Below are 57671 nucleotides of genomic sequence, written 5' to 3'. Positions count from 1 at the left end.
TACGGCTGTGATGAATCACCTGCTTACCATCAATATATTCAATAATGGCGCTGTCACCGGAGGCATCGGATAATGAAAGGTGCAGTGTCGCCAGGCGCTCTTCACCCGGGACTTTATCGGTGATCACCGCAAACGGCTCTTTTTCCAGCGCGGTAACCGCTTCTTCAACGGTCGCGTAGTTATCCAGCACATACTGTGCCCAGGCCGAAATACTCAGGGTCGGTTTGTTGCTTTCAGGTGTCGGATACACAGATTCGACCAGCCACAGCAGGTTTGCGGACAATCCTTTTTCATTAATGCCGTCGGTGGTGGAAACATCATAGCCGGAAGCTACCACGCTGCCGTATTTGGACACCCATTTCACGGAGTTCGGCCCGGCGGCACCATCGCGTTCCATCCCCTGCGGGAAGATCCATAAATTGGTACCGACATCACTTTTCCAGTCCATTGACCGGGCGGTGATCACCTGAGCATCATCCCCGAGATACACCAGCCGGGTGCAGGCGGAAGCAATCTGGGCAGCCAGTAATGTGGCCGACGCGACCGCACCGGCAAGTATAATTCGCTTAAATGTCATGAAAAACCCCTTTTCATTGCGTCCGGCAACCGGCAGCTTACCGGTTACACTTCCTTATTACTGTAGTCCTTATCAGGATTTTGTGGCAAACGGCGGCCGGGCAAACCAGATAAGAACAATCAATCCGATAAAGATGCCGCCGGAGAGCCAGAAAATCTCATTGGCACTGATAATCAGCCCCTGAGCGGTAATCTCCTTCGCCAGATAGGCGGAGGTCTGTGCTTCTGATAACCCGTGCTGCGCCATCTCCTGATACATCTGTACCGATTCCGGATTATACGCGGTGATGGATTCTGTCAGCTGAGAATGATGTAACGATTCGCGACGGCTCCACAGCGTGGTGGTGATCGATGTACCGATAGATCCCGCCAGTGTCCGGAAGAAGTTAGCCAGCGCGGAGGCCGAGGCCAGTTTCTCCGGCGGCAGACCGGAAAGCGTGATGGTGGTGAGCGGCATAAAGAAACAGGCCACTGCAAAACCCTGCACCAGCTGCGGCCAGACCGAGGCATAGAACCCCATCTGCGGCTCAAAAGTATAAGCGCGCCAGTAGAAGCAGACGGAATACACCACGAAACTAAAGGTTACAATCCAGCGCAAATCCACCACATTGGAAATTTTACCGACAAACGCGGAGATCAGTATCGGCACCAGCCCGATAGGCGCCAGCGCCAGCCCCGCCCATTCAGCCGTATAGCCGTACACCTCCTGGAGCAGCTGCGGCAGCAGTACAATCGCGCCGAAATAGACCATATACGCCAGACTGACCGACAGTGTGCCGATGGTAAAGTTACGCGACTTAAACAGCGACAACTCGACAATCGGGTTTTTGTCCGTCAGTTCCCAGATCACCAGGAAGACCAGTGCAACGGCGGCAATAATGGCCAGTGCGACAATTTCATCTGACTCCAGCCAGCCGAGATCTTTCCCTTTATCCAGCAGGATTTGCAGACAGCCGATCCCGACCACCAGCAGCGACAACCCAATCACATTGAGCGGAACCTTTGTCACCTTCGATTCCATACCGCGCAGCAGAATCAGACTGACCAGCACCACCGCAATGCCGATAGGCACGTTGATAAAGAAAATCCAGCCCCAGTGGAAGTTATCACTGATATAGCCGCCCATAATCGGCCCGAACACCGGCGCCAGAATGATGGTCATCGACCAGAGTGCCAGCGCGGTATTCTGTTTGGCGGGCGGATAACTTTTCAGCAGCAGGCTTTGTGAGAGCGGAATTATCGGACCGGCTACCCCGCCCTGTAACACGCGGAAGAAAATCAGCATTTCCAGGCTTTCTGATAACCCGCACAGCAGTGACGTCAGGGTAAACAGCCCGGTGGACCAGATAAATACCCGCACTTCCCCGAAGCGCTTGGCCAGAAACCCGGTAATCGCGATGGAAATCGCGTTGGATACCCCGAACGAGGTAATAACCCAGGTGCCCTGAGAGACAGAGGCACCGAGATCACCGGAAATAGTCGGGATCGCCACGTTGGCAATAGTGGAGTCCAGCACCTGCATAAAGGTGGCCATCGACAGCGCGATGGTCGCCCAGACCAGTTTCATGCCTGTTAATGGTTGATTAGCCACAATAAAGCCCCGCGCTGATTAACTGGCGTTATCGGTAATGATTTGTGCAATCACCGCATTGACCGGTGCCAGATCCGGGATCAGCACATCACTCTTAAAGGCCGGGGTATCACGCTGGACATTGGCCAGTACCGGGCCATCGGTATTTTTGGTTTCGATAGTCACGTTCATCGACAGACCGATACGCAGCGGATATCTGGCAACCTGCTGCGGATCCAGCTCTACCCGGACCGGCAGACGCTGCACCACTTTGATCCAGTTCCCGGTGGCGTTCTGCGCAGGCAGCAGAGAGAAGGCACTGCCGGTACCCATATCCAGCCCGGCTACCGTGCCGTTAAAGGTCACTTTGTCGCCGTAAAAATCACTGGTAATGGTGACCGGCTGCCCGATGCGCACACTGCTGAGCTGCGTTTCCTTAAAGTTGGCGTCAATCCAGACCGGCTCGACCGGCACAATCGCCATCAGCGAGGCATTCGGGCTGACCTGAGCCCCGACCTGCACATTGCGGCGGGAGACATACCCGGTAAACGGACTGCGGATTTCCGTGCGCTGTAAGTTAATCCAGGCATCACGGACTTTATCCGCCGCCTGCAACACCGCAGGCTGATCCGCCAGCGCGGTATTTTTCAGTAATGCTTTGGTGGCATTCAGTTGCTGCACAGACGCATTCAGAGATGCCTGTGCCTCTTCAACCGCTTCCCGTGAATGCTGTAAATCTTCTTTGGAAATAGTTCCGCGCTGTCCTAACACACTGCGGCGGGCATAGTCATTCTGCGCCTGATTCAGCATCACTTGTTTCTGAGCGATAACCGCACCGAGCTGGTCGCGGTTAAAATAGAGCTCCTGAGTCTGCCGCACCGTAGCCGCGAGATCATGACGGGCCTGCGCGTAAGCCAGTTCAGCATTGGTTTTATCCAGCACCACCAGCACATCCCCGGCATGCACCAGATCGGTATTCTCAAAATTCACCTGTGTCACATTACCGGTGGTTTGTGCGACGATCGGTACCTGAAGGCCCACCACGTAGGCGTCATCGGTATATTCCTGATAACGCAGCACCATGAACCAGTAAATAAGATAACCGGCGAGCAGCACAATAAAGAGGAGTGACGTTCCCGCAAGCCAGATTTTTCGTCTGGCAGGATTGGATGACGATGTTTTTTTGTCAGAAGGCTGGGCAGCAGAAGACTGCGCTGATGTGTTGTCCATCAAAATACCCCGGTAATAAAGTTAAGCCAAAAATATTGCGCACAGAATAGCCTGAATCACTATAAAAGTAACGGTAAGTGAAATATTACAGGGGAAAACCGAAAACAGTATAAACAGAAACGAAACATCTGCTGAACACAATAAAATATGTAACTTATTTATCGGATTATGATGAACAGCAAATGAATATATGGAAATATGCAGATATTTAAGTAATATCCGCTGCATATTTTGATACTTATTTCTGCACTCTCAGTGACATCCCCCCCCAGATTATTCGTCTGCCCGGTTCATTTTCGGGTATCAGAGTATTTTCTGTTTACCTTTCCCGATTCTTAAACAAAGTATCGTGTTTTACTGAAATGTGTTTGTTTTTTATCCGGACACAGAAAACAGCACGATTTGCACATTTCCGCTTCTGTCCGCCGGACATAAAAAACCGCAGAGTCATAAACGCTGCGGTTATTATCCGTTACCCTGAGATATTTACTGGGACAAAATCAGACGCAGTGCCTCAGCGGTAGCCGCTTTATTCGGTTCTTTCGTGAATAAGTCATAAAAATCGCCGACAATCAGACAGGTGGTGACCGGGTCTTCCGCGCCTTTATTCAGGTCACTCAGCAACATCACTTTATCACCGTATTTTTCTGACAGTTTCTGATAAACATCCCCTAATACCTTATAAGCTTCCTGTGCCGGGACATTACCGGTATTCCGGTCTTCCAGTGATGATGTCAGGATCAGATTCACCGTTTTCAGCATCCGGATATCAGCTTCATTATAGGTAAACTGCGCTTTATTCTGCGGGAATTTATTCAGCGCCGGAAAAAAGTTATTAAAGCACTGCTGTCCGGACGGATCTTTTACCAGATAACCTTCCGCCTGCTCTTTTACTGCCCCGGCGAAGGCATTCAGGGCATCATCAGAGGCATACGGGATCCGGTCAATTAATAACACTGCCGTCATCCCGGCGATATCATTCATCCATGCCACTTTCTGATCGCGGGTCATGGTGTCATAGTTCCTGATATTACTCTTCAGGCCCTTATATTTTTCCGGGGAAATTTTGCCGACCACTTCAACAAACTGCATCGATTCAGACATCATCTCCGCTTCAAGTGATTTTTGTGTTGCCGCTCCGTCTTTACTGACGGCGGTGACAGAAAAAACATTATCCCGCTTACCCATATAATAACCGGCACCGGCAAAGACCACGGCAACAATAAGAACCAATAATAAGCTGAGTTTTTTATTCACGCACTTTCCTCTGATACGCTGAGTTATCACTGAAAGTGATAGTGACACAAATTAATAAGGCCTGCTATTGCAGGCCCCGATAATTGTTCAGATTGTAAAAATAATCAGATTTTTACGCCTTCAACGGAAATAATCAGTTCAGCATCCTGAGACTTCGGACCCAGATCGGCTTTGATATTAAAGCTTTTCAGTGAAACTTTCCCCGTTGCCTCAAAACCGGCGCGGTAACCACCCCACGGATCTTTGCCTTCACCGGTCAGTTTTGCATCCAGAGTAACCGGATTGGTCACGCCGTTCAGCGTCAGATCACCGGTGATAATAAAGTCATCGCCTTTCTTTTCTACTTTGGTTGAAACAAATTTTGCTTCCGGATTTTTCTCTGTATTCAGAAAATCCCCGCCGCGCAGATGTTTGTCACGCTCAGCATGGTTGGTATCCAGGCTGCCGGTTTTGATGGTCACATCCACGCTATCCTTTGCCGGGTCGGCCTTATCAAAGGTAAATGTACCGTCAAAATCCTTAAATGTCCCGTACAGCCAGCTGTAACCCAGGTGCTGAATACGGAACTGCACAAAGGCGTGCTGCCCTTCTTTGTCTATCTTATAGGTGTCGGCCATTGCCGCACCGGAACCCAGCAGCATCATACCTGCGCTTAAACCAACCAGTGCTTTCTTCAGCATCATATTCACTCCGTCATAATAAAATTACGGGCAGCCCGTTCAGGGTTTCATGCCCAGCATGCGTTTTAATGTGGCGTCTTTATCAAAGAAATGATGTTTCAGTGCCGCCAGCGCGTGCAGCGCCGATAACACAACAACCGACCAGGCAAGGTACAGGTGAACCGTACCGGCGGTATCCGCCTGCTCTGCGCCGTCTGTCACTGTGGCCGGTACATCAAACCAGCCGAAAACCGATATCGCCTGACCATTTGCCGTTGAGATAAAATAGCCGGTGATCAGAATGGCAAACAAAATACCGTACAGCAGCCAGTGTGCCAGCGCAGCACTGATGCGGGTAAACCGGCTGTAAGTGGATAATGCCGGCGGCGGCGGGGAAAACCAGCGCCAGATCATGCGGACAGCCAGCACAATAAACAGCAGGATCCCGATACTCTTATGGATCTCCGGTGCGCGGTGATACCAGACATCATAGTAACCCAGCGAAACCATCCACAGCCCCAGTGCAAACATCCCGTAAACGGTGATTGCCACGCCCCAGTGAAGCAGAACGGAGAGGTGTCCGTACCGTTGCGCACTATTTTTCCATTGCATTGATAAATACCCTTTCTGTTCCATACGGATAACATTTCAGTAACAGCAGGATACTTTACGTGAATTTTCCGGCCATATCGGACAAATATTTTGTTTAAGTTAATCAAATTAAGTCAATAACTTATTAATTTAACTGTCATTTTTATAACGATAAAAAATATTAAACCAGAAAAATCTTATATAGCGGGATTTTGTAAGACTGAATCGGACTGAGTTATAACCAGAATGCAGGAAAATCCGTAATCAGGCGGATACCACCAAAAAATAATTTTAATATTTAAAAATATTTTTGATAAAAAGATTGACGAACATCACATAAATGCTATGATACATCCATCGAAGCAAAACAGCTTACCAACCTAATTCAAAAGCAGGAGTTCATTATGAAAAGCATCAAAACTTTCTTTTCCAATCTGACCCGTGCTGCTGCTATCATTGCAAAATACAGCAAAGCATTCTGATTAAAATCAGACAGATATAAAAAAAGCGCCCGATGGGCGCTTTTTTTATGTCTGCAGATCACCGGTATCATGAGTTCTGCCGCCATTAAAAATAATTTTAATATCTTAAAATAAAGTTTATGTAAAGTTTGACATTCATCACAAAAATGGTATAGTAGCGCCATCAAAGCCAAACAGGCTTAATCACCTACTCAAAAGCAGGAGTTTATTATGAAAAGCATCAAAACTTTCTTTTCTTATCTGACCCGTGCTGCTGCTATCATTGCTAAAAACAGCAAAGCATTTTGATAAATCAGACAGATACAAAGAAGCGCCCGATGGGCGCTTTTTTTATGCTGCTTTATTTTGCCAGCGGCGCAAATAACCAGCGCAACCACCAGCGGATTTTCCAGCCCGGATTTTTCTCCCTGACTACCGGTGACGTACGGCAGACCGACCGCAGAATTTTCCATTCAAAATCCAGGAACAACCGGGAATGACCGGATTCCGCACCATACGTGCAGACTTCCTCATGCTTGCGTTTATCAACCGGTGTGTTGTATTCCAGACTTCTGTCCAGCGTATGATAAGACTTATCACGATCCACAATCCGCTCTATGGCATACACCGATTTCGGCAGATAACGCTGGCGGGAGCCGTGATATTTCTGCAGTTTCACAAAACGGTAATCTTCCGCGCCGTAATGACCGCAAAACTCTTCATCATAACCATAAAAACGGAAAAAGCGGGCGCGGGACATAAAGAACAGATTGGAGTGCCCTTTACGGAGATTCCCCTGCTCACCCCGGCGGTAGAGTTTATAGAATGTCCGGCCCGGGTTTGCCGCATTAATCAGATAAGTGAACGTCGAAACCGGCAGGATATGATCCAGGTCGGTCATCAGAATTTTGTCTGACGCCGCATAGGTCACACCCAGATTACGGGAACCGCCCTGGTTCCACGGAATATCGGTTGTTATCCGCAGCCATGTCAGATTTAAATCAAATTCAGGAATTTCATACTCAAGCGGAGAGCAATCATCAACAATGACAAACTGAACATAGTCCAGCACGGATGCCGGCATGCTTTCATATTCACGAAGCAGATTGATAACTTCAGAAATATCTTGCTGATTGCAATAGAAATGAGTGATGTAAGTAAGTTTTATATGTTGCTTATCCGCAACTTTTCGGAAGAATTCGCGTGACATTATACCTGTGACCCTGTTACCACAAATGACCGGCCGACAATTAGCAACCAGTGCGATGTTAATTGCCGGCTATTCTCACATACAGGCGGTACAGTGTCACTACTTTGCGGGGATAAACTATTCCCGATCGAAAAAGTAATCCACCGGAACATGGAACATTTCTGCCAGATACATCAGATAATGTATACTAATCCGGCTTATTCCACGTTCATAACGGTTAAATTGCTGCTGCGTTATTCCCATATCTTCCGCTAACCGCACGACACTTAATCCTAAGTATTTTCGCTTTTCTTTAATACGTGTTCCGACACAGGAATATATAGATTCCGTCTCCATAAGATTCTCCTTCACTTATATTGACAACGTGATAACAAAAAATTCCGTTTTTCAGAGTCTGCCATCCGCTTACTTACCAGCGGCTCAATAACATCATAACAACATGAAATATAAAAAATAAAAATCAACAGCTATGAATAACCGGCATCTTCAGTCTTAGTAATCGGGATTTAACCTTATAGGTGTATTCTTTGCAATATCAATACGTCTGTTTAATATGATAACACCTACCCGATCACAATTAATATCAGAATCAGGTCTTAATAAGATTAAAATTAATTCTGAAAAAACCGATATCGGAATATCAGTTAATAATATACCCCGGTATTTCATAAAAATAATTGCGTGAAAATACTTAAGAAATACTTACATTTTTTCCTTATCACCTGCTTAAGAAAGGCCATTTCCGGCTATGTGTTAGTTGCATCACAGAAAAAATACATATGTATAGTTATAATTTACATATGTAGCCATTTATCTCTGTTTCTGAGGTTATCTTATGACGCAACACCCCCCTGCCGGATATACCCCGCTAACCTGTGGCACCCTTCCCGCTTACCTGTCCGCACATTTACCGGATGATATTCTACCCGGCGGTACGCCGGAATCCTGGCAGACAGAGGAAGTCGGTGACGGTAATCTCAATCTGGTATTTATTGTCAGAGGCAGTCAACGGATCCTGGTGGTCAAGCAATCACTGCCGTATGTCCGTGCGGCCGGTGAATCCTGGAAACTCTCTTTGCAGCGTAATTATTTCGAATACCATGCGTTATCACAGGAAAAGCGCTTCGCACCTGACAGTGTGCCGGATGTCTATTTCTATGACGAAACCATGGCGCTGTTTGCCATGGAATACCTCGCTGATCATGTCATTCTGCGTAAAGCGCTGATCGCAGGAGAATATGTCCCTCAGCTGGCGGAAAAAATCGGCCGGTTTATGGCGCAGACACTGTTCCATACCTCGGATATCGGCATGGCGGCACAGGAGAAAAAAGCTTTGACCGCACAGTTCTCCGCCAACCATGAATTGTGCAAAATTACCGAAGATCTGATTTTTACCGAGCCTTACTTCCCGGCGCCGCGCAATAATCACACCTCTCCGCAGCTCGATCGCGATGCAAAAGCCGTGATGCTGGACAGGGAAATGGTGCAGGTCGCGATGCGCTATAAATACAAATTTATGACACAGTCACAGGCGCTGCTGCACGGGGATTTGCACTCCGGCTCCGTGATGATCGGCACTGACTCTGTTCAGGTCATTGATCCTGAGTTCAGTTTTATGGGGCCGATGGCGTTTGATACCGGCAACTACGCCGGTAACTTATATATGGCCTGGTTTTCCCAGCCCGGACACCGGGAGACAGAGGAAGAGACCGCACGCTATCAGCAATGGCTGCTGTCGCAGATAAGCCAGACCTGGAATACATTTGAGACTGAATTCCGCCGTCTGTGGACAGAAAAATCACAGGGCGATGCCTGGCCGCGTGAGCTGTATCAGGACGGCATGTTTGATGACAAATTCCTGAAAGCCGCACAGGACAGTTTCTTTGCAGAGCTGTTTCAGGACACTCTGGTCAATGCGGGGCTGGAGATCAACCGCCGCCTGCTCGGGTTTGCCGGTGTTGCTGATTTCAAAACCATTGCTGATGCAGACAAACGCGCGGCACTTGAGCGCAAAGCACTGAAACTGGCGCGGGAACTGATTGTCAACGCGCGCCATTATCACAGCTTTGCCGATGTCGAAGCCTTTCTTTCTTATTGTTAAGCGTCACCTGCACACGAGGTTATATAATGAAAATTAACGGAAAACATTACCGTTCCGTCTGGCCCGCAGATAATGGTATTCATGTCTGTATTTTTGATCAGACAAAACTGCCTTTTGAAGTCAGTATCATCACACTGACGACTATGGAGGAAGCCGCAACCTCCATCAAAGATATGTGGGTACGCGGTGCACCGCTGATTGGTGCCGTGGCCGCTTACGGCGTGGCGCTGGCGATGCACCGCGACAGCAATGACGCTGCCCTGAAAAAAGCGTATGACGTGCTGGTTGCCACCCGCCCGACTGCCATCAACCTGAAATGGGCGCTGGACAGAATCTGCGGTGCCCTGACACCACTTCCCGCAGCTGAGCGCCGTGACGCCGCTTACCGTATTGCCGCAGAAATCGCTGATGAAGATGCGGAAATCTGTCACCGCATCGGCGAACATGGCCTGACGATTATCCGCGACATCGCCGCCCGCAAGAAACCGGGCGAGCCGGTGAATATCCTGACCCATTGTAATGCAGGCTGGCTGGCTACCGTTGACTGGGGCACGGCACTGTCACCGATTTACCAGGCTTATGATGAAGGTATAAATATTCACGTCTGGGTGGATGAAACCCGTCCGCGCAACCAGGGCGGACTGACTGCCTTTGAGCTGGGCTCGCACGGTGTGCCGCATACCCTGATTGCCGATAACGCCGGGGGGCACCTGATGCAGCACGGTGAAGTGGATATGTGTATTGTCGGCACTGACCGCACCACCGCACGCGGGGATGTCTGCAATAAAATCGGTACTTACCTGAAAGCACTGGCGGCCAAAGCGAACAATGTGCCGTTCTATGTGGCGCTGCCGTCACCGACCCTCGATTTTACTGTGTGGGATGGCGTAAAAGAGATCCCGATTGAACAGCGTGCCGGTGAAGAACAGTCACATGTTTTCGGCATCACACCGGAAGGCACCCGCAGCTGGGTTAACACGGCTCCGGCCGGAACACGCTGCGGCAACTATGCCTTTGATGTCACCCCGGCGGAGTATGTCACCGGGCTTATCACCGAACGCGGTATTTGTGATGCCTCCCCGGCCGGGCTGAAAGCCATGTTCCCGGAGATGTGGCCGTCTGAGTATGAGGTGTGATTATGACCCGTACTGAACTGGCACAACAGATTATCGATACCTGTCTGAAGATGAACGCAAGCGGGCTCAACCAGGGGACCTCCGGCAACGTCAGCGCCCGCTGGCAGGACGGAATGCTGATCACCCCGAGCGGTGTGCCCTATGAAAAACTGACCCCGGACAGCATTGTGTATATGGACAGTACCGGACAGGCCGAGGCGGATAAGATCCCGTCGAGTGAATGGCACTTTCACCTGAGCTGCTATCAGGCACGCCCTGAGCTGAATGCAGTAGTACATAATCACGCCCTGAATACGGCGGCGGTATCCATTCTCAATGAATCCATTCCGGCGATCCACTATATGGTCGCCGTCACCGGAACCGACCATGTCCCCTGTGTACCGTATGCCACTTTCGGTACGCATGAACTGGCCGGTATCGTTGCGGAAGGAATTAAAACCAGTAAGGCCCTGATTATGCAGCATCACGGTATGCTGGCAATGGAAATAAACCTGGAAAAAGCGCTGTGGCTGGCGCATGAGGTTGAAGTGCTCTCCGCGCTGTATCTGAAAGTCCGCGCCATCACGCCGGATGTGCCGGTACTGAGCACAGAAGAGATGCAGCGGGTTCTGGGAAAATTCAAAACTTACGGACTGAAAACCGGAAAATAGTGATTACCGGCGGCAGAAAACGGCGCAATGCGTCGTTTTTTGTCACCTTACGTAATTAATTATTTTAAATGATAATCATTTGCAATATAATAAAAACCTTAATGTATCTGTTATTTAAGGTTTTTATGAAAAAAGTCATTTGTTACGCTGCGTTTGCTTCTGCCGCTCTTCTCCTGTCCGGATGTGCCGCCACAAAAAAATCCCCGCAATTCAGCGAAAAAAGCATTGAAGAGTGCGGCCGCTATCTGCCGGACGGCATTGCTTACTATGTAACGATTGAAGGCGAAGTGGATTTAAACAAGCAGTTTAACGGTGATATTAATGTGACCGCATTACAGGACAGCGCACCCGCTGTTGCATTTAACCACGAGCTGATTCAGGCCGGTGCGGATAAATATATGGACTGTGCTATTCAGCTGCTGAATAACGGTAAGGGAGATACCCGCACACCGGAAGAAAAAGCGGCGGCAGAAAAACAGTAACCGGCGATATTGATGCTCTGGTGTAAAAAAACCCCCTTCAGGCGGTTTTTGCACTTATTTATCTGACAACAAATGTGCCGCAATCAGCGGATCAACAATTAAATCAGAAACATATCCGCCACGCAGTGCCCCGAGGGTGGCGGCGATATTTTGTTCACCGGTTGCGATAAAAATCCGCCGCGCAATGTTGCGCAGCTGCGGCAGACGGATACCCAGAATGCGGGCATCCGTATGCGTATCCAGCGGCTCACCCGCCTGATCATAAAAGCGCCCGCAGATAACCCCGACAGCGCCTTTGCGGTGAAAGTCTGTCATTTCCTCCGCCGTAATCACGCCGGCACGGATCAGCGGGTTCTCTTCCGTGACATTTCCGGCCACGAACAGCGCTTTGGTGCAGCGATCCAGCTGAGCAAAGTTTGCCTGAATGATAGGCTCACGGCGCAGTGCATCAGCCAGTTCCGCCGAGCTGACGATCGCAGGCACATGCAGATACGCACACTCACCGCCGAACTTTCCGGCGATCAGCGAAGACGATTCCACGGTGGTGAAATCCGGCTGCGACGGCACGGAGCCGAGCATCTGTAATACCGTCATATTGCGGATGATTTTCGGTGTCAGACACTTCGCCATATGGTGAATTGTCCGTCCCCAGGCCACGCCGAGCACATCCCCGTCTTCAATCACCTGACTGAGATACACCCCGGCCGCCTGTGCCATGTTTTCCCGGCGGCGGGCGGAATCTGCCGCCGCCTCCGCAACCGGGCTGTCCGGCACCACCAGCACATTGGTCAGATTGAACTTTTTTTTCAGTGACAACGCCATATCGATGCGGCTGTAACGCGCCATATCCAGGCTGATATGCACCACACCGTTTTCCCGGGCCGTCTGCAGGTATTTCACCACTGTCACGCGGGAAATCCCCATCACATCAGCCACTTCCGTCTGACTGAGACCGGACTGATAATAGAGCCATGCGGCCTGCAGAACCGGGTCATTACCGAACATCAGGCGTCCGGTCAGGCGGTTGTCACTGTTTGTCATGCTTCGCGCACCACGCTGCCCCAGAGATCATACTCATCGGCATGTTCAATATTCACCATCACAATATCCCCCGGCTGCACATCAAATTCACCGTTGAGATATACCATACCGTCGATTTCCGGCGCATCCGCCATACTGCGGCCGACAGCGCCCTCTTCGTCATCAACTTCATCAATGATCACCGGCAGTGTGCGGCCGATTTTTTCAGCCAGACGCTCTGCGGAGATCTGCTGCTGTAACTGCATAAAGCGGTGATAGCGCTCTTCTTTGATCTCTTCCGGCACCTGATCCGGTAATTCGTTGGCATGCGCCCCTTCCACCGGACTGTATTTAAAGCAGCCGACGCGATCCAGACGGGCTTCTGTCAGGAAGTCCAGCAGCATCTGAAAGTCTTCTTCGGTTTCACCCGGGAAGCCGACAATAAAGGTGGAACGCAGTGTCAGTTCCGGACAGATTTCGCGCCAGCGTTTGATGCGCTCCAGTGTGCGCTCAACGGCACCCGGGCGTTTCATCAGTTTCAGAATACGCGGGCTGGCATGCTGTAACGGAATATCCAGATACGGCAGGATTTTGCCTTCCGCCATCAGCGGGATCACATCATCCACATGCGGATACGGATACACGTAATGCAGACGTACCCACACACCGAGCTGAGATAACTGCTCACACAGACCGATCATGCTGGTTTTCACCGGCAAACCATCGCGGAAACCGGTGCGGTGTTTGATATCCGCGCCATAGGCAGAGGTATCCTGGGAGATCACCAGCAGCTCTTTCACACCGGCTTCAACCAGGCGCTGCGCTTCACTCAGCACCTCACCGACAGGACGGCTGTCCAGATCGCCGCGCATGGACGGGATAATGCAGAATGTGCAGCGGTGATTACAACCTTCAGAAATTTTCAGATACGCGTAATGGCGCGGTGTCAGTTTCACGCCCTGCTCCGGCACCAGGCTGGTGAACGGATCATGCGCCGGTTTCGGCACATATTTGCGGACATTCGCCAGCACCTGCTCATAGCTGTGCGGACCGGTGATTTCCAGCACCTTCGGGTGCACTTCACGGATCTGGTCTTCTTTCGCACCCAGACACCCGGTCACGATCACTTTACCGTTTTCCGCCAGTGCCTCGCCGATAGCTTCCAGGGACTCCTGCACAGCACTGTCAATGAAACCGCAGGTATTGACGATCACCACATCGGCATCATCATAGCTCGGCACAACCTGATAGCCGTCCGTGCGCAGTTCAGTCAGAATCCGCTCGGAATCCACCAGGTTTTTCGGGCAGCCTAAAGAAACGAAACCGACTTTCGGCACTGTGTTGGTATTTTGCGACATAAGCTCATTTACTCAAAAGAGCAGGATGCAGCAGGATATTTCCGGCTGCATCCCGCAGATATTAGTCATTATCGGAAAGGAAAGAGACAAATTTTAGCAAACAAACTCCCCTGACTGATAGCCTCCGGCGTAAAAAATCCCAGTGTCAGATAAAAAACCAGTGCAATTCGTGCAATCCCCCGGCGCTGTATTCTGCCGTTTACAGTGAATGTGATATACACGGCAGCTTTATCCTGCTGATCCGGTTATGCTTTCCTTGTCAGCATTTAATGTCATCGTTCTGAAAATTAAAAGCATCATTATTTGCGAGCCTGATATTGAAATGCTGCTGTTGTGCTTATCTCATTATTTTCCATAAGAAGGGTAATCACGGTATCTATGCAAAAATCAAAACGTAAAACGTGGATTTTTTATCTCATCCTGATCATTGTCCTTGCCGGCGGCGGCTATCTGTACCACATGCTGCAAAGCCCCGGGCTGCCTGAGGGCTTTGCTCAGAGCAACGGACGGATCGAGGCAACGGAAATTGATATCTCAACCAAAACCGCCGGACGCATCAGTACCATCAATGTCAGAGAGGGGGATTTTGTCCGCGCCGGGGATGTGCTGGCGCAGATGGATACCCGGACACTGGAGGCGCAGCTGAGTGAAGCTCAGGCACAGTACCGCCAGGCGGACAGTAATGTGATTTCCTCGCGCTCGGCACTGGCTCAGCGGAAAAGTGAGAAAGCCGCCGCAGAGGCGATGGTACGTCAGCGCACCGCAGAACTGACTGCCGCGCAGAAGCGTCTGACGCGTTCACAGGCACTGGTGAGAACCAACGCGGTATCTGTTCAGCAGGTGGATGATGACCTTGCTGTTGTCCAGGGTGCCCGTGCTGCCGTGGAAGCGGCGAAAGCTCAGGTGGCAGCGGCTTCTGCGGCGATTGATGCCGCACAGTCCGGTATTATCCAGGCACAGACCAAAGTGGATGCCGCTCTGGCGACACAACACCGGATTGAAGCGGATCTGGATGACAGTCAGCTGAAAGCCCCGCGCAACGGCCGTGTTCAGTATCGCGTTGCCGAACCGGGTGAAGTGCTCGGTGCCGGTGGCCGCGTGGTGAACATGGTCGATCTCAGCGATGTTTATATGACTTTCTTCCTGCCGACCGAACAGGCCGGACAGGCGGGCATCGGCAGTGATGTGCATATTATTCTTGATGCCGCCCCGGACCTGGTGATCCCGGCGAAAACCTCGTATGTCGCCAGTGTCGCGCAGTTTACCCCGAAAACGGTGGAAACGGATAATGAGCGCCAGAAACTGATGTTCCGCGTTCGTGCGCGTATCGCCCCCGAACTGCTGGAAAAACATCTGGAATATGTGAAAACCGGTCTGCCGGGACGCGCTTATATCCGGCTTGACCCGAAGCAGGACTGGCCGGCTGACCTGGAGGTGAAATTACCTCAATGACATCATCAAAACAGCATTCCGACACCGCAATCGTCACCCTGGAACAGGTTACGCATCATTACGGTGATGTGTGCGCCCTTGATGATATCACGCTGAACATCCCCGCCCGGCAGATGGTGGGGCTGATCGGGCCGGACGGTGTCGGGAAATCCACCCTGATTTCCCTGATTGCCGGTGCCCGTAAAGTGCAGCAGGGTAATGTGATTGTGCTGAGCGGTGATATCCGCGAAGAAGAGCACCGTCGCGCGGTGTGTCCGCGTATTGCTTATATGCCGCAGGGACTGGGGAAAAACCTGTATCACACCCTGTCGGTGTTTGAAAACGTGGATTTTTTCGGGCGGCTGTTCGGCCAGTCTGAGGAAGAACGCCGTCTGCGGATTGACGACCTCCTCGCCAGCACCGGGCTCGCCCCGTTCCGCGACCGCCCGGCGGGAAAACTCTCCGGCGGGATGAAGCAGAAACTCGGATTATGCTGTGCCCTGATCCATGACCCGGAACTATTGATCCTCGACGAACCAACCACCGGCGTTGACCCCCTCTCCCGCGCCCAGTTCTGGGAGCTTATCGACCGCATCCGCGAACGCCAGCAAAATATGAGTGTGCTGGTGGCGACAGCCTATATGGAAGAGGCGGAACGATTTGATCACCTGGTCGCAATGGACGACGGCAAAGTCCTGGCGACAGGACACGCCCGTGAACTGAAAGCGCAGACACAGACTAATGAGCTGGAAGCCGCCTTTATCGCTCTGCTGCCGGAAGAAAAACGCAAAGATCACAAAGCGGTGGTGATCCCGCCGCGCAAGGCGCAGGACAATGAAGAGATTGCTATCGAGGCACAGGATCTGACCATGCGCTTCGGCAGTTTCACCGCCGTTGACCACGTCAGTTTCCGCATCCCGAAAGGAGAGATCTTTGGTTTCCTCGGCTCCAACGGCTGCGGTAAATCCACCACCATGAAAATGCTCACCGGGCTGTTGCAGGCCACGGAAGGCAAGGCGTGGCTGTTTGGTCAGGAGGTCGATCCGAAAGATTTGAATACGCGGATGCGGGTCGGTTATATGTCGCAGGCGTTCTCCCTCTACAGTGAGCTGACGGTTTTACAGAACCTGGTGCTGCACGCCAAATTATTCCATGTGCCGGAAAACGAAATTGATGACCGCGTTGATGAAATGATGACGCGCTTTAAACTGACGGATGTTGCCGATGCCATGCCGGAGGGGTTACCGCTCGGGATACGCCAGCGTTTATCGCTGGCCGTGGCGGTTATTCACCGCCCGGAAATGCTGATCCTCGATGAGCCGACATCCGGCGTTGACCCGATTGCCCGCGATATGTTCTGGGATCTGATGGTGGATTTATCACGCAAAGACGGCGTGACGATTTTTATATCCACCCACTTTATGAATGAGGCCGCCCGCTGCGACCGCATGTCGCTGATGCACGCCGGGAAAGTACTGGTGACGGATACCCCGGAGAATCTGGTCGCCAACAGCCAATTTGACACCCTCGAAGCCGTCTTTATTGATTATCTGAAAAAAGCCTCGGGGATTGAGGATGATGCCCCGTCGCCGGAAGCACCGGAGCTGCCTGCCGACAGCGGCGAAGCTGCCGCCACCGCGCTGAAGCGCCGTTTCAGTCTGCGCCGTCTGTTCAGTTACAGTCTGCGTGAAGGGCTGGAGCTGCGCCGTGACCCGGTACGTCTGACACTGGCGCTGCTCGGCACCGTGATCCTGATGTTTATTATGGGCTACGGCATCAGTATGGATGTGGAAAATCTGCGTTTTGCTGTGCTCGACCGCGACCAGACCACCACCAGCCAGAACTATGTGCAGGATCTCTCCGGTTCACGCTACTTTATCGAACAGCCGCCGCTGCAAAATTATGACGATATGGAGCGCCGGATGCGTGCCGGAGAAATCGCGGTGGCGATTGAAATTCCGCCGGATTTTGCCCGTGATATCGCCAAAGGCCATGATGTGAAACTGGGTGTCTGGGTGGACGGTGCGATGCCGAACCGGGCAGAAACGGTGCGCGGTTATGTTCAGGCTATGCATCTCAACTGGCTGACCCGCATGGCGTCAAAACAGCCGGTGGCAAACCCGCTGCACTCTGCCATCGATATCGAAACCCGTTACCGTTATAACCCGGATGTGAAAAGTCTGCCTGCTATCGTTCCGGCGGTGATCCCGCTGCTGCTGATGATGATACCGGCAATGCTCAGCGCCCTGAGTGTGGTGCGGGAGAAAGAACTGGGGTCGATTATCAATCTTTATGTCACGCCGGTAACCAAAACGGAGTTTTTAATCGGCAAACAGGTACCTTATATCGTGCTGGGGATGTTTAACTTTTTCCTGCTCTGCGCCCTCTCCGTCTGGGTATTCGGAGTGCCGTTCAAGGGCAGTCTGCTGACGGTGACACTCGCCGCATTCTGCTATATCACCATTGCCACCAGCATGGGGCTGCTGATTTCCTGCTTTATGAAAAGCCAGATTGCCGCAATTTTCGGAACCGCGATTATCACTCTGATCCCGGCCACCCAATTTTCCGGCATGATTGACCCGGTTTCATCACTGGAAGGTATGGGTTACTGGATAGGACACATCTACCCGACCGCTCATTTCCTGACCATCACCCGGGGAACTTTCTCCAAAGGGCTGGGGCTTATCGATCTGTATCAGGCCTTTATTCCGCTGCTGATCACTATTCCGGTTGTTCTCGGGTGCAGCATCTTTTTCCTGAAAAAGCAGGAGGGATAACATGCGGACACTGAAGAATATTATCTATCTCGGCATGAAAGAGCTGCGCAGCCTGATTCGGGATAAAGCAATGCTGGCACTGATCGTGTTTGCATTCACGGTATCAATCTATTCCTCGGCGACGGTGACATCCGGTTCGCTGCATCTGGCACCGATTGCCATTGCGGACCAGGATCGCTCCCAGCTCAGTGAGCGTATTATCAACAGCTTTTACGAGCCCTATTTCCTGGCCCCGGCGGATATTGATATCAGTCAGATGGACGGCCTGATGGACAGCGGCACCTACACTTTCACCATGGATATTCCGCCAAATTTTCAGCGTGATGTGCTGGCCGGACGCCGCCCCGCCATTCAGCTGAACGTTGATGCCACCCGCATGAGTCAGGCGTTTCTCGGTAACAGTTATATTCAGAATATTGTCACCGGGGAGGTGAATACTTTTCTGGCTAAAAACCGGCAAAACACGGTGCTGCCGGTGGATCTGGATATCCGCGCCCGTTTTAACCCGAACCTGAATCAGATGTGGTTCGGGTCGGTGATGGCAATTATCAACAATATCACGATGCTGTCGATTGTCCTGACCGGGGCGGCACTGATCCGCGAGCGGGAGCACGGCACAATTGAGCATCTGCTGGTGATGCCGGTGACGCCGTTTGAGATCATGATGTCCAAAGTCTGGTCAATGGGACTGGTGGTACTGCTCGCCTCGCTCGGCTCGCTGCTGCTGATTGTCCGCTTTCTGCTGCAGGTGCCGATAGAGGGTTCAATTACGCTGTTTATGTGCGGGGTGGCGCTGAGTCTGTTTGCCACCACCTCCATCGGAATTTTTATGGGGACGCTCGCCCGTTCGATGCCGCAGTTCGGGCTGCTGATGATTATGGTGCTGCTGCCGCTGAATATGTTATCAGGCGGGATGACCTCGCGGGAAAGTATGCCGCAGTTTGTGCAGGATATTATGCAGACCATGCCGACGACACACTTTGTCAGCCTGGCACAGGCTATTCTCTACCGGGGCGCGGATTTCCTGATAGTCTGGCCGCAGTTTATTTATCTGATCATTATCGGCGGGGCATTTTTTGGTGCGGCTTTGCTGCGCTTCCGCAAAACCATCAGTGCGATGGCATAGCGGCGGGGTATTGCTGCCAACATTGAGTGCCGGCAAAGTGCAGCCGCCGCCGGAAAGAATAAAACCATCTTCTTTCAAACCCGGGCGGCGGGATAACCGGCAAAGGAAGAATTCCGGGGAACATACACCAGTATGTGACCCGGAATTCTGAGTGCGGCCAACACAGCCACAGACAGGAGGATGACGCGGATTAAGATTTGAGGAGACCGCGCACAACCACCTTGCTCGCCGGGGCGCTGCGATCCGTCGCCCGCCGTACTGCCATGTTAATGGCCTGCCAGGCAATTTCCTGTAAATCATGAGAAATGCACGGGAAATTGAATCCGTAAATATCGGCATGAGAGACTTCATCGATGCTGAACAGCGAGACATCTTTTTGCGGGATCAGATTGTGGCGGATACAGGCTTTGATAATCCCGAGTGAGATCTGGTTATTGCAGCCGACAAAATAATCCGGCGCGGGATGGTATTTCAGGTAATGGTCGGTGACTTTAAAGGCTTCATCCATCAGGAAGTCCGCATGCAGCACATTGACGCTGCTGACCTGGCCGTGCAGACCGGCCACCATGCCGGTTACGCGATCCTGGGCCACATTGGAATCTTCCGGGCCGGATACAATCACCACGTTATCCGCTTTTTGTGACAGCAGATAGCGCCCTGCCTGCAATCCGCAGTCGAGGTTATCGATGTAAACGCCGCTGCATGCCTTGGCATCCAACTCGCGGTCAACCAGGATCACCGGAATATTGAGCAGTTCCAGCTGTTTCATATACGCCGGGCGGTAAACCCGTTCGGCGGAGACAACGGACAGAATGATGGCATCCACGTTGTAACCAATCAGCTTATCAATGATACGCGCTTCATTTTCACGTGATTCATAAGAGTCAAACATCAGCGTGTCATACCCGGCGTTATAGGCTTCCAGGGTGATGCGCTTGGCCAGCCCGCCGAAAAACGGGTTGCTCATGTCAGGACTGACAATACCGATGGTACGGGAGGATTTCGCGCGCAGGCTGCGTGCCGCCGCATTCACCACATAACCGATTTTATCTGCGGCATCGAGAATACGCCTGAGAGTTTCCGGGTGAACCTTATCCGGCTGCGAAAATGCGCGGGATGCGGTGATCTTACTGACATTCGCAATAGCGGCCACATTTTCCAGTGTGACTTTCTGTGTCCGGGGTTCCGCCAATTTTCTCTCCTTAGCAGCAACGTATCATTTTATACCATTATAATATCATCTAAATCGATTCAGTCACGTGAAAAACACGCTTTTTATTACTTAAACCGACACTAACAACTTTTTAACACTCGAGTCTTTTTATCCGCGGATCGGTAAAAATGTCGTATTCATCGGTATTTTCTGTGGAGAACTCCGACACCACCGCGCCCTGCGGCCCGGCTTTAAACCAGTGACGGGTGTCCGGCATGATGGTGTACTGCTCTCCCGGGCGCAGCAGAATAAAGCGGTCACAGGTGTACCATTCCTCATCCCCCTGCGGCGGACGGCAAACCGGATTGCCCTGTGCATCCTGATTCAGCGTCAGCGCCGGATCATCCACAAACAGATACACCTCACCCCAGCGGCAGCGGAAGGTTTCCTGCTTGCCCGGCCGGTCTTTGTACGGCGGATGGCGGTGCTCCGGACAGGTCTGGTCAGCAAAGAGAACCAGCTCTTTGGCGCAGTACAGCGGGCTGTTGCAGTACGTGAGCAGTTGCAGGCCCGAGCGGGGATAATCCGGCAGATTAAAGTGAGCAATTTCAATATGCTGCTGTTCCGCTTCTGTCAGAATGATATGTGCCTGTTCCAGAACCGCCAGTGATTCCGCGATATACGGCTGTTTATTCATCTGCCTCTCTCCTGAATGATATCGTTATCATTATAGCCTTGTCACAGATAGCAAAGATGTGACCCGGAAGACCCTTTGCCGAATACTACATGAGTAGATCAGACTTTATTTAATAAAAGTTTAACCATCATCACATAATTATAATAAACATTGCTCTATTATCCGCATCATAGTAATGATATCGATATCATTTTAATGAAAGGAAATGATCATGAAGGCATTAGTATTAGAGAAAGCAGGGAAAATCGCCATTCAGGATTGGCAGAGTAATGAAGTACTTGGCGATGACGATGTTGAGATTAAAATCCACACCGTCGGTATCTGCGGCAGCGATGTTCACTATTATCAGCATGGCCGTATCGGGCCGTTCGTGGTTGAGGCACCGATGGTGCTGGGTCACGAAGCGTCCGGTGTGATCACCGCAGCCGGTAAAAATGTGAAGCACCTGAAAGTCGGCGATCGCGTGTGCATGGAACCGGGCATTCCGGATCTGCAGTCCCCGCAATCCCGTGCCGGTATCTATAACCTTGATCCTGCTGTTCGTTTCTGGGCGACCCCGCCAATCGACGGCTGCCTGCGTGAAAGCGTGATCCACCCTGCCGCCTTCACCTTTAAACTGCCTGATAACGTTTCCTTTGCCCAGGGCGCAATGGTTGAGCCGCTGGCAATCGGTATGCAGTCCGCGACCAAAGCCGGGATCAAACCGGGCGATATCGGTCTGGTTATCGGTGCCGGGACAATCGGTATCATTACCGCGCTGTGCGCACTGGCCGGCGGCTGTTCCGATGTCATCATCTGTGATGTGTTTGATGAAAAACTGAAGGTGGCTGAGAAATATCAGGGTCTGCACGCAGTAAACAGCAAAGACCAGCAGGCACTGGCGGATAAAGTCCGTGAGCTGACCGGCGGCGAAGGCGTGAACGTCCTGTTTGAGTGCAGCGGCGCGAAACCGGTTATTGCCTCCATCTCTGATCATATCGCCCCGGGCGGCACCGCAGTCCTCGTCGGCATGCCAATCGACCCGGCACCGCTGGATATCGTGGCGGCACAGGCGAAAGAAGTGACCTTCAAAACTATTTTCCGCTACGCCAATATGTATCCGCGCACCATCCGTCTGCTGAGCTCCGGCAAACTGAATGTGGCACCGCTGCTGTCCGCAACCTACAAGTTCAAAGACAGTGTCGAAGCCTATGAGCGTGCAGCCGAAGGCCGTGCGACTGATGTGAAAATTGTGCTGGAAATGGAGTAAACCATGACGCTCTATGCCGGTATTGACTGCGGAACACAAAGCACCAAGGTCATTATTGCCGATAACCGGACCGCGCGTATTCTGGGTGAGGGCTCAGCCCCTCACCCGATGATCAGCGAATCAGACGGAAGCCGTGAACAGGAAGCTGTCTGGTGGACTGATGCGCTGCAAACCGCGTTTGCTCAGGCGATTAAAAACGCCGGAATTGACGGGCGGGATATCCGCGCCCTCGCTGTTTCCGGCCAGCAGCACGGTTTTGTGCCGGTCAGTCATGACGGTACGGTACTTGCGCCTGCCAAACTGTGGTGTGATACCTCGACCAGTGCGGAGAATCAGTGGTTTATTGATGCACTGGGCGGTGAACAGGCCGCACTTGACCGTCTGGGTGTGTTACCGCAGACCGGCTATACCGTGTCAAAAATTATCCGCTTTAAACAGCAGCACCCGGAACTGTGGAAACAGCTGCGTTATGTGCTGCTGCCGCACGATTACCTGAATTTCTGGCTCACCGGGCAGGCCTGTGCCGAGTACGGCGATGCCTCCGGGACCGGGCTGCTCAATATCCGCAGCCGTGAGTGGGATCAGGCCGCTGCTGATCTTATCGATCCGGAAGGTCGTTTATGGCAGGCGCTGCCGCCGCTGGTGCGCGCAGAGCAAATCATCGGCACGGTTCGTCCGGAAATCGCAGATAAGCTCGGCATTTCTCCGGACACCCGTGTGGCATCCGGCGGCGGCGATAACATGATGGCCGCCATCGGCACCGGAAATATCCGTCCGGGCATCACCACCATGAGCCTGGGTACCTCCGGTACGCTGTTTACCTTTGCGGAACAACCGGTTGTGGCGGATTCCGCGATGATCGCCGGGTTCTGCTCCTCCAGCAATGGCTGGCTGCCACTAATTTGCACCATGAATGTCACCTCCGCCACCACCACGGTTCAGTCATTATTAGGTATGGATATTCAGGCATTTAATGATGCTCTGAACAGCAGTCAGCCCGGTGCGGGCGGTCTTATTATGCTGCCGTTCTTTAATGGTGAGCGCGTACCTCAGTTACCCGAAGCCCGCGCCAGCCTTCACAATATGGACGGCAGCAACCTGACTCCGCAGAACCTGAGCCTGGCCGTGGTGGAAAGTGCCACTTACGGGCTGCGCTTCGGTATTGATCTGTTCCGTCAGCAGGGAATTACCACCAGTGAGATCCGTCTGACCGGCGGCGGTGCCCGCAGCGTGAAATGGCGGCAGATTGTTGCGGATATCATGGCGGCACCAGTGGTGTGCGTCACCAACCAGGAAGCGGCAGCACTGGGTGCGGCGGTTCAGGCTATCTGGTGTGACACCCTCAGCGCAGACAGCGCACCGGAAGCACAGCTGGCCGCTCTCTGCGACCGCTTTGTGCAACTGGATGACAGCAGCCGTACACAGCCGGATCCGGCGAACGTGGCGGTTTATGAGTCCCTGTATCAGAACTACCTTGCTTTACTGACATCAGAATACCCGGAGGTCACCGTATGACAGCCACTGTCGCTGACAATGAGGAATTACTGCGGGTTGAAGGGGTACGCAAAGCCTTTGGTCAGGTTGTTGCACTGAAGAACGCGCAGTTTTCACTGAAGAGAGGTTCCATTCACGCCCTGTGCGGCGGGAATGGTGCCGGTAAATCCACGTTCCTGAGCATCCTGATGGGTTTTATCCGTCCGGATGCCGGTGAAATCTATGTCAAAGGCAAACGCTGTGAGTTTCATCAGCCGATCGAAGCCCTGCACGCCGGTATCGCCATTGTTCAGCAGGAGCTGAGTTCCATTCCTGACCTGACCGTGGCGGAAAATATCTGGCTGGGGCGTGAGCCGCGCCGTTTCGGGTTTGTCGATTTTAAACAGCTCAACCGGCAGACTACTGAATTGCTGACCGACCTGCATTTTGATATATCCCCGTCAGAAAAAATGCGCAACCTGAGTGTGGCGGAACAGCAACTGGTCGAAATCGCCAAAGCCCTCTCTCACGCGGATGCGGATATCATCATTATGGATGAACCGACCTCCGCCATCGGCGAGGAAGATGCGCAGAAGATTTTCGATGTCATCACCCGCCTGACGGAAAAAGGTAAAGGCATTATTTATGTCTCACACCGCCTGTCCGAGATTTTTCAGATAGCCGATACCTTCACCATTTTCCGTGACGGTACCTTTATCACCGACGGCCCGCTGGCGGATATCACCCGCGAGAAGCTGATTGAGCTGATTATCGGCCGTGAAATCAAAGATGAGTTCGCCAAATTTAACGAGCCGACAGATGAAACCATTATGGAAGTCCGGGAACTGTCCCGTGATGACCAGGTGCAGGACATCAGCCTGACGCTGAAAAAAGGCGAAATCCTGGGAATTTACGGGCTGGTCGGTTCCGGCCGTTCTGAGTTCCTCGACCTGATTTTCGGCATCGAACACGCCGATAAAGGCACCATAAAAATTGGTGACCGCTTCCTCGACAAACACACACCGAAAGATTCCATTAATGCCGGGATCGCCTATGTCACTGAAGACCGCAAAGATACCGGGCTGATGCTGGGCCGCTCCATCAATGAAAATATCAATATCGCCTCATTTGGTGCCATCAGTACCGGCGGCTTTATTCATGACCGCAAAGAGCGTGCCCGTGCAGACGACATGATCACACTGTTCAATGTCAAAACCCCGGATGCGGATCAGCTGGTCGGGAACCTCAGCGGCGGTAACCAGCAGAAAGTGGTTCTCGGGCGCTGGGCGCTAATCGAGCCGGATGTGATGCTGCTCGATGAGCCGACACGCGGCGTGGATGTCGGTGCCAAGAAAGAAATTTATAAGTTTATGTCTGAGTTCGCCTTACAGGGCAAAGGCATTGTGATGGTCTCTTCTGAGCTGTCGGAGATTATCGGGATGAGTGACAGGATTATTGTTTTCCGTGACGGACGGATCGCCGGAGAGCTGACCGCCGCCACTGCCACCCAGACTGATTTAATGAAACTTGCGGTGTGATCTCACCCGCCAACGTATGCATGAATAAAGAGAAGTGACCATGACTACAACAAATACTGCACCCGCACCAGGGGTCTCATTTATCGCCCGTAACAAGAAAAACATGCACAAATACGGCATCATTCTGGCGTTCTTTGTGCTGTGTCTGATTGTGGCGGTTGTCGGTGAAGTTCAGGTCGCCCGCGGCGAATGGACCAATAACTATTTTCTGAGTCAGGACAACATGCTGATTATCCTGCGTCAGATTTCCATCAACGGTATTCTCGCCATCGGGATGACCTTCGTCATCATCACCGCCGGTGTTGACCTCTCTGTCGGTTCGGTGCTGGCACTGAGCGGGATTGTGGCGGCGCGTTTTGCCACCAGCAACACCGGCCTGGCTATCGGTGATACCGCGAATGCCGTGATGATCCCGATGATTATCGCACTCGGCATCGGTATCATTTGTGGTCTGCTCAACGGGACTATCCTGGCGAAATTCAACCTTCAGCCGTTTATCGTCACCATGGGGATGCTGTCTGCGGCACGCGGTCTGACTCTGCTGACCACTGACGGTAACCCGGTTTCCCAGCTCAACAGTGATTTCCGCTGGCTGGGTAACGGCTATATCCTGGATATCCCGGTACCGGTGGTGATCCTGGCGGTTATCTTTATTCTGGCCTGGATTTTACTCAATAAAACCACCTTCGGCCGTTATGTGTATGCCGTCGGCGGCAACCCGAAAAGCGCCAGAACCTCCGGTATCAGCGTGATTAAAATTAAAGTGCTGGTTTATACCCTGTGTGGCGCGTTAGCCGGTATTGCCGGGCTGATTCTGACTGCCCGTACCGGGTCAGCACAGACCAGTGCAGGCAGCGCCTACGAGCTGGATGCAATCGCTGCGGTGGTTATCGGCGGTACCAGTATGGCCGGTGGTGTGGGGACGTTAGTCGGCACCCTGTTCGGCGTGTTAATTATCGGTGTGATGAATAACGGTCTCGACCTGCTGGGCGTGCAGTCGTATTACCAGCAGATTATCAAAGGCGCATTAATTGTTATCGCCGTACTTTTGGATCCGTCACGTAAGCAACGCCGTGACTGATGGCAGCACCACGCGGATTCTTTCAGTCTGCCACAGGCTGAAGGATGAAGCGTAAAAAAGACGAAAACAGCAAAAAACAAAAGCAAAACTACCCTACACAATGAAGGAATGACCATGAAAAAACTGACCAAAATCGCTGCACTGACAGCCCTGATGATGGGCGGACAGGCATTTGCGGCACAGGACAATCCGGTGAAAATTGCCGTTCTGATGTACGGCATGAAAGCTGAATTTGTCCAGTTAATGGAAAAATCCGCAAAAGAGCATCCGGCTGTGAAAAACGGTGAAGCGATCATCACAGTTTATGATGGCCGTTATGATCCGATGGTTCAGAACAACCAGGCGGAAACCGCAATCCAGACCAAAGCCGACGCTATCATCATCAACCCGATGGATTATGAAGCGAATATCGACGTGGTCACCATGGCAAATGACGCCAAAATCCCGGTTATCGTCACCAACGCCCGTCTGAACACCGACAAAATGACCGCAGAAGTGGTGTCTGATGACGTCCTCGGCGGTTATATGGAAGCCAAAGCGGTTCTGGAAAAAATGAACTGCGAAGGTAACGTGGTTATTATCGAAGGGCCGAAAGGCGGCAGCGGTGAAATTCAGCGCGGCGAAGGTAATGACAAAGCGATCGCGGAATGTGGTCCGGGTAAAGTGAAAGTGCTGGAGCGCAAAACGGCTAACTGGTCACGCGCGGAAGCGATGCCGCTGATGGAAAACTGGTTACAGAAACACCGTGGTAAAATCGGTGGTGTTATTGCACAGAACGACGAAATGGCACTGGGTGCGATTGAAGCAATCAAATCTGCCGGTCTGAATGTGAATGATTTCTCCATTGCCGGTGTTGATGGCGTGTCTGATGCTATCCGCTCTGTTCAGGAAGGCGAAATGGTCTCCATCCTCCAGGACGCAAATGCACAGATGCAGGGTTCTATCGACCTGGCGATGAAAGCGGTCAAAGGTGACAAATATGAGCCGCAGTCCAAAATCTGGGTTCAGTATGCTGACCAGCTGAAATGGAATGACGGTAAAGACAAACGTTACGCGATTCCGTGGACTCAGGTCACCAAAGAAAACGCGCAGCAGTTACTGGACGCCCGTAAATAAATACACTCCCGCCGTCTTCTTATGAAGGCGGCGTTTTTTTATCCGCAACTTCCCCTGTTCAGGCGGTTTTATACACAATTCAAAAAAGTCATGTCCGGAAAGCGCTATAAACCGCTGAATATCCCGTAACGCCGCCCGCACCCTGCCCTGAACCTGAAACCGTCACTCCGCCTGTACCGCCGGAGCTCCCGGCTCAGCCGCACCGTCCGCCGGGAGAGGAGCTGCACCCCGTCAGATTACACTTCATAGGCCCGGTGCTGATTTTCATTATGCTGCTGTTATTTGTGGTTTATATACTGTATTTACAGTAAATGGCCGGCACCGGTTACATACGGAATACCGAGTATTTCCATCGCCAGTGCATTCCACGCACGGCAGCTGCGGCTCTGATACCCGCCGCGCACACCGGCCAGCGCCAGATCGTAGGAGAGCACCGGATCGGTTACCGGGAGCAGCACCAGACCATCCGCCGTGCGTTCACGCCACATGCTGTCCGGCAGCAGTGTGATCCCCACCCCCGCCCTGACCATCGCCAGGATCAGATCGAGGTGATTGCTCCGTCCTGCCACCACCGGTTCCGTGCTGTAAATCCCGCACGCACTGCGCACCAGGTCGTTTATCCGGAATGCTTCGGAGAAAAACACAAACGGCTCGCGGATAATCTCCGCAAAGCTTACCTGTTTTTTTGCCGCCAGCGGGTGCTGATGATTCACCAGCAGCATCAGCCGGTCGGTGGCAAAGCGGTGCAGATCAAACAGCTGCTCATCAAACGGCAGCATCACCGCAGCGGTTTCCACCGTACCGTCGGTCATCGCTTCGGCCATCTGTTTCGTGCCCAGTTCAAAAATCTTCAGTTCCACCTGCGGATGGCGGGACGTAAACGCCATGATAATCCCGGCAAACCAGGTCGAGGCGATAACCGGCGGTAATCCCACATTCAGTGTGCCGGTCAGCGGGCCGGATTTATCCTGTAATGCTTTGTTCATACACTGAAACTGCACCAGAATCCGTCGCGCGTGCTCATACAGAATCGCCCCTTCATCGGTCAGCGTCACCCCGCCGGTATCACGGACCAGTAACGGAAATCCCAGTTCATGCTCCAGCTTCTGAATACTGCGGCTGATGGCGGGTTGCGTGACAAACAACGCCTCTGCCGCCCGGCTGAATCCTTTGTACTGAACCACCTCTGTAAAGTAGCGGAGTGCGCGTATATCCATGTTTTTGCTGCCCTATAACAAAAAGTTATCACACTGATGATTATATACCATTTCCATTTATACCGCAGAACCACTAGAAATGATCGTCATAACACGTGGTTCGTTCTGAATAAACGGTGTGATCGGAGAAGATAACAATGACAAAAAGTGTAATTGAGCATGTTTTAAGCCGTCTGGCAGATTTAGGCATCACCGATATTTTCGGTGTCGCGGGGGATTTTGCATTCCCCATTGAAGATGCGGTCTGCGACGGTAACACACAGCGCTGGATTGGTAACTGTAACGAACTGAACGCCGCCTATGCTGCAGATGGCTACGCGCGTATCAAGGGCGCCGCGGCGCTTTCCACCACGTTCGGCGTGGGTGAATTAAGCGCGATCAACGGTATTGCCGGTTCGTATGCGGAAAACCTGCCGGTTTTTCATCTGGTCGGCATGCCTGCCAGTGGTGTGCAGAAGAGTGGCCGCCTGGTGCATCACACCCTGGGCGATGGTAATTTCAGCCTGTTCTGTGAACTGGGGCAGCGCCTTTCCTGTGCCTACGCCATAATGACCCCGGAGAACTGTGTGGCGGAGACGGAACGCCTGATTGCTGCCGCGCTGCGCGAGCGCCGTCCGGTCTATATGGGCTTCCCGTTTGATTACGCGACACAGCCGGTTCAGATGCCGGAACACCTTACCGCACCGGCACAACCGGTCAGTGACAAAACCGCGCTCACTGAAGCGGTTGCCGCGATCAGAGCAAAACTCGCGGACAGCCCGTCCGCCTGTATCCTGCCGGGCATGCTGGCCGCACGTTCCGGACTGATTGATGACGTACAGGCGCTGATCCACCGGACCGGGCTGCCTTACGCCACCATGTTTATGGATAAAGCCATCATCAGTGAGTCCGACCCGCATTACGCCGGGATGTATAACGGTCAGCTGATGAATCCGCAGGTCAGGGAGTTTGTTGAAAACAGTGACTGCGTGCTGGGTATCGGAGCGGTGATGACGGACTTTAACACCGGCAGTTTTACCGCTGATATCGCCCCGGAAAAGCTGATCAGCATTATGGCGGATCATGTCCGGGTCGGCGCAAAAACCTGGCAGAATGTGTATATGCGCGATCTGCTGCCTGCCCTGACCGCCGGACTTCCGCACCGGGAATGCCATATTCCGGCAGCCACCGGGCTCGGTAAACCGGTGGCTGACGCTTCCGGTAATATTACCCCGCCGTATCTGTATCCGCGTTTTGAGCAATTGTTCAGAAAAGACGACATTATCATCGCCGAAACCGGCACCGTTTCTATGGGACTTGGCTTTGCACTGCTGCCGGATGGGGCGCAATTCCATAACCAGACGTTATGGGGATCAATCGGCTGGGCAACACCTGCGGCCGTTGGAGCCGCCATCGCCGCGCCTGATCGCAGAGTGATTCTGATTACCGGGGAAGGCTCACACCAGCTGACCGCCCAGGAAATCAGTCAGTTTGGCCGTTTTGGTCTGAAACCGCTTATTTTCGTGCTGAATAATGACGGCTATCTCATTGAGCGCCTGCTGTGCAAAGACCCGGAAGCCGTTTATAACGATCTGGCGCAGTGGCGTTACGCGCAACTGCCGCAGGCGCTGGGATGCGATAACTGGTATTGCCGCCGCGTCACCACCTGCACAGAGCTGGATGAGGCAATCCGGGAAGCGGAAACCGGTGACCGTGCCGCGTATATTGAAATCATCACAGAGCGCTATGCCGCATCCGATCTGGCAAAAAAACTCGGTGAATCAGTGGCAACACTGTACTCGTTTTAACTCACCGGTGATCCGGATGCAGCCCCGGCGGCATCCGGATATTAAAACCCGTTTTTCTCATATAATGCGTTGCCGGTATTCAGGATATATCAGCGGATATCTGATTCCGGATAGTTTCTGTACATAACTTCTTTAATTTCCCGGTCTCCGTCAAAACAAAAACCGAGCCGGTGATCGAACCAGGAATAATAGTAACAATTGTCGCCCGGGGATATCTGATAACGGTTTCCGTAGGCTTTAATCATATCCTGATATGAATCCCCTGCCGCAATTCCCCGTCTGGTTTTATAACGATTGTTTTTGAAGGTTATTTCCGAAATATACTTATCCCGTCCCCCAGTCCGTTTTTCAATAATCACATTGGTACCGGCGACGGTAATTATCGTATCACCGGTATCATAACGCCATAATTCAAACTCACGGATAAAATCATGCAGCGGTGCTACAGAGACCTTTTTCTTCTGCTGTTCCAGCCAGCGGGAAACCGTATTATCACTCAGTGGTTTTCCCAGTAAATCCGCCTCGCCGTCATCCGATGACCAAATGAAATCCTGATAATTAAGGTCATTATTTTGTTCATCCGATTTTTCCAGCAGTGACAGTTTTATCCAGCCCTCAACCACTCTGTTTTTGCTGTTAATATAATTCACATAGGCGAAATCACCCTGTTTGCGGTACTGCAAAACATGGTCACCACGGATAATAAAGCGATCTGTTTTACATTGCTCGTCCGGCTGATAACCTCTTCATCAAGGTTATCATTTACACCGTCTGATATATAAACAGAAACCACCGGATCCGGATAGCCCCCCCCAGTGTCCGTCCGTTTTTACTATAACCGATAAATACGGTTTCAGGCTCCTGAGAATAATATTTCAGGATATCACTGCGCAGCTGACTTACCGGCTCTCCGGGACGGAGTATCATCTTACCGGTCATCAGCTGATAATCCTCATCCGGCAACGGATTATCCGTTTTCTTTTTCGGCTTGCGGTTTACGTAATCCACCTCTTCCGCAAGCGGGGATATTCTGAGGTTAGTTTCCGTCAGCTGGGATAATTACAGCCAGCCGTCAATCAGCTCACCTTCGGTATTAATATAACCGCCAAACAGATAATCTCCGGCGATCTGATAACCGATAACGGAATCACCTTTAATCAGAAAACTATTTTTACTTTTACAGCGGCTGTCCGGTGCGGAATAAAAATAGGCACGACCGGGAGACGATACCGGAAAATATGACGTTCACTCCCTGCACTCTGATTTCCGGCACGACGGGCAATATTCTGACATTCATCTGATACTGCCGGTGAAATTAACGGATAAAATAACAGCAGGACAGATAATAGTATTTTTACCATTCACACGGATACCGGGAAATAAACATAATAAACTTATAGCTTATTATCTCTTTTATTTCCGCAGTATCCGTACTGTTTTACACTCTTTTTTTGTTATCCCTTCACCAGAATCACTTCTGTGCCAATCCGGCGCAGCCCGGTCAGGCTCGCTTCAGGAATACCGTCATCAGTAATAATGGTATCAATACGCTGAGTATCGATTATTTTGTGCAGACTGGAACTGTTAAATTTACTGGAATCCGTCACCACCACAATATGTCCGGCCACTTCACACATCCGCCGGTTAAGCCTTGCCTCATCTTCATTATGTGTGCTGATGCCGCGCTCCAGATCAATCGCATCCACCCCGAGAAACAGCATATCAAAGTGATAATTCTGCAATGACTGCTCCGCCTGATCGCCATAAAAAGAGAGCGACTGGCGCCGCAGCTGACCACCGGTCATCAGCAGCTCCACGCCCGGTGCTTCCAGGAGGGCATTCGCCACATTCATGCCGTTGGTCATCACAATCGTATCCTGATGGTGACGCAGCTGGCGGGCAATCTCATACGTCGTGGTACCGGAGTCCAGGATCACACGCAGCCCCGGCCGGATAAGGTCGGCGGCTACCGCCGCAATATTGCGTTTGATAGTGGTGTGGCGGGTACTTTTATCTTCCAGTGACGGCTCGCTGACCGGTGAAACCCCCTCACAAATCAGTGCGCCGCCATAGGCACGCACCGCGATCCCCTGTTTTTCGAGGAAAGCGAGGTCATTGCGGATAGTCACTGTGGAAACATGAAACTGCTGCGACAGCTCATTCACCTGAACACTGCCGTGGGTGCGCAAAAGCTGGATGATATGCTCACGCCGCCCGCTCGTTCCCATCACCCGGTTATCCGTCCCGGCATCCGGACTGTTCATGATTTTATCCTTACATTCATTTGAAAAATCTTTCGTTTCATTTCGTTTGGCATATTAACGCTTTTCTTTGTCCGGAATGCAAGCCCATAAAAAGGGTGAACACCGGATGACTCAGGAATTAATCCTTTCATTATATTTCTTTTGTGATGAAGATCCGGATTTCATAACCTTTCATTTTGTTTTCTTTTTCCTGTATAGCAGTATGTTATTCAGACATCGAAACAAAAACAAACCAAATCCGGCTGTAAGGAGAGGAAAGTGAAACTTTTAACTGATATCGTTGCCCGTCACAAACGGGGTGAGAAAACAGGGATTTATGCTGTCTGTTCCGCCCATCCGTATGTTCTGAAAGCAGCGGTATGTTTTGCCCGTGAACAACAAACGCCGTTACTGGTTGAAGCAACCTCCAATCAGGTGGATCAGTTCGGCGGTTATACCGGCATGACCCCGGCGGACTTCCGTGATTTTATGTGGAAGCTGGCCGATGAACATCACTTTCCCCGTGAAAATCTGATCCTCGGCGGCGACCACCTCGGGCCGAACCGCTGGCAGAATGAACCGGCTGAAGACGCCATGACAAAAGCCGATGAGCTGATCCGCACTTATGTTGCCGCCGGGTTCAAAAAGATTCACCTTGACTGCAGTATGTCCTGTGCCGGTGATCCGGTGCCGCTGACGGATGAAATCGTCGCACAGCGCGCTGCCCGCCTGGCGGTGATTGCCGAGGAAACCTGTGAAAAACATTTCGGCATCCGCGACCTGGTGTATGTGATTGGTACAGAAGTGCCGGTGCCGGGTGGCGCTCACGAAGAGCTGAATGAGCTGGCGGTCACCACACCGCAGGCCGCATCTGCCACTATCGCCGCACATCAGGACGCATTTGCGCGGCATCAGCTCACGGATATCTGGCCGCGCATTACCGGGCTGGTGGTACAGCCGGGGGTGGAATTTGATCATAATAATGTTATTGATTACCGTCCGGAAAAAGCCCGTGCCCTGAGTGAGATGGTCACACATCATGACCATCTGGTGTACGAGGCGCACTCCACGGATTACCAGACCCCGCATGCACTCAGTCAATTAGTTGACGATCACTTTGCGATTCTGAAAGTCGGTCCCGGTCTGACCTTCGCCCTGCGTGAAGCGCTGTATGCCCTCGCCGGGATTGAAGATGAGCTGGTTGCTCCGGCGGCACGTTCCGGGCTGCGTCAGGTGCTGGAAGATGTCATGCTGAAACAACCGGGCTACTGGCAGAGTTATTACACCGGTGATGAGCAGACCCGCCGCCTTGCCCGCAGCTACAGCTATTCCGATCGCATCCGCTATTACTGGCCGGATGAGACCATCAGCGCGGCAGTGACCCGTCTGCTGGAAAACCTGACAGAAACGGCGATCCCGCTGCCGCTGATCAGCCAGTATCTGCCGTTACAGTATCCGCTGGTACGTGCCGGAACGATTTCCGCCGCACCGGAAGAATTAATCATCGCACACATTCAGACTGTGCTGCGTCACTATCACGATGCCTGTAAAACCATGCCTGCCGATAAGAGCGAGAAACAGCCATGCCAAATATTGTGTTAAGTCGTATTGATGAACGGTTAATCCACGGACAGGTTGGTGTCCAGTGGGTGGGATTTGCCGGTGCCAATCTGGTGCTGGTCGCCAATGATGAGGTGGCGGAAGATCCGCTGCAGCAGAACCTGATGGAAATGGTGCTGACGGAAGGGATTGCCGTGCGTTTCTGGCCGCTGCAGAAGGTGATCGACAATATTCATAAAGCTGCTGACCGCCAGAAAATTCTGCTGGTCTGCAAAACCCCGGCAGATTTTCTGACTCTGGTGAAAGGCGGCGTTCCGGTGGAACGCATTAACGTCGGCAATATTCACTATACCGAAGGCAAGCGTCAGATTGCCAAAACTGTGTCTGTGGATGAGGCGGATATCGCCGCATTCCGCGGACTTAACGAGGCCGGTGTCGCCTGTTATATCCAGGGCGTACCGACAGAACCGGCGCAGGATCTGTTTAAACTGCTCTGAGGATACATGTATGGAAATCAGTCTGTTACAAGCTATCGCTCTCGGGCTGGTAGCCTTTATTGCCGGATTGGATCTGTTTAACGGGCTCACCCACATTCACCGTCCGGTGGTGCTGGGGCCGGTGGTTGGTCTGATCCTCGGTGATCTCAATACCGGGATCCTGACCGGCGGGACACTGGAACTGGTCTGGATGGGACTCGCGCCGCTGGCCGGGGCCCAGCCGCCGAACGTGATTATCGGTACCATTGTCGGGACTGCCTTTGCTATCTCCACCGGGGTCAAACCGGAAGTGGCGGTCGGCGTTGCGGTGCCGTTTGCCGTGGCAGTGCAGATGGGGATCACCTTCCTGTTCTCGGTCATGTCCGGTGTGATGTCGCGCTGTGACAAAATGGCTGCCAATGCGGATACCCGGGGGATTGAGCGCATCAACTACCTCGCACTGCTGGCGCTCGGTACGTTCTATTTTCTCTGTGCCTTCCTGCCGATCTATTTCGGGGCGGATCACGCCAAAACCCTGATTGATGTACTCCCTGCCCGCTTAATTGACGGACTGGGTGTCGCGGGCGGCATTATGCCTGCCATCGGGTTTGCCGTTCTGCTGAAAATCATGATGAAAAATGCCTACATTCCTTATTTCATTCTGGGATTTGTCGGCGCCGCCTGGCTTCAGCTGCCGGTTCTGGCAATCGCCGCCGCCGCACTGGCGATGGCAATGATCGATTTTGTCCGCAAACCGGCAGAAAGCGAACCGGCACAACCGTCACACGAGGAATTTGAAGATGGCATCTGAAAAAAATCATTCATCTGCCGCAGAAGCGGAAACCTTACTGCCGGCAGACTGTAACCAGAACGTGTATGAAGATCAGAGCACCGGCGCGGAACTGACCCGCAAAGATATCAACCGGGTCGCGTGGCGCTCCCTGCTGTTACAGGCCTCCTTTAACTATGAACGGATGCAGGCGGCGGGCTGGCTGTACGGTCTGCTGCCCGCACTGAAAAAAATCCACACCAATCCGCGTGATCTGGCGCGCTCCATGAAAGGCCATATGGGATTCTTCAATACCCACCCTTTCCTGGTGACCTTTGTTATCGGCATCATCCTGGCAATGGAACGCTCCAAGCAGGATGTAAACAGCATCCAGAGCACCAAAATTGCGGTGGGTGCGCCGCTGGGCGGGATCGGCGACGCCATGTTCTGGCTGACCCTGCTGCCTATCTGCGGCGGTATCGGTGCCAGCCTCGCATTGCAGGGCTCGATTCTCGGTGCTGTGGTGTTCCTGGTGATGTTTAACGTTGTCCATTTCGGACTGCGTTTCGGCCTGGCGCACTATGCTTACCGGATGGGGGTTGCCGCCATTCCGCTTATCAAAGCCAATACCAAAAAAGTCGGCCATGCGGCCTCGATTGTCGGGATGACCGTGATCGGCGCGCTGGTGGCCACTTATGTACGGCTCTCAACCACACTGGAAATCACCGCCGGTGATGCGGTGGTGAAATTACAGAGTGATGTGATTGATAAGCTGATGCCTGCTTTCCTGCCGCTGGTATACACCCTGTCAATGTTCTGGCTGGTACGACGTGGCTGGAGCCCGCTGCGCCTGATTGTACTGACCGTGGCGCTGGGTATTATCGGTAAATTCGCCCATTTCCTGTGATAAAAGGAGTAACTGATGCCGGGAATTATTTTATGTGGTCACGGGGGCTTTGCCTCCGGACTGGAAAAAGCCATGTTACAGATTATCGGGGAGCAGGAGGATTTCGCGGCCGTTGATTTTCCGGCGGAATCCACCACCGCCCGCCTGACACAGGAACTGGAAGCCGCACTGGCGCTGATGTCACACTGCGACAGTGTGATTTTTCTGACCGATATTCTCGGCGGTACGCCGTTCCGCGTGGCGGCTACGCTGTCACAAGGCCGGGAAGACCGCGAAGTGATCACCGGCACCAATCTGCAGTTGCTGCTGGAAATGGCACTGGAGCGGGATTCGCTCTCACCGGCTGATTTCCGCCGCGAAGCACTGGCCTGCGGTCACCGCGGATTAACCAGCCTGACAGACGAGTTACAGCGCGAACGCTGCTGTGAAACTGAGGACGAAGGCATATGATTCAGCAAATCCGCGCCCGCCGTGTGCTGACAGAATACGGCTGGCGGGAAAATCAGGCGGTGACGGTATCAGACGGTATCATTACCGCCATCACGCCGCTGGCGGCAAAAGAAACACAGTTTGATGCGGAGCAACTCTGCCCGGCTTACATTGACACCCATGTTCACGGCGGACAGGGTATGGATGTGATGGATGATAATCTGCAGGCGCTGAAAACCATTGCCGCTTTCAAAGCACAACACGGGGTCGCCGCGTGGCTCGCCACCACGGTGACCGCCCCGCTGCCGGATCTGCGCAGCACCCTCGGGCGGATCGCCCGTTACTGTCAGCAGCAGACCACCACTGAGCCGGTGGCGGAAGTGCTCGGCAGTTATCTGGAAGGGCCGTATTTCACGCCGCAGAACAAAGGAGCACACTCACCGGAGCTGTTCCGTGAATTACAAATCAGTGAGCTGGACACGCTGATTACCGATGCGGCAGGCACACTGAAAGTGGTTGCACTGGCACCGGAAAAACCGGAGGCGCTGAATGCCATCCGCCACCTGAAACGGCGCGGGCTGAATGTGATGCTAGGCCACAGTGCCGCCACCTATGAGCAGACTCTGGCGGCTCTCGATGCCGGAGCTGACGGGCTGGTTCACTGTTTCAACGGCATGACCGGCCTGCATCACCGCGAGCCGGGCATGGCGGGAGCAGGATTATCCGATCCGCGCGCCTGGCTGGAGCTTATCGCTGACGGGCATCATGTCCACCCGGCTGTGATGCGGATTGTCTGTCAGTGCGCCGCACACCGCACGGTGCTGATCACCGATGCCATGCGGGCAGCCGGGCAGCCGGACGGCATTTATGATATCTGCGGCCATGATGTCACGATGAAAGCAGGTATTGTCCGGACCGCCTCCGGTGGCCTCGCGGGCAGCACCCTGGCACTGGATGACGCCGTCAGCCGGATGATTAGTGATACCGGCACGCTGCCGGAAACCGCCATCCGCATGGCTTCCCTGCAACCGGCACAACTGCTGGGGATCACCGCGACACACGGCAGTATCTCTGCGGGAAAACGGGCACATTTCAATGACCTGAACAGTGACTGGCGGGTAACACAAACCTGGATCCACGGGCAGCCGGTACGCTGATTTCCTTTCATTTTGAGGTGCGGAACTCTCCGCACCTTTCTTTTCCTTATGTTTATCTACCTGGGATTTTTATATAACTAACTAATAAACAATAGCTTAATCATTTCACTTGTGGTGTAAATCACACTTTTCGTTTTCTTTTCATTACTACATTGATCCTTCGTTTTCCTTCCTGTAAATTGAAATGAAACCTCAAAACGAAACCAACCGAAAGGTAATGACGAATCGGGTGATCTTTTGATTCATTTCACTTTCGGCTGAACGTCATGTAAAGGATGAAGCTATGCACGACCCTCTTTCTGCCACACCCCGCTATTCCACCTGGACGGAAACGGAGATCCGCCAGCAACCTGATTGCTGGATGAGTGCATTACACTCAATCGACTCACAACGCGCACAGCTGGATGCCTTTCTCGCGCCGCTGCTGGCTCAGGATAACCTGCGCATCATTCTGACCGGTGCCGGGACTTCCGCCTTTATCGGTGAGATGATTTCTCCCGTACTGCGCCGCCTGACCGGCAAAAGCGTCACTGCGATCCCGACAACCGATATCGTCACCAATCCGGCGGATTATCTGCCTGAACAACAACCGGTGCTGCTGGTCTCCTTTGCCCGCTCCGGTAACAGCCCGGAAAGCGTGGCCGCGTTTGATCTTGCCAACCAGTGTGTTGCCCGCTGCTCTCATCTGGTGATCACCTGTAATAAAGAGGGACATCTGTATCAGCGTGTACAGGGCAGTGATAATGGTTTTGCTCTGCTGATGCCGCCGCAGACCAATGACAAAGCCTTTGCCATGACCAGCAGCATCACTTCAATGATGTGCAGCTGTCTCGCCGCCCTCGCCCCGCAGACGTTCAGCACAGAACGCTTTGCCGTTGTGGCACAGCGGGCGCGGGATATTCTCGCCACCCATGGAAGCAGCGGACAAATTCTGCCGGGTAATGATCCGTTTAAACGCGTGGTTTACCTCGGCAGCGGCAGCTTTCAGGGACTGGCGCGGGAATCCGCTCTCAAACTGCTGGAACTGACCGCCGGGCAAATCGCCGCCTTTTATGACACGCCAACCGGCTTCCGCCACGGCCCGAAATCTCTGGTCGACGGCGACACCCTGGTGGTTGTGTACATCTCAAACCAGCCTTACACCCGTCAGTATGATTTGGATTTGCTGGCCGAACTACGCCGCGACCGGATTGCCAAACAGGTGGTCGCAATAGCCGATCTGCCGGATGACGCCATCAGCGCCGGGACACACTGCTATCTGCCTGCCGGTGACGCCCTCAGCGACACAGAACTGCTGTTCTGTTTCCTGCCGTATGCTCAATTATTTGCCCTCAGTCAGTCTGTCAGAACCGGGATCACACCGGATACCCCGTCTGCCAGCGGCACCGTTAACCGCGTTGTTCAGGGCGTGATTATTCACCCCTTCAATAACCAGAACACAGGAGCGTAATCATGGGGATCATCTCAACCAAATATCTGCTCACACATGCACAGGTCAATGGCTATGCGGTTCCGGCGTTTAATATCCATAACGCCGAAACTATTCAGGCCATTCTGGAAGCCTGTGCGGAACTGCGCGCACCGGTGATTCTGGCGGGCACGCCGGGCACCTTTAAACACATCAGCTTCCCGGAAATTTATGCACTGTGTGACGCCTATTCCCGCTCGTTTTCCATGCCGGTCGCGCTGCATCTTGACCACCACGAAACTCTTGACGATATCCGCACCAAAGTCGGTCAGGGTGTGCGCAGTGCCATGATCGACGGCAGTCATTTTCCGTTTGAGGAGAATGTCGCGCTGGTCAAATCTGTAGTGGATTTCTGCCACAGTCAGGATTGCAGCGTGGAAGCGGAACTCGGCCGTCTCGGCGGCGTTGAGGATGATATGGATGTGGATGCGGAAAGTGCCTTTCTGACCTCCCCGGATGAAGCGCGCCGTTTTGCACAACTGACCGGCATCGACAGCCTGGCGGTGGCTATCGGTACCGCTCACGGCCTGTATACCAGCCGTCCGAAAATTGATTTTGCCCGGCTGGAAAAAATCCGCAGCATTACGGATATCCCGCTGGTACTGCACGGCGCGAGTGATGTGCCGGATGCGGATGTCCGCCGCACTATTGAGCTGGGGGTGTGTAAAGTCAATGTCGCCACCGAGCTGAAAATCGCGTTTGCCGGGGCAGTCCGTGCCTGGTTTGCAGAGAATCCGGACGGCAATGATCCGCGCTATTACATGCGGGTCGGTATGGATGCCATGAAAGCGGTTGTCCGCGATAAAATCAGGGTCTGTGGTGCGGAAGGTCAGCTTCTGTAACCCGTCAGGCGGTACTGTGTTCCCCCGCAGTGCCGCCTTTTTCATCTGCGAAAAAATAATAAAAAAAACAACAATAAAAAATACTGTCCCGTAACACCCCTTAACCAATAAATTATAAAGAAGCTGAGGAGTACTCTACGATGTCGCAGGAAAAGTCGTTTAAATCCAAACTCTGGGAATTTTTTCAAAGTCTCGGGAAAACCTTTATGTTTCCCGTCTCGTTACTGGCATTCATGGGGTTATTACTCGGGATAGGCAGTTCGGTCACCAGTCCTTCCGCTATCAGCAGTTTTCCGTTTCTCGGCAATGAATTTGTCCAGCTGACCTTTGGTTTTATGGCGATGGTCGGCGGCTTTGCCTTTACCTATCTGCCGGTGATGTTTGCCATGGCTATTCCGTTCGGACTGGCAAACCGTAACAAAGCGGTCGGCGCCTTTGCCGGGTTTGTCGGCTATATGCTGATGAACATGAGCATCAACTATTATCTGACCGTCACCCACCAGCTTGCCGACCCGGCGATGATGAAACAGGTCGGGCAGTCCGTGGTGCTGGGGATCCAGACCCTCGAAATGGGCGTGCTGGGCGGGATTGTGGTCGGTGTTATCACCTATTTCCTGCATGAGCGGTTCCAGGATACGGTGCTGCATGATGCTTTCGCATTTTTCGGCGGCATCCGTTTTGTGCCGATTATCACCGCACTGACGCTGTCACTGGTCGGCCTCGCGATCCCGTTCCTGTGGAAATATGTCGCTATGGGCATTGCCGGGATCGGCCATATTATTCAGAGCACAGATGTTTTCGGCCCGTTCCTGTACGGCGTCGGCGTGCTGCTGCTCAAGCCGTTCGGGCTGCATCATATTCTGCTGGCAATGGTGCGTTTTACCCCGGCCGGGGGCACGGAATTTGTTGATGGTTATGAAGTCGCCGGGGCGCTGAATATTTTCTATGCCGAACTGAAAGCCGGCCTGCCGTTCAGCCCGCATGTCACCGCGTTCCTGTCACAGGGCTTTATGCCGACCTTTATCTTTGGTCTGCCTGCGGTCGCTTATGCTATCTACCGCACCGCGAAACCGGAGAACCGTCCGGTGATCAAAGGGTTATTACTGTCCGGGGTACTGGTTTCCGTCGTGACCGGGATTTCCGAGCCGATTGAGTTCCTGTTCCTGTTTATCGCGCCGGTGCTCTATATCTTCCACATTATTATGTCCGGTCTTGCCCTGCTGGTGATGGCACTGCTCGGCGTGACTATCGGTAACACTGACGGCGGGATTCTCGATCTGCTGATCTTCGGCATCATGCAGGGAACAGCCACCAAGTGGTATCTGGTGTTCCCGGTCGGGATTATCTGGTTCGCTATCTACTTCTTTGTCTTCCGCTGGTACATTCTGAAGCATGATGTCAAAACGCCGGGCCGTGAAGATGCTGCTGACGGTGCCGAACAGGCAGTGAAAGCCAATACAAAAGCACGCGGCAAAGCCAAATACGATCACAACCTGATCCTCACCGCACTCGGCGGCAAAGAGAATATTGATTCGCTGGATAACTGTATCACCCGTCTGCGTCTGGTGGTGAAGGATATGGACAAGGTGGATCAGAAGACCCTGAAAGAGGCCGGTGCCCTCTCTGTGGTGGTACTGGATGCCCACAGTGTGCAGGTGATTATCGGCCCGCAGGTGCAGAGTGTGAAATCCGGCATTGAAGCTTTAATTTAACAGGAACTGAGCATGTACGATTTTGATGAAATAATTGAGCGCAAAAGTGACCGCTGCCGGAAATGGGATCATCAGTATGTCTGTTCCCGCTTCGGGGATGTCCCGCAGGATTTCATTCCGCTGTGGATAGCGGATATGGATTTCAAATCCCCGCCGGCGGTGATTGAGCGGTTCACGCAGGTGGCACAGCACGGTACCTTCGGCTACACCTGGTGCTTTGATGAATTTTACGATGCGGTGGTCCGCTTCCAGGCAGAGCGCCATCAGGTCACGGTTCAGCGGGAGTGGGTGACACTCAGTTACGGTACGGTTTCCACCCTGCACTATCTGGTACAGGCATTCTGTCAGCCGGGCGACTGTGTGATGATGAATACACCGGTGTATGATCCGTTTGCCCATGCAGTGACCCGGCAAAATGTTACTGTGCTGACCAATCCGTTGGTGGCGCGGGATAACCGCTATCACCTTGATTTTGATCATATTGAGGCGCAGATGCGCGAACACCGGCCGAAAGTCTGGCTGTTCTGCTCGCCGCACAATCCGTCCGGCCGTATCTGGACGGCGGCGGAAATAAAACAGGTCTCGGATTTGTGTCTGCAATACGGTGTGCTGCTGGTGATTGATGAAGTGCATGCGGAACATGTGCTGTACGGCAGCTTCACCGGCTGTCTGCGCCCGGGATGTGCAGCGCCGGAGAATCTGATCCTCCTGACCTCACCGAACAAAGCCTTTAACCTCGGCGGGCTGAAAACCTCTTACAGCATCATTCCCGACCCCGCACTGCGGGCACAATTCCGCCGTCAGCTGGAGAAAAACTCCATTACCTCACCTAATCTGTTCGGGGTATGGGGCATTATTGAGGCTTACAACAACAGCACTGACTGGCTGGATGAGCTGAACCTCTACCTGAGAGGCAATGCGGATTATCTGACACAGGCCGTGGCGGAGCATTTCCCGGACTGGCGGATGATGCAACCGGAATCCTCTTACCTCGCCTGGGTGAATATCAGCGCCACCGGACGCACAGCGACAGAACTGACACTGGATTATGCCCGGCAGACCGGCGTGGTGGTTGAGGACGGCAGTCATTATGTGGCGGATGGTGAACAGTATCTGCGGATTAACTTCGGTACGCCGCGCGCACTGCTGGCGGAAGCGGTAAATCGTCTGAAAAACGCCCGGTAACAGAAAAAAATTGGCGACCTTGCTGTATTCCGTCAACAGGGTCGCCATAATTACCGATGTTTTACCTTGTACTGACAATACTTAACTGCTCTGATTTGTCATGCGCACTGCAGTGAAAGTCCGTTTTCATCAGAGCATCGGGGCACGACACCTATCCGCTCTTACTTCCGTGTAACGGTAAATTCCTTTTACCGTCCCCTTCCCGGGGTAAATCCTTTTATTACCTGTGATGATAAAACACAGGCTCCCTGATAATACATCCGTGTGGTAAGTCCGTTTACCTTGTCCGGTAACATCCGTTTATGTCCCCGCGGGATATATCCGTTATCCCGCTAAATCATTAAAAATAATTCCTTTATTTTTTAAGATAATAACGAGTCAGTCAGGTTATATTCGCATCCTTGCGGGCATATTAACTTATAACACTCCGGTTATAAGAAATATCTGTAATAACTGCGTTTTTTAATATTTTCAGTGATGTATCTGAAGATTAATTTACAGTTCACGCCCGGCATTAATTATAAAACAGCATCCCGATACTTAATTAAAACTGAGAATATATAACGTGAACACAATTTCAATTTACATTTAAAAAACACAAAGACCAATAAGAAAATGCTCAATTTAAAACAAGGGATATATTTACCCGAAAGAAAATAAATATATCTCACTCACTTATTAAGGTTAAAGATTATTATCATAAAATATACCGTCAATAAGAAATGGATTAGCTTTATGTGTAAATAGCTTAACTTTTCACCTTCATTCCTTTTATTAGTATTTCTTCTTTTGTTTATGACATAAAAAAATGATGAATTATGCAAACACACAATAAAACACCGCGTTATTGATACAAACAGACAAAAAATCCGGGCGAGCATGTCATATGATTATTTTGATAAAATTTAAGGCCAAATTGTTTTATATGACACTGCTGTGTTTTTAGGATAATACTCATCTCATGCACAACCCATGCCTTCATCAAAATACACGTAATACATTGATTATAAAAATTATATTTATAACCTAACTGTACCGGAATTATTTACCCTGAACAATAACATGCCGATAATATAACAAAAAAACAACATGAAAATATTAATTTATATAATGAATAACAGTAAAATAACGTAATCCACTTTTACCTTTGTCCGTTTATTTAAGATAATTGCACATTCTTAATTGGTATTTATAATTTAATAAACCAATTTCTAATATAATTCCATTAACAAAAAATGGAAATATCTTATTTAAATAAAATTTAATTAACGTGATAGTCACTCCGCAGAGCATCTGCATCCCCTTCCGGCGTAAAGGTTCCGGAGGGATACCATTATCACTGCCGTTTCATTATCAAAATGAGATGATATCATTCTCATACTGTACAAACCCTGTTCACTCTGCTTTTCTCCCGCCCGGCTGACCGGTACGGAAAGCCCTTCGCAAATCCCCGGTGACACGTTTCACAAATCGCAGATGATTTAAGAGATCTCTCACATTTTTATTTCTTTGTCGCGCCGCTGGTTCAGTTATTGCTTTATTCCCTGTACCAAACGATCCGCTGAGGCCGACGTATGACCTCTCATTCCATTTATTATAAAGGAGAGAAGGATGTCAGATCTCAATCATCCAACCTCTGATCTAATCTATCAGCTGGACGACAAGCCCCCGTTTTTCCAGGCCCTTCTTGGTGCGGTAACCCATTTATTGGCCCTGTTTGTTCCGATGGTGATGCCTGCCCTGATTGTGGGCAAAGCCCTGGATTTATCCGCCGATACCACAGCTTATCTGGTTTCTATGGTTATGATTGCCTCCGGCATCGGTACCTGGATACAGGTTAACCGCTACGGGCCGATGGGCTCCGGCCTGTTATCTATTCAGTCCGTCAACTTCTCATTCGTGACTGCCATGATTGCCATCGGCACCGCCATGCGCAGTGACGGGCTCCATGAAGAACTGATTTTGTCCTCTCTGCTCGGCGTCTCTTTCGCCGGTGCTTTCCTGGTTGTCGGTTCCTCTTTTGTGCTGCCTTATCTGCGCCGGATAATCACCCCGACTGTCAGCGGCGTGGTGGTGCTGATGATCGGCCTGAGCCTTATCAAGGTCGGAATTATCGACTTCGGCGGCGGTTTCTCTGCCAAATCAGCCGGCACATACGGCAACTATGAAAATATCGGTGTGGGATTACTGGTCCTGCTGGTGGTGATCGGCTTTAACTGCTGCAAAAGCCCGCTGCTGCGGATGGGCGGGATCGCCATTGCCCTGGTGGCAGGCTATATTGCCTCGCTGTTCCTCGGGCTGGTGGATTTCAGCACCTATCAGAACACCGCGTTTATTACGGTACCGGTGCCGTTTAAATTCGGCTTCTCATTTAATTTCACCCACTTCCTGGTGGTCGCCATTATTTATATCCTCAGCGTGCTGGAAGCGGTCGGCAACCTGACGGCGACAGCTATGGTGTCCAATCAGCCGATTAAAGGTGAAGTGTACCAGAACCGGCTGAAAGGCGGTGTAATGGCGGATGGTGTGGTATCCGTTATTGCGTCAGCTCTCGGCTCGCTGCCGCTGACCACCTTTGCCCAGAACAACGGTGTGATCCAGATGACCGGTGTGGCCTCCAGTTATATCGGGCGCTTCATTGCTGTGATCCTGGTGTTCCTCGGCCTGTTCCCGGGTATCGGCTGGTTCTTTACCACCATTCCGGCACCGGTACTGGGCGGGGCAATGACACTGATGTTCTCCATGATTGCCATTGCCGGGCTGCGCATTATTATCTCCAACGGCCTGCGCCGCCGCGAAACCCTGATTGTGGCAACATCCCTGGGTCTCGGACTGGGTGTTTCTTATGATCCGCAGATCTTCAGCATCCTGCCGCCGTCTTTATATATTCTTGCCGAGAACCCGATTTGTGTCGGCGGTCTGACGGCGATTATCCTGAATCTGCTGATCCCTGTCGGACAACCGCGTGGTGCGGCCAATGAGGAAGAGCCGGATGTGCTGGCTGACGAGCTGGAAGCCATGCTGGATATCCCGGATGCAGAGCGTGACCTGCCGGATATGGCCATGAGTGCGGAGAACAAACGCGTTATCTGACCCTTCTGATTTCTGCCCGTAAAAAAACCGCGATAATCATTATCGCGGTTTTGTTTTTACTGCTCTCTGTTATGCGTTACTGACCATCGCCTGCGGTGACTGTGCCTGTTCATCGAACATGCTCAGCATCTCGCGGGCGGCCTGACGACCGGCAGCCATAGCGGTGACCACCAGATCTGCACCATGCACCGCATCACCGGAGGCAAAGATTTTCGGGTTGGTGGTCTGGTTGCTCATGCGGCCGTTGCCGCCGGTTTTAATCTGTCCCCATTTATCCAGCTGGACATTATAACCGCTGAGCCACGGCATCGGATGAGACTGGAAGCCGAACGCCATAATCAGCACATCCGCATCAAGGATAAATTCAGAGCCTTCCACTGGTTTCGGACGACGGCGACCATCCGGCCCCGGTTCACCGAGTTGTGTGCGGATAAGCCCGATACCGCTGACGGCTCCCAGCTCAGTGCGGTCAATAAACTGCGGCTGCACGTTATAGAGGAATTCCACACCCTCTTCGCGGGCGTTGATCACCTCTTTCTTCGAGCCCGGCATACTCGCCTCATCACGGCGGTAGGCGCAGATAACACTCTCAGCACCACGGCGGACAGCAGTACGGACACAGTCCATCGCGGTATCACCGCCGCCGAGCACCACCACTTTTTTCCCTTCCACATCAATCCAAGGGTATTCATCCGCCACCGGCAGCCCCATCACCTCGCGGGTACTGGCGATCAGGAACGGCAGTGCCTGCACCACGCCCGGGGAATCCTCATGTTCCAGCCCGGCTTTCATCATGCCGTAGGTGCCGACACCCAGCAGTACTGCATCATACTCGCTCATCAGGCGGCTGAACGGGATATCTTTGCCGACTTCACAGTTCAGATGGAAGGTGATCCCCATATCCGTGAAAATCTGCCGCCGCTGTGCCATCAGCTGTTTGTCCAGCTTGAACGGCGGGATCCCGAAGGTCAGCAGTCCGCCGATTTCCGGATGGCGCTCAAACACCTCAGCTTTCACCCCTGCACGGGTCAGCACATCCGCACAGCCCAGCCCGGCCGGTCCGGCACCGATAATCGCGACACGTTCCGGACGCGGAACCACATCCTCCGCCACAGACGGACGCCAGCCCATCTCAAAGGCGGTATCTGTGATATAGCGTTCGATGTTCCCGACAGTGACCGCGCCGCCGTGGTTACGCAGCGTACAGCGGCTTTCACACAATCTGTCCTGCGGGCAGACACGGCCGCAGATTTCCGGCAGCGAACTGGTTGAGTTACTCAGCTCCGCCGCCTCAATAATTTTGCCTTCGCGCACCAGACGGACGAAATCCGGAATGGCGTTATGCAGCGGGCATGACAGGTTACACATCGCTTTTTGTGAGCAGTACAGGCAGCGCTCACTTTCATAACCGGCACACTGTTCATTCAGCCCGATATAAATTTCGCCGAAATGATTTTTCCGCAGAGCTGCACTCTGTTTCTTTGTTCCTTCACGCGGCGGACGTTTGAGGATCTCAAAACGGATTTCCGACTGACGCGCCTGGTTGTATGCACCGGTGGCTGCCCGCATCAGGCGGTCATTGCGCAGGATCACCAGTTTGTGTTCATCCAGGATGCTGAGTGCGCTGGTCGGGCAGTTAGCCACGCACGCGGGTGACCCGCCGGTGGTATCACATAAATCGCATTTCTGCGCCAGTTCGTGCGAGTGATCGAACGTCATCACCATTTCCATCGCCCCGAACGGGCAGACCAGCACACAGCTTTTACAGCCGATACATTTTTCCTGATCCAGTTTGACTATATTGTCCGCCACATACAGGGCATCCACCGGGCAGGCAGCGGCACAGGGGGAGTCTTCGCACTGGCGGCAGGTGACAGCGAGGCTGTCACTCTCTTTGAACATGACACGGATACGGGGGGCGTAATCACGGCTGTCATGTGGCCAGTGGTGATCATTATGCGCGACAACGCAGGCAATTTCGCAGGCGTGACATCCGATGCATTTCTGGCTGTCCGCAACTATACATTTGTTCATGTTCACCTATCGCTTTCCGGGTTTTCGGTATTGGTAACCATGCAATAACCGGGCACATTCGGCCCTTCTTTGTCGGTTTTATGGTCATTTTGCGGGGCGGGTCAAATTCTGCGGATGCAGGAAGGCAATAACACACGCGCAACAGGGCTACCGGATTTTTTTTACTTTAACGGGGTGCGGGATTTGTTTTTTTGACCTGACGCGGTCTTAAGCGGAATAAAAAAAATTGAATCGTATCAGCTGGTAACAGACGCTTCCTGTATAAGGAAGCGTCTGTAAATACCGGACATTCATCTGAACCGGTCAGACACCCGGTGCCACGGCCAGGCCGATAAACAATCCGGCAATGGTGGCACTCATCAGGTTGGATAAGGTCGCTGCCAGCAGTGCACGGATCCCGACACGGGCGATATCCGATGCCCGCTCCGGCGCAACCGCACTGAACGCCCCGACCACTACCGCAATCGAGCCGAAGTTGGCAAAACCGCATAAGGCAAAGGAGATCACAGCAATCGTTTTGGCATCCAGTGTGCCGTCGTGTAAATGCGGAGAGAAATCCACATAGGCCACGAACTCGTTGATCGCCAGTTTTTCACCGATCAGGCTGCCTGCCAGCGCAATGTGCTCACTGCTCACGCCCATCAGATATGCCAGTGGTGAGAAAATATAGCCGAACAGGCTTTGCAGACTGACGCCCTCAAAACCCATAACGCCGCCGAGGCCGCCAATCAGGCCGTTAATCAGGGCAATCAGTGCCACAAACGCCAGCACTACCGTTGCCACACCAACGGCAATCTTCAGCCCCAGCATCGCACCGCCTGCCGCCGCCTCAATAATGCTGGCCGGGCGTTTTTCACTGAAGGAGATTTCGGTGAATTCCACGGTCGATTCCTGTGTCGCCGGGCTTAACATCCGCGCAAACAGGATCCCGCCCGGAATCGCCATCAGAGACGCCGCCAGCAGATATTCAATCGGCACGCCCAGTCCGGCGTAACCCACCAGCATTGACCCGGCAATGGAGGCCATACCGCTGCATATTACGGTGAATAATTCATTGTTATTCATCCGGCTGACAAAGGGTTTCAGTACCGCCGGTAACTCATTCTGACCGAGGAAAATGGTAGTTACTGCCGCAAAAGATTCGATCTTGCTGATTTTCATGGTTTTCTGGAAGACATACGCCAGAACGTTGATCACCCAGCGCATAATGCCGAGGTAATACAAAATCGCGATCAGAGACGTGATAAAGATAATGGCCGGTAAGACGCGGAATGCGAAGATAAACCCGGCTCCGTCAAATAACACATCCATTTTCGGGCCGACCAGGCTGCCGAAAATAAAGGAACTGCCCGCGTCACTGTAGGCAATAACGTTGTTCACACCCGACGCGATGGTCTGAATAAACCATTTCCCCGCCGGGATATACAGCATGATGGCACCAAGCGCCACCTGTAACAGCAGTGCCGCGCCGACAGTGCGCAGACTGATTTTCCGCTTATTCACCGAAAAGAGAAATGCTATCAGTAATAAAACGCCGATCCCCGCCAAACTCCGTAATAAATCCATAATCCGGCCCCGTAGTTATTATACTCATCAGTTGTATGCTGCAATGCCCGGTAAAGGCTGATTGTGAGATCAGCACCTTACCGGGTCAGGTATTTCATTCGTTGTTATGACCGGTAACCGGTCAGCCGCTTACAGTTGCTGATAAGCGGAGGCGATACGGGCAGCCAGTTTCGCGTTGTTGAACACCAGTTCAATGTTGGAGTTAATACTGTTACCGCCGGTCAGCTCTGCCACACGGGCCAGCAGGAACGGCGTGCTTGCTTTGCCGTTAATGCCCTGCTCATCCGCTTCGCGCACAGCCTGTGCGATCGCGCTGTTGATGGTTTCTTCCGGCATCGCAAACTCATGCGGGATCGGGTTGGCAATTACCATGCCGCCGTTCAGACCGGTCGCCCACTTGGCATGCAGTGCTTTTGCCACGGTTTCCGGGGTTTCCATGCGGATGGTGACCGGGAATTCGCTTTCACGGCAGAAGAATGCCGGTAATTTATCCGTCTGATAGCCGACAACCGGCACACCGTAGGTTTCCAGATATTCTGTGGTCAGCCCCAGATCCAGGATAGATTTGGCACCCGCACAGACAACCGCCACATTGGTTTGTGCCAGTTCCTGTAAATCTGCTGAGATATCAAAGGTGTGTTCCGCACCACGGTGCACACCGCCGATCCCGCCGGTGGCAAAAACAGCAATCCCGGCCATTTCCGCGATAATCATGGTGGAGGCAACAGTCGTCGCACCGTGAATCCCCTGTGCAATCACAAACGGCAGGTCGCGGCGGCTCACTTTCATCACCTTGTGGCCTTCTTTGCCGAGCATCTCAATCTCATCATGAGACAGACCCGCTTTCATGCGGCCGTTAATCACGGCAATCGTTGCCGGGATCGCACCGTTATCACGGATACGCTGTTCAACTTCCAGTGCCATTTTCACGTTGTCCGGATACGGCATGCCGTGAGAAATAATGGTGGATTCCAGTGCCACAACCGGCTTTTTCTCCGCGAGCGCCTGTGCAACCTCAGGGGAAATATCCAGATATTCTGCGTTCAGTTGTTGAGTTTTCATGCTTGTGATTCCATTAGTTTGTGAACACTGTCTTTTGACAGACCGGGATTATTTGTCAGCTCGCTGGCGAGCGTCAGGGCGGAACAGCCCTGGGAAAAACGGATACTCTGTGACAGCGGCTCGCCTTCGAGCCAGCAGCGGGCAAGACCTGCCATCATGGCGTCACCGGCACCGGTCACATTGACAATGTGGACACTGAACGGCTTCGACCAACCGTTTTCGCCGCCCGCCTCGCTGTAATAAACGCCTTCGCCGCCCATACTCAGGGCAATGCGCTGTACACCCTGCTCATGCAGGGCATTGGCGGCACGCACCACATCCTGTTTATTCTCCACTTTGATACCGGTGAGAATTTCCGCCTCAAAGCGGTTCGGTTTCAGGGTGTGTATATGGCTGAGCCACGGCTTGATTTTGTTTGCTTTGAACGCGGAAACGGTATCGACAAAGACCGGTACATTGCCCGCATTGGTAAACAGCCACTCCAGCGCGCCTTCTGACAGATTGCAGTCCGCCACCAGCACACCGGCGTGCCGGATCAGGTCGCGGGAGGTCGCCAGCAGCGCCGGGGTCAGTTTTTCCAGGATGCGCATGTCATTGATGGCGGTGATCATTTCACCCTGCGGATCCAGCAGTGACAGATAGGTAGAGGTGGTTTCCCCGTGCAGGCGGTGCAGATTGCTGACATTCACACCGGCCAGTTTTGCCTGCTCATACAGGGTGTTACCGTAGAAATCATCACCGATAACGGAGATAAAATGAGACTCACAGCCCAGCAGGGCAATATTCTGGGCGATATTGCGCCCGACCCCGCCGGGTGAACATTTAATGTGACCGGGATTAGAATCTTCATACACCAGATTCAGGTCAGAATAACCACAAACATCCATATTGGCTGAACCGACAGTCACCACATAGCGGTGCTCGGAGAGGATGTATCCCTTACCCTTGATGTAGCCTTTATTCATCAGATTCATTATATGTCCGGCCACCGCAGAGCGGCTGATACCTAATACGCCGGCCAGTTCCTGCTGCGGAATGAGCGGGTCACGCCGGAGGATCTGAAGGATTTGTTTTTCTCGACTGGTCATAAGCGGACACTTGTTGGTTATTAAACATGTGCTTGTTTTATTTTTTGTCCGCCACAAAGTAAAGCGCTGAAATAAAGATTTCGCCGGAATTTAAGGGATGATCGTAAAATGAGGAGAGTGCGTTTTCAGCAGAAAAACCGGAGGGAGATCATGTTTTTTATATCTTCAAAAATAAAATAAAAAACACAAAATAATAACCATCAAAAAAAGAGGATTTAATTAAAAATAATTTTCATATCTATCAATCTGTTATGTTCGGGTTGTTATATAAGCAAACATCTGTTTGTTTTCATGATCTTAGAATAATAACGCTGAAATGCGCCCTTTATCGTTACATAAATACTGTGACTTATATCAAATAAATAAGCCTGAGATAAAAACAAAAAAGACCTGATGTTTATTGCGGCAAATCTGTTTAATCCGGCTTGCTGAATCGCTTATTCTTATTTTATTTTTAACTGACACGATTAATCAAGTTTTATATTCATCTGTTAATGAAATAACAAAACAGCCCGGAAACAGAGATTGTTTCCGGTCTGCCGGTTTTATATTGCTGCGCAGCTTTACTGTCAGTGATGCAGCATTTCGTGAACGATATCTTTTCCGCTCATCGTATAAGGATAATAGGTCGGCCAGTTGTCCAGCTGAGTCAGGAGTGCCTCCTGAGACTCATTACCCATATACAGATGGAAATGACCCGCTTTTTCCGGTGCAATGATATGGTCGCTGAACTGGATATATTTCGGTGCATGACTGTTTTTATCTTTGCACTCAAACAGATAACGTGCCCCTTTCTTGCCGGAGGTGTAATTCAGGATCCGGTAACCGGCATACTGATACTCACACTGATCCACCTTATCCCCGCGATGGAATTCGATGATATTATTTTCAATACCAATCATATCCACATCGGTTTTATATCCCTTTGTATAATAAGCACGATACTCTTCTGCCGTTTTATCGCCGTTCTTCGCAGCCTTCGCCTGCATCACCGGGTCCAGCTCGCCGCTGGCCAGGTAAGGCTCAACAGACTGCCAGACGCCATCCCAGTCGCTCAACTGCCGGTCTTTGACATCCTTGTCAGCAAAAATTCCTTCTGCTGCCTTGCGCTGTGCTTCTGTCTGCGGTTTGTCGTGATGGTGTCCGTGTGCCACCGCCGCACCGCTGAATAATCCCGCCAGTAACAGTAACGGGAGAACTGATTTAGCTGTCATAATCACCCCTGTACGGCTTTAAAACGCGGGTTGGACTTACAAATCACATAGATACGGCCGCGACGACGGACAATTTTACAGTCCGGATGACGCTGTTTCGCACTTTTCAGTGAACTTAATACCTGCATCGGTTTTTCCTCTTCTTTTAATGTACAAAACGCCCGAAGCGCTTGGTAAAACGGGCCACATTCCCTTCCTGAGAGTGTGTTTTCTGTTTGCCGGTATAGAACGGGTGAGAGTGGGATGAAACATCCAGAGTGACATAAGGATAAGTCTGCCCTTCAAACTCAATGGTTCTTTCCGTTCTGATAGTGGATCCGACTTTGAAATACACGTCTGCTGCGGTGTCGTGGAAGATGACTGTCCGGTAATCCGGATGAATATCGGGTTTCATGGTCGCCTCATTTTGTTATGTTATAATATAACAATAATGATTTTTATCGTGGTTGACCACTGTTTTTTAACCATGATTTTTATACGGGAAAGGAGTGCGATCGCGGAAAAAAAGGAAACATAAATCAGATCAAAAGGATATAAAAACGGGCAGCCACCGGTGAATACGGGAGCTGCCCGGGAAAGGTATCACTGTAAGAAATCAATTCTCCGCCAGAAAGTCCTTATCCTCCAGAACCCGCAGCGGCTCAATATCACTCTCTTTTTTGATAACCAGAGACGGATCCGAACGCAGACAGACACCGCCGTAGTGGCCGCCGACAGTAAAGGCGCACATCTGGATATAGCGGCCTGCCACTTTCGGTAAACACCAGAGCTGCTGATAGACGTTTTCCTGCTCACCGAAACGGCCGCAGGTTTCATCCAGCACTTCGTCGCGGTGATCCACCAGCCCGATATTGCTGCCGCAGCGTCCGGCGATCGGTTTAACCGCATAACCGGTCCGGCGCAGTTCGTCGCTGAGTTCAAATTCTGTATCCAGCAGATAAGGATGATGCGGGAACAGCGACCACAGGATCGGCAGAATCGCTTTGTTGCCCGGGATCACCGTCCACAGTGGCTCAAATACACGGATTTCCGGGCGCAGCAGCACATCAATCAGCCGCACATCATCTCCATGACGCGGATGGCCGGTACGGATAGGCAGTGCGGAGTATGTCCGGTCGCTTTCACTTTCCTGACGCAGTTGTTCCAGCGCCGTTTCCCACGCCCAGGTTTTCCAGACACATTTAAGCACGCGCCCTTCACCGTCGATGACCTGTCCGCTTTCGTTCCAGCTCAGTTCATCCAGCCCGTGAATGACCCGGTATCCGTACCCTGCCGCCGTGATGGCCCGCGCCATATTGAGGGCGTGATAGTCTTCCTCGCTGTCTTTATCCTGCATAATATGGATAAACGGCTTGGCCGAGGTGTGTTTCCAGATATCCGCCAGCATTTCTGACAGGCGTTCCCCCGGATCCCAGCCTTCGGTCAGCCCGCCCTGTTTCGCCCATTTATTAATAATCACCCCGGTTTCTGCATGACAGGAGGCAGAATCCGCATTGTATTCATACACTTTCAGACCGCGCTCATCCATGCAGAAATCCAGTCTGCCGGTCACCATATCGTGACGCCGGTTCTGCCAGGAGAGCCGCAGTCTCGGCCAGAGGATTTCCGGGATATTGAATAATTTAAGCAGATTGTCATCTTTCAGCACTTTCTCCGTGGCGTGCAGGTACATCAGATGGACTTCGTTGGTTGCCTGCATCAGTGCATTTTCGGCAGTCTCTGAAATGGTGAAATATTCATGCGGATCCGCATTCAGATTGTGGCCGTGATTAGCTTTGACATAGGCTTTTTCCATCGGATCCGACTCATCCAGCCATTTACCGGTGAAATCGGCTTTCTCATCCAGACGGGCAGCATGCAGTGTCATCAGCGCAGGATCCACCGCCGGTTCTGTCCAGGCATACTCATCATCAATTGTCTGGATCATCCAGCCGAGGATCTGTGTATCCGGAAACGTATCTGACAGAGTGTAATAACCGTCTTTGACATGCATCGGCAGCTCGCGGGTCCATTGCTGACCGCGCGGCAGTTTATGGTGGATGACGTTCTGCTCCACAATCCGGACTTTATCCGCACACACCTGAGTTATCACCGCCACATGGCCGGTGCGTTTAAACTCGCCCCCTTCCTGCCAGATAAGCAATGACCCGGCTACCGGTGCCTGCTGGCAGCCGTTTTTAAACGCACGCAGCGGCAGAATGCTGTCATCCACCACATGACGCAGAAAACGCAGGGAAAAAATCTCATACGCCATACCGACATCGGTAAACACCACACCGTAATTGAGATACAGGAAGCGGCGGGCAAATTCCACACACTGCCATTTGTATCCCATATATTCATTCCCGATATAACTGCGGAAGGAAATATCATCCTCTTTCTCTGCGTCCGTGATGGTATCGTAGTCAGAGGAATAGATAGCCACACCGCCGGGCGCATAGCCCAGTAATGTGCCGAAAGGTTCATGCTCCGTGATGATTCCACTCATAGTACGGCCTTACTGATATGATTTAGATTGCCAATAATTGTGCTTACTGATAATCCAGTATACGCCCGTCCATAAAAAAACACCGATGCTTTTCTGCATCGGTGTCAATCACCACTCCGGGCTATGCTTAGTGAGTCAGATCACGTTGCCGGGCTTTCCTTTTTCGGATGATAACCGTTAAAAAACAGGTTCAGGATCACTGCGCTGACCGTCGCCAGCAGGATCCCGCTGTGCAGCAGCGGCTGTAAGAACATCGGCAGTTTAGCAAAGAAATTACCGGAGAGTGTCGGCGTCAGCCCGACCCCCAGGCTTATCGCCACAATATAGAGATTGTAATTATTGCCGCTGTAATCAACACGGGACAGAATGCGGATCCCTGTCGCCAGTACCATGCCGAACATCACCAGCCCTGCCCCGCCGAGCACAAACTGCGGAATAGAGGCAATCACCACCGCCATTTTCGGCAGCAGACCAAAGATGATCAGGATAAATCCGGAGACCACACACACCCAGCGGCTGTGGACTTTTGTCACGCCCACCAGCCCGACGTTCTGGGAAAATGAGGTATGCGGGAAACTATTGAACAGACCGCCGATAACTGTCCCGATCCCGTCCACCCGCAGTCCGCGCACAATGTCATCTTTTCCGACCGGACGGCCGACGATTTCCCCGAGCGCCAGGAACATCCCCATCGATTCAATAAAGACAATCAGCAGCACCACGCTGAGGGTAATAATGGAGATCGGCTCAAACGTTGGTGTTCCCAGCGCCATCGGGGTAACCAGTTTAAACCAGGGCGCATCCGCATAGCCGTCGAAACTGACCTCATTGCACATCAGCGACAACACAAAACCAAAGATAATCCCCAGTAATACCGAGATATTACAGAGAAAACCCTTACAGAATTTGGTGATAAACAGGATAGACAGCAGAACCGCAAATGAGATACCGAGGTAGAGCGGGTGACCATATTCCGGGTTACCTTTGCCGCCGGCTGCCCAGTCAATCCCCACCTGCATGATACTCAGTCCGATAGAGGTGATCACAATACCGGTGACCATATTGGGGAAAAGCGGCATCAGTTTTCCCATCAGCGGGACTATCAGCGTTGTCAGTACCCCCGCTGCAATGGTGGCGCCGAAAATCCCCATCAGGCCGATATCCGGGTTGGCACCGATAGCCAGCATCGGCGTCACCGCCGCGAACGTCACAGACATAATCACCGGCAGACGGATACCGGCAAATTTCCCGATACCGATACACTGCAACAGTGTCACGATACCACAGCAAAACAGATCCGAACTGATAAGCAGTGTCACCACTTCCTTGCTCAGCCCCAGCCGGTCACCGATAACCAGCGGTACCGCTACTGCACCGGCATACATCACCAGCACGTGCTGTAATCCCAGCATCATCAGTTTTCCCGCAGGTA

General features: G+C 52.2%; 49 protein-coding genes (2 of these 49 running past the window's edge). 24 read left to right on the top strand and 25 right to left on the bottom strand.

Translation table 11 applies throughout. The features are described from left to right. The 8 genes from ACSBQN_RS02060 to ACSBQN_RS02025 form a co-directional block, all read right to left on the bottom strand. Positions 1-577, bottom strand: the 5' portion of a protein-coding gene (locus ACSBQN_RS02060) for a linear amide C-N hydrolase (protein WP_004237752.1). The gene continues 503 nt to the left of window position 1, outside the view; the window shows 577 of its 1080 coding nt (coding positions 1-577); it begins with the start codon at positions 575-577; the stop codon falls past the left edge of the window. A 72-nt stretch (positions 578-649) separates the two neighbouring features. Beyond that, positions 650-2143, bottom strand: a complete 1494-nt coding sequence (locus ACSBQN_RS02055; RefSeq protein WP_152695858.1) for a DHA2 family efflux MFS transporter permease subunit — start codon at positions 2141-2143, stop codon at positions 650-652. Between the two features lie 42 nt (positions 2144-2185). Then, the gene (locus tag ACSBQN_RS02050; RefSeq protein ID WP_024474811.1) at positions 2186-3376 is read right to left on the bottom strand and encodes an EmrA/EmrK family multidrug efflux transporter periplasmic adaptor subunit; all 1191 of its coding nucleotides are present in this window, start codon (positions 3374-3376) and stop codon (positions 2186-2188) included. Between the two features lie 486 nt (positions 3377-3862). Then, positions 3863-4633 (bottom strand): hypothetical protein, encoded by a 771-nt coding sequence (locus tag ACSBQN_RS02045; RefSeq protein ID WP_024474810.1) that lies wholly within the window; start codon positions 4631-4633, stop codon positions 3863-3865. A 104-nt stretch (positions 4634-4737) separates the two neighbouring features. Continuing rightward, positions 4738-5313, bottom strand: a complete 576-nt coding sequence (locus ACSBQN_RS02040; protein ID WP_024474809.1) for a YceI family protein — start codon at positions 5311-5313, stop codon at positions 4738-4740. Between the two features lie 39 nt (positions 5314-5352). Further along, a complete protein-coding gene (locus tag ACSBQN_RS02035; protein ID WP_205501166.1) occupies positions 5353-5904 on the bottom strand; it encodes a cytochrome b in 552 nt (183 codons plus the stop codon). 801 nt (positions 5905-6705) lie between these two features. Beyond that, positions 6706-7554, bottom strand: a complete 849-nt coding sequence (locus ACSBQN_RS02030; protein ID WP_024474807.1) for a glycosyltransferase family A protein — start codon at positions 7552-7554, stop codon at positions 6706-6708. Between the two features lie 117 nt (positions 7555-7671). Further along, on the bottom strand, positions 7672-7890 hold the full coding sequence (locus tag ACSBQN_RS02025; protein WP_024474806.1) for a helix-turn-helix domain-containing protein: 219 nt from the start codon (positions 7888-7890) through the stop codon (positions 7672-7674). A 499-nt stretch (positions 7891-8389) separates the two neighbouring features. On the opposite strand from ACSBQN_RS02025, the gene mtnK reads away from it, so the two are divergent. The 4 genes from mtnK (at position 8390) to ACSBQN_RS02005 (ending at position 11923) form a co-directional block, all read left to right on the top strand. Beyond that, a complete protein-coding gene (gene mtnK, locus ACSBQN_RS02020; RefSeq protein ID WP_024474805.1) occupies positions 8390-9655 on the top strand; it encodes an S-methyl-5-thioribose kinase in 1266 nt (421 codons plus the stop codon). Between the two features lie 26 nt (positions 9656-9681). Continuing rightward, positions 9682-10791, top strand: a complete 1110-nt coding sequence (gene mtnA / locus ACSBQN_RS02015; protein ID WP_036406335.1) for an S-methyl-5-thioribose-1-phosphate isomerase — start codon at positions 9682-9684, stop codon at positions 10789-10791. Between the two features lie 2 nt (positions 10792-10793). Beyond that, positions 10794-11441, top strand: a complete 648-nt coding sequence (locus ACSBQN_RS02010) for an L-fuculose-phosphate aldolase (protein WP_024474803.1) — start codon at positions 10794-10796, stop codon at positions 11439-11441. Positions 11442-11566: 125 nt separating this feature from the next. Then, the gene (locus ACSBQN_RS02005; protein WP_071233362.1) at positions 11567-11923 is read left to right on the top strand and encodes a hypothetical protein; all 357 of its coding nucleotides are present in this window, start codon (positions 11567-11569) and stop codon (positions 11921-11923) included. A 54-nt stretch (positions 11924-11977) separates the two neighbouring features. Here the strand turns inward: ACSBQN_RS02005 and ACSBQN_RS02000 are convergent, their stop codons facing one another. Next, positions 11978-12964 (bottom strand): sugar-binding transcriptional regulator, encoded by a 987-nt coding sequence (locus ACSBQN_RS02000; protein WP_024474801.1) that lies wholly within the window; start codon positions 12962-12964, stop codon positions 11978-11980. Beyond that, a complete protein-coding gene (gene rimO / locus ACSBQN_RS01995; RefSeq protein WP_024474800.1) occupies positions 12961-14301 on the bottom strand; it encodes a 30S ribosomal protein S12 methylthiotransferase RimO in 1341 nt (446 codons plus the stop codon). The genes ACSBQN_RS02000 and rimO overlap by 4 nt, the downstream gene beginning before the upstream one ends. A gap of 378 nt (positions 14302-14679) precedes the next feature. On the opposite strand from rimO, the gene ACSBQN_RS01990 reads away from it, so the two are divergent. The 3 genes from ACSBQN_RS01990 to ACSBQN_RS01980 are packed head-to-tail and all read left to right on the top strand — an operon-like array spanning position 14680 to position 19635. Continuing rightward, complete coding sequence (locus ACSBQN_RS01990; protein WP_036406341.1) at positions 14680-15753, top strand: HlyD family secretion protein; 1074 nt, start codon at positions 14680-14682, stop codon at positions 15751-15753. Then, positions 15750-18509 (top strand): ribosome-associated ATPase/putative transporter RbbA, encoded by a 2760-nt coding sequence (gene rbbA, locus ACSBQN_RS01985; protein ID WP_337137076.1) that lies wholly within the window; start codon positions 15750-15752, stop codon positions 18507-18509. The genes ACSBQN_RS01990 and rbbA overlap by 4 nt, the downstream gene beginning before the upstream one ends. Position 18510: 1 nt before the next feature. Next, entirely contained in the window at positions 18511-19635 is a 1125-nt protein-coding gene (locus ACSBQN_RS01980) for an ABC transporter permease (RefSeq protein WP_337137077.1), read from the top strand. Positions 19636-19825: 190 nt separating this feature from the next. Here the strand turns inward: ACSBQN_RS01980 and ACSBQN_RS01975 are convergent, their stop codons facing one another. Further along, complete coding sequence (locus ACSBQN_RS01975; protein ID WP_004237729.1) at positions 19826-20827, bottom strand: LacI family DNA-binding transcriptional regulator; 1002 nt, start codon at positions 20825-20827, stop codon at positions 19826-19828. A 112-nt stretch (positions 20828-20939) separates the two neighbouring features. After that, on the bottom strand, positions 20940-21485 hold the full coding sequence (locus tag ACSBQN_RS01970; RefSeq protein ID WP_004237728.1) for a D-lyxose/D-mannose family sugar isomerase: 546 nt from the start codon (positions 21483-21485) through the stop codon (positions 20940-20942). A gap of 211 nt (positions 21486-21696) precedes the next feature. On the opposite strand from ACSBQN_RS01970, the gene ACSBQN_RS01965 reads away from it, so the two are divergent. The 5 genes from ACSBQN_RS01965 to ACSBQN_RS01945 all read left to right on the top strand — a co-directional run bounded on the left by ACSBQN_RS01965 (position 21697) and on the right by ACSBQN_RS01945 (position 27942). Further along, positions 21697-22734, top strand: a complete 1038-nt coding sequence (locus tag ACSBQN_RS01965; protein WP_015422928.1) for an NAD(P)-dependent alcohol dehydrogenase — start codon at positions 21697-21699, stop codon at positions 22732-22734. A 3-nt stretch (positions 22735-22737) separates the two neighbouring features. Next, positions 22738-24249, top strand: coding sequence for a xylulokinase (gene xylB / locus ACSBQN_RS01960; RefSeq protein ID WP_024474797.1), 1512 nt, complete (start codon positions 22738-22740; stop codon positions 24247-24249). After that, entirely contained in the window at positions 24246-25745 is a 1500-nt protein-coding gene (locus tag ACSBQN_RS01955; protein WP_024474796.1) for a sugar ABC transporter ATP-binding protein, read from the top strand. The genes xylB and ACSBQN_RS01955 overlap by 4 nt, the downstream gene beginning before the upstream one ends. 40 nt (positions 25746-25785) lie before the next feature. Continuing rightward, a complete protein-coding gene (locus ACSBQN_RS01950; RefSeq protein WP_004237724.1) occupies positions 25786-26826 on the top strand; it encodes an ABC transporter permease in 1041 nt (346 codons plus the stop codon). Between the two features lie 153 nt (positions 26827-26979). After that, a complete protein-coding gene (locus tag ACSBQN_RS01945) occupies positions 26980-27942 on the top strand; it encodes a substrate-binding domain-containing protein (protein WP_223302461.1) in 963 nt (320 codons plus the stop codon). Positions 27943-28244: 302 nt separating this feature from the next. Here ACSBQN_RS01945 and ACSBQN_RS01940 read toward each other — a convergent pair whose 3' ends face one another. Next, on the bottom strand, positions 28245-29159 hold the full coding sequence (locus tag ACSBQN_RS01940; RefSeq protein ID WP_024474795.1) for a LysR family transcriptional regulator: 915 nt from the start codon (positions 29157-29159) through the stop codon (positions 28245-28247). A 137-nt stretch (positions 29160-29296) separates the two neighbouring features. On the opposite strand from ACSBQN_RS01940, the gene ACSBQN_RS01935 reads away from it, so the two are divergent. Continuing rightward, positions 29297-30946 (top strand): alpha-keto acid decarboxylase family protein, encoded by a 1650-nt coding sequence (locus tag ACSBQN_RS01935; RefSeq protein WP_036406347.1) that lies wholly within the window; start codon positions 29297-29299, stop codon positions 30944-30946. An 89-nt stretch (positions 30947-31035) separates the two neighbouring features. Here the strand turns inward: ACSBQN_RS01935 and ACSBQN_RS01930 are convergent, their stop codons facing one another. The 3 genes from ACSBQN_RS01930 to ACSBQN_RS01920 all read right to left on the bottom strand — a co-directional run bounded on the left by ACSBQN_RS01930 (position 31036) and on the right by ACSBQN_RS01920 (position 33210). After that, positions 31036-31596 (bottom strand): hypothetical protein, encoded by a 561-nt coding sequence (locus tag ACSBQN_RS01930; RefSeq protein WP_354633181.1) that lies wholly within the window; start codon positions 31594-31596, stop codon positions 31036-31038. 112 nt (positions 31597-31708) lie between these two features. Then, a complete protein-coding gene (locus tag ACSBQN_RS01925; protein ID WP_354633179.1) occupies positions 31709-31954 on the bottom strand; it encodes a hypothetical protein in 246 nt (81 codons plus the stop codon). Positions 31955-32400: 446 nt separating this feature from the next. Further along, entirely contained in the window at positions 32401-33210 is an 810-nt protein-coding gene (locus ACSBQN_RS01920) for a DeoR family transcriptional regulator (protein WP_015422932.1), read from the bottom strand. Between the two features lie 258 nt (positions 33211-33468). Between ACSBQN_RS01920 and kbaZ the strand changes: the two genes are divergently transcribed. From kbaZ to ACSBQN_RS01865, 11 genes are all read left to right on the top strand, one after another. Continuing rightward, the gene (gene kbaZ, locus ACSBQN_RS01915) at positions 33469-34791 is read left to right on the top strand and encodes a tagatose-bisphosphate aldolase subunit KbaZ (RefSeq protein WP_024474790.1); all 1323 of its coding nucleotides are present in this window, start codon (positions 33469-33471) and stop codon (positions 34789-34791) included. Next, the gene (gene agaV / locus ACSBQN_RS01910) at positions 34773-35246 is read left to right on the top strand and encodes a PTS N-acetylgalactosamine transporter subunit IIB (RefSeq protein ID WP_004237714.1); all 474 of its coding nucleotides are present in this window, start codon (positions 34773-34775) and stop codon (positions 35244-35246) included. The genes kbaZ and agaV overlap by 19 nt, the downstream gene beginning before the upstream one ends. Positions 35247-35256: 10 nt before the next feature. Continuing rightward, positions 35257-36036, top strand: a complete 780-nt coding sequence (gene agaW / locus ACSBQN_RS01905; RefSeq protein ID WP_004237713.1) for a PTS N-acetylgalactosamine transporter subunit IIC — start codon at positions 35257-35259, stop codon at positions 36034-36036. Next, positions 36026-36901, top strand: coding sequence for a PTS N-acetylgalactosamine transporter subunit IID (gene agaE, locus ACSBQN_RS01900; protein ID WP_004237712.1), 876 nt, complete (start codon positions 36026-36028; stop codon positions 36899-36901). The genes agaW and agaE overlap by 11 nt, the downstream gene beginning before the upstream one ends. Positions 36902-36916: 15 nt before the next feature. Continuing rightward, complete coding sequence (gene agaF / locus ACSBQN_RS01895) at positions 36917-37351, top strand: PTS galactosamine/N-acetylgalactosamine transporter subunit IIA (RefSeq protein WP_024474789.1); 435 nt, start codon at positions 36917-36919, stop codon at positions 37349-37351. After that, positions 37348-38487 (top strand): N-acetylglucosamine-6-phosphate deacetylase, encoded by a 1140-nt coding sequence (nagA, locus tag ACSBQN_RS01890; RefSeq protein ID WP_354633178.1) that lies wholly within the window; start codon positions 37348-37350, stop codon positions 38485-38487. Before agaF ends, nagA begins: the two co-directional genes overlap by 4 nt. 283 nt (positions 38488-38770) lie before the next feature. After that, the gene (locus ACSBQN_RS01885; RefSeq protein WP_434991535.1) at positions 38771-39937 is read left to right on the top strand and encodes an SIS domain-containing protein; all 1167 of its coding nucleotides are present in this window, start codon (positions 38771-38773) and stop codon (positions 39935-39937) included. Positions 39938-39939: 2 nt separating this feature from the next. Next, positions 39940-40797 (top strand): tagatose-bisphosphate aldolase subunit KbaY, encoded by an 858-nt coding sequence (gene kbaY, locus ACSBQN_RS01880; RefSeq protein ID WP_152695422.1) that lies wholly within the window; start codon positions 39940-39942, stop codon positions 40795-40797. 140 nt (positions 40798-40937) lie between these two features. After that, a complete protein-coding gene (malX, locus tag ACSBQN_RS01875; RefSeq protein WP_004237705.1) occupies positions 40938-42509 on the top strand; it encodes a maltose/glucose-specific PTS transporter subunit IIBC in 1572 nt (523 codons plus the stop codon). 12 nt (positions 42510-42521) lie between these two features. Further along, positions 42522-43694 (top strand): MalY/PatB family protein, encoded by a 1173-nt coding sequence (locus tag ACSBQN_RS01870; protein ID WP_024474785.1) that lies wholly within the window; start codon positions 42522-42524, stop codon positions 43692-43694. 1611 nt (positions 43695-45305) lie between these two features. Continuing rightward, the gene (locus ACSBQN_RS01865) at positions 45306-46787 is read left to right on the top strand and encodes a nucleobase:cation symporter-2 family protein (RefSeq protein WP_004240980.1); all 1482 of its coding nucleotides are present in this window, start codon (positions 45306-45308) and stop codon (positions 46785-46787) included. A gap of 69 nt (positions 46788-46856) precedes the next feature. Here the strand turns inward: ACSBQN_RS01865 and ACSBQN_RS01860 are convergent, their stop codons facing one another. From ACSBQN_RS01860 to ACSBQN_RS01820, 9 genes are all read right to left on the bottom strand, one after another. Further along, the gene (locus ACSBQN_RS01860) at positions 46857-48821 is read right to left on the bottom strand and encodes an FAD-dependent oxidoreductase (RefSeq protein ID WP_024474784.1); all 1965 of its coding nucleotides are present in this window, start codon (positions 48819-48821) and stop codon (positions 46857-46859) included. A 303-nt stretch (positions 48822-49124) separates the two neighbouring features. After that, positions 49125-50387 carry a NupC/NupG family nucleoside CNT transporter gene (locus ACSBQN_RS01855; protein WP_004237700.1) on the bottom strand — a complete coding sequence of 421 codons (1263 nt, stop codon included), beginning with the start codon at positions 50385-50387 and terminating at the stop codon, positions 49125-49127. A gap of 129 nt (positions 50388-50516) precedes the next feature. Further along, the gene (locus ACSBQN_RS01850) at positions 50517-51449 is read right to left on the bottom strand and encodes a pseudouridine-5'-phosphate glycosidase (protein ID WP_354633175.1); all 933 of its coding nucleotides are present in this window, start codon (positions 51447-51449) and stop codon (positions 50517-50519) included. Beyond that, positions 51446-52537, bottom strand: coding sequence for a PfkB family carbohydrate kinase (locus ACSBQN_RS01845; protein ID WP_004237698.1), 1092 nt, complete (start codon positions 52535-52537; stop codon positions 51446-51448). The genes ACSBQN_RS01850 and ACSBQN_RS01845 overlap by 4 nt, the downstream gene beginning before the upstream one ends. Before the next feature lie 569 nt (positions 52538-53106). Beyond that, entirely contained in the window at positions 53107-53751 is a 645-nt protein-coding gene (gene zinT / locus ACSBQN_RS01840; protein ID WP_024474783.1) for a metal-binding protein ZinT, read from the bottom strand. Between the two features lie 2 nt (positions 53752-53753). Beyond that, positions 53754-53879: a type B 50S ribosomal protein L36 gene (gene ykgO, locus ACSBQN_RS01835; protein WP_004237696.1), complete on the bottom strand. Its 126-nt coding sequence runs from the start codon at positions 53877-53879 to the stop codon at positions 53754-53756. A 17-nt stretch (positions 53880-53896) separates the two neighbouring features. After that, entirely contained in the window at positions 53897-54145 is a 249-nt protein-coding gene (locus tag ACSBQN_RS01830) for a type B 50S ribosomal protein L31 (protein ID WP_024474782.1), read from the bottom strand. Positions 54146-54346: 201 nt separating this feature from the next. Continuing rightward, positions 54347-56239 (bottom strand): bifunctional glutathionylspermidine amidase/synthase, encoded by a 1893-nt coding sequence (gene gss, locus ACSBQN_RS01825; RefSeq protein ID WP_004240985.1) that lies wholly within the window; start codon positions 56237-56239, stop codon positions 54347-54349. Positions 56240-56379: 140 nt separating this feature from the next. After that, positions 56380-57671, bottom strand: the 3' portion of a protein-coding gene (locus tag ACSBQN_RS01820; protein WP_004237693.1) for a nucleobase:cation symporter-2 family protein. 70 nt of this gene lie beyond the right edge of the window; only the last 1292 of its 1362 coding nucleotides appear in the window; its start codon lies off the right edge, out of view; it ends in the stop codon at positions 56380-56382.

The organism is Morganella sp. B601 (genome assembly GCF_051172335.1).
GTDB classification, from domain to species: domain Bacteria; phylum Pseudomonadota; class Gammaproteobacteria; order Enterobacterales; family Enterobacteriaceae; genus Morganella; species Morganella morganii.
Note: the sequence above shows the minus strand (reverse complement) of the source record. Positions and strands in the feature narration are given on the sequence as shown.

Bases quoted from the DNA above. Each gene is read 5' to 3' on its own strand.
- ACSBQN_RS02005 (WP_071233362.1), top strand. From the start codon at position 11,567: ATGAAAAAAGTCATTTGTTACGCTGCGTTTGCTTCTGCCGCTCTTCTC.
- nagA (WP_354633178.1), top strand. From the start codon at position 37,348: ATGATTCAGCAAATCCGCGCCCGCCGTGTGCTGACAGAATACGGCTGG.
- ACSBQN_RS01945 (WP_223302461.1), top strand. From the start codon at position 26,980: ATGATGGGCGGACAGGCATTTGCGGCACAGGACAATCCGGTGAAAATT.
- zinT (WP_024474783.1), bottom strand. From the start codon at position 53,751: ATGACAGCTAAATCAGTTCTCCCGTTACTGTTACTGGCGGGATTATTC.
- mtnK (WP_024474805.1), top strand. From the start codon at position 8,390: ATGACGCAACACCCCCCTGCCGGATATACCCCGCTAACCTGTGGCACC.
- mtnA (WP_036406335.1), top strand. From the start codon at position 9,682: ATGAAAATTAACGGAAAACATTACCGTTCCGTCTGGCCCGCAGATAAT.
- ACSBQN_RS02040 (WP_024474809.1), bottom strand. From the start codon at position 5,313: ATGCTGAAGAAAGCACTGGTTGGTTTAAGCGCAGGTATGATGCTGCTG.
- ACSBQN_RS01885 (WP_434991535.1), top strand. From the start codon at position 38,771: ATGCACGACCCTCTTTCTGCCACACCCCGCTATTCCACCTGGACGGAA.
- ACSBQN_RS01990 (WP_036406341.1), top strand. From the start codon at position 14,680: ATGCAAAAATCAAAACGTAAAACGTGGATTTTTTATCTCATCCTGATC.
- ACSBQN_RS01965 (WP_015422928.1), top strand. From the start codon at position 21,697: ATGAAGGCATTAGTATTAGAGAAAGCAGGGAAAATCGCCATTCAGGAT.
- gss (WP_004240985.1), bottom strand. From the start codon at position 56,239: ATGAGTGGAATCATCACGGAGCATGAACCTTTCGGCACATTACTGGGC.
- ACSBQN_RS01935 (WP_036406347.1), top strand. From the start codon at position 29,297: ATGACAAAAAGTGTAATTGAGCATGTTTTAAGCCGTCTGGCAGATTTA.
- ACSBQN_RS02010 (WP_024474803.1), top strand. From the start codon at position 10,794: ATGACCCGTACTGAACTGGCACAACAGATTATCGATACCTGTCTGAAG.
- ACSBQN_RS02035 (WP_205501166.1), bottom strand. From the start codon at position 5,904: ATGCAATGGAAAAATAGTGCGCAACGGTACGGACACCTCTCCGTTCTG.
- agaW (WP_004237713.1), top strand. From the start codon at position 35,257: ATGGAAATCAGTCTGTTACAAGCTATCGCTCTCGGGCTGGTAGCCTTT.
- ACSBQN_RS01845 (WP_004237698.1), bottom strand. From the start codon at position 52,537: ATGACCAGTCGAGAAAAACAAATCCTTCAGATCCTCCGGCGTGACCCG.
- malX (WP_004237705.1), top strand. From the start codon at position 40,938: ATGTCGCAGGAAAAGTCGTTTAAATCCAAACTCTGGGAATTTTTTCAA.
- ACSBQN_RS01850 (WP_354633175.1), bottom strand. From the start codon at position 51,449: ATGAAAACTCAACAACTGAACGCAGAATATCTGGATATTTCCCCTGAG.
- ACSBQN_RS02050 (WP_024474811.1), bottom strand. From the start codon at position 3,376: ATGGACAACACATCAGCGCAGTCTTCTGCTGCCCAGCCTTCTGACAAA.
- ACSBQN_RS01950 (WP_004237724.1), top strand. From the start codon at position 25,786: ATGACTACAACAAATACTGCACCCGCACCAGGGGTCTCATTTATCGCC.
- ykgO (WP_004237696.1), bottom strand. From the start codon at position 53,879: ATGCAGGTATTAAGTTCACTGAAAAGTGCGAAACAGCGTCATCCGGAC.
- ACSBQN_RS01865 (WP_004240980.1), top strand. From the start codon at position 45,306: ATGTCAGATCTCAATCATCCAACCTCTGATCTAATCTATCAGCTGGAC.
- agaF (WP_024474789.1), top strand. From the start codon at position 36,917: ATGCCGGGAATTATTTTATGTGGTCACGGGGGCTTTGCCTCCGGACTG.
- ACSBQN_RS01920 (WP_015422932.1), bottom strand. From the start codon at position 33,210: ATGAACAGTCCGGATGCCGGGACGGATAACCGGGTGATGGGAACGAGC.
- ACSBQN_RS02030 (WP_024474807.1), bottom strand. From the start codon at position 7,554: ATGTCACGCGAATTCTTCCGAAAAGTTGCGGATAAGCAACATATAAAA.
- ACSBQN_RS01830 (WP_024474782.1), bottom strand. From the start codon at position 54,145: ATGAAACCCGATATTCATCCGGATTACCGGACAGTCATCTTCCACGAC.
- ACSBQN_RS02055 (WP_152695858.1), bottom strand. From the start codon at position 2,143: ATGAAACTGGTCTGGGCGACCATCGCGCTGTCGATGGCCACCTTTATG.
- ACSBQN_RS01860 (WP_024474784.1), bottom strand. From the start codon at position 48,821: ATGAACAAATGTATAGTTGCGGACAGCCAGAAATGCATCGGATGTCAC.
- ACSBQN_RS01940 (WP_024474795.1), bottom strand. From the start codon at position 29,159: ATGGATATACGCGCACTCCGCTACTTTACAGAGGTGGTTCAGTACAAA.
- ACSBQN_RS02000 (WP_024474801.1), bottom strand. From the start codon at position 12,964: ATGACAAACAGTGACAACCGCCTGACCGGACGCCTGATGTTCGGTAAT.
- kbaY (WP_152695422.1), top strand. From the start codon at position 39,940: ATGGGGATCATCTCAACCAAATATCTGCTCACACATGCACAGGTCAAT.
- xylB (WP_024474797.1), top strand. From the start codon at position 22,738: ATGACGCTCTATGCCGGTATTGACTGCGGAACACAAAGCACCAAGGTC.
- ACSBQN_RS02025 (WP_024474806.1), bottom strand. From the start codon at position 7,890: ATGGAGACGGAATCTATATATTCCTGTGTCGGAACACGTATTAAAGAA.
- agaE (WP_004237712.1), top strand. From the start codon at position 36,026: ATGGCATCTGAAAAAAATCATTCATCTGCCGCAGAAGCGGAAACCTTA.
- rimO (WP_024474800.1), bottom strand. From the start codon at position 14,301: ATGTCGCAAAATACCAACACAGTGCCGAAAGTCGGTTTCGTTTCTTTA.
- agaV (WP_004237714.1), top strand. From the start codon at position 34,773: ATGCCAAATATTGTGTTAAGTCGTATTGATGAACGGTTAATCCACGGA.
- ACSBQN_RS01970 (WP_004237728.1), bottom strand. From the start codon at position 21,485: ATGAATAAACAGCCGTATATCGCGGAATCACTGGCGGTTCTGGAACAG.
- ACSBQN_RS01870 (WP_024474785.1), top strand. From the start codon at position 42,522: ATGTACGATTTTGATGAAATAATTGAGCGCAAAAGTGACCGCTGCCGG.
- ACSBQN_RS01980 (WP_337137077.1), top strand. From the start codon at position 18,511: ATGCGGACACTGAAGAATATTATCTATCTCGGCATGAAAGAGCTGCGC.
- rbbA (WP_337137076.1), top strand. From the start codon at position 15,750: ATGACATCATCAAAACAGCATTCCGACACCGCAATCGTCACCCTGGAA.
- ACSBQN_RS01855 (WP_004237700.1), bottom strand. From the start codon at position 50,387: ATGGATTTATTACGGAGTTTGGCGGGGATCGGCGTTTTATTACTGATA.
- ACSBQN_RS01955 (WP_024474796.1), top strand. From the start codon at position 24,246: ATGACAGCCACTGTCGCTGACAATGAGGAATTACTGCGGGTTGAAGGG.